Origin of the sequence: Pilosibacter fragilis, from assembly GCF_032490495.1 — a bacterium.
In the GTDB taxonomy this organism is placed as follows: domain Bacteria; phylum Bacillota; class Clostridia; order Lachnospirales; family Lachnospiraceae; genus Pilosibacter; species Pilosibacter fragilis.
In genome coordinates, this window is sequence record NZ_JAVYJB010000023.1 from 1 (window position 1) to 43748 (window position 43748).

Annotated in this window: 40 protein-coding genes, 1 pseudogene and 1 riboswitch; of the genes and pseudogenes, 38 read left to right on the plus strand and 3 right to left on the minus strand. The window is 49.1% G+C overall.

Annotation, left to right across the window (positions count from 1 at the left end; genetic code table 11):
* Window positions 1-178: 178 nt before the first annotated feature.
* From ABCW45_RS15625 to ABCW45_RS15675, 11 genes and pseudogenes are all read left to right on the plus strand, one after another.
* Window positions 179-490, plus strand: coding sequence for a hypothetical protein (locus tag ABCW45_RS15625; RefSeq protein ID WP_242998028.1), 312 nt, complete (start codon window positions 179-181; stop codon window positions 488-490).
* The gene (locus tag ABCW45_RS15630) at window positions 462-1106 is read left to right on the plus strand and encodes an SMI1/KNR4 family protein (RefSeq protein WP_343221153.1); all 645 of its coding nucleotides are present in this window, start codon (window positions 462-464) and stop codon (window positions 1104-1106) included. Before ABCW45_RS15625 ends, ABCW45_RS15630 begins: the two co-directional genes overlap by 29 nt.
* A gap of 34 nt (window positions 1107-1140) precedes the next feature.
* Entirely contained in the window at window positions 1141-1500 is a 360-nt protein-coding gene (locus ABCW45_RS15635; RefSeq protein ID WP_117504005.1) for a hypothetical protein, read from the plus strand.
* 36 nt (window positions 1501-1536) lie between these two features.
* Window positions 1537-2336 (plus strand): annotated as a pseudogene (locus ABCW45_RS15640) (helix-turn-helix domain-containing protein).
* The gene (locus ABCW45_RS15645) at window positions 2267-2410 is read left to right on the plus strand and encodes a hypothetical protein (RefSeq protein WP_199537920.1); all 144 of its coding nucleotides are present in this window, start codon (window positions 2267-2269) and stop codon (window positions 2408-2410) included. Before ABCW45_RS15640 ends, ABCW45_RS15645 begins: the two are co-directional and overlap by 70 nt.
* Window positions 2373-2780, plus strand: a complete 408-nt coding sequence (locus tag ABCW45_RS15650; protein ID WP_117504006.1) for a hypothetical protein — start codon at window positions 2373-2375, stop codon at window positions 2778-2780. The genes ABCW45_RS15645 and ABCW45_RS15650 overlap by 38 nt, the downstream gene beginning before the upstream one ends.
* 610 nt (window positions 2781-3390) lie before the next feature.
* Window positions 3391-3741 carry a hypothetical protein gene (locus ABCW45_RS15655; protein WP_343221154.1) on the plus strand — a complete coding sequence of 117 codons (351 nt, stop codon included), beginning with the start codon at window positions 3391-3393 and terminating at the stop codon, window positions 3739-3741.
* A gap of 318 nt (window positions 3742-4059) precedes the next feature.
* Window positions 4060-5094 carry an ABC transporter substrate-binding protein gene (locus ABCW45_RS15660; RefSeq protein ID WP_343221155.1) on the plus strand — a complete coding sequence of 345 codons (1035 nt, stop codon included), beginning with the start codon at window positions 4060-4062 and terminating at the stop codon, window positions 5092-5094.
* Window positions 5091-6818: a sensor histidine kinase gene (locus ABCW45_RS15665; protein ID WP_120040026.1), complete on the plus strand. Its 1728-nt coding sequence runs from the start codon at window positions 5091-5093 to the stop codon at window positions 6816-6818. Before ABCW45_RS15660 ends, ABCW45_RS15665 begins: the two co-directional genes overlap by 4 nt.
* Before the next feature lie 39 nt (window positions 6819-6857).
* Window positions 6858-7706 carry a response regulator transcription factor gene (locus ABCW45_RS15670; protein ID WP_343221156.1) on the plus strand — a complete coding sequence of 283 codons (849 nt, stop codon included), beginning with the start codon at window positions 6858-6860 and terminating at the stop codon, window positions 7704-7706.
* An 82-nt stretch (window positions 7707-7788) separates the two neighbouring features.
* Window positions 7789-8880 carry a M42 family metallopeptidase gene (locus tag ABCW45_RS15675; protein WP_015554214.1) on the plus strand — a complete coding sequence of 364 codons (1092 nt, stop codon included), beginning with the start codon at window positions 7789-7791 and terminating at the stop codon, window positions 8878-8880.
* 157 nt (window positions 8881-9037) lie between these two features.
* On the opposite strand, the gene ABCW45_RS15680 is transcribed toward ABCW45_RS15675, so the two are convergent.
* Window positions 9038-9913, minus strand: a complete 876-nt coding sequence (locus ABCW45_RS15680) for a phosphoribosylaminoimidazolesuccinocarboxamide synthase (RefSeq protein WP_117469423.1) — start codon at window positions 9911-9913, stop codon at window positions 9038-9040.
* A 581-nt stretch (window positions 9914-10494) separates the two neighbouring features.
* Here ABCW45_RS15680 and ABCW45_RS15685 point away from each other — a divergent pair.
* The 8 genes from ABCW45_RS15685 to ABCW45_RS15720 all read left to right on the plus strand — a co-directional run bounded on the left by ABCW45_RS15685 (window position 10495) and on the right by ABCW45_RS15720 (window position 20274).
* A complete protein-coding gene (locus ABCW45_RS15685; RefSeq protein ID WP_117469424.1) occupies window positions 10495-11916 on the plus strand; it encodes a hypothetical protein in 1422 nt (473 codons plus the stop codon).
* A 259-nt stretch (window positions 11917-12175) separates the two neighbouring features.
* Window positions 12176-13972, plus strand: a complete 1797-nt coding sequence (locus ABCW45_RS15690) for an ABC transporter permease (protein ID WP_425518620.1) — start codon at window positions 12176-12178, stop codon at window positions 13970-13972.
* Between the two features lies 1 nt (window position 13973).
* On the plus strand, window positions 13974-15626 hold the full coding sequence (locus tag ABCW45_RS15695) for an ABC transporter ATP-binding protein (RefSeq protein WP_343221157.1): 1653 nt from the start codon (window positions 13974-13976) through the stop codon (window positions 15624-15626).
* A gap of 328 nt (window positions 15627-15954) precedes the next feature.
* Entirely contained in the window at window positions 15955-17256 is a 1302-nt protein-coding gene (locus ABCW45_RS15700) for a CapA family protein (RefSeq protein WP_343221158.1), read from the plus strand.
* A 185-nt stretch (window positions 17257-17441) separates the two neighbouring features.
* The gene (locus ABCW45_RS15705; RefSeq protein WP_117469428.1) at window positions 17442-17957 is read left to right on the plus strand and encodes an SEC-C metal-binding domain-containing protein; all 516 of its coding nucleotides are present in this window, start codon (window positions 17442-17444) and stop codon (window positions 17955-17957) included.
* An 81-nt stretch (window positions 17958-18038) separates the two neighbouring features.
* Window positions 18039-18800, plus strand: coding sequence for a class I SAM-dependent DNA methyltransferase (locus ABCW45_RS15710; RefSeq protein WP_117483232.1), 762 nt, complete (start codon window positions 18039-18041; stop codon window positions 18798-18800).
* A gap of 3 nt (window positions 18801-18803) precedes the next feature.
* On the plus strand, window positions 18804-19688 hold the full coding sequence (gene hslO, locus ABCW45_RS15715; RefSeq protein WP_117469430.1) for an Hsp33 family molecular chaperone HslO: 885 nt from the start codon (window positions 18804-18806) through the stop codon (window positions 19686-19688).
* 4 nt (window positions 19689-19692) lie between these two features.
* Window positions 19693-20274: a DUF5662 family protein gene (locus tag ABCW45_RS15720; RefSeq protein WP_117469431.1), complete on the plus strand. Its 582-nt coding sequence runs from the start codon at window positions 19693-19695 to the stop codon at window positions 20272-20274.
* Between the two features lie 137 nt (window positions 20275-20411).
* Here the strand turns inward: ABCW45_RS15720 and ABCW45_RS15725 are convergent, their stop codons facing one another.
* Complete coding sequence (locus ABCW45_RS15725; RefSeq protein WP_117469432.1) at window positions 20412-21491, minus strand: ribonuclease H-like domain-containing protein; 1080 nt, start codon at window positions 21489-21491, stop codon at window positions 20412-20414.
* 320 nt (window positions 21492-21811) lie between these two features.
* Here ABCW45_RS15725 and ruvA point away from each other — a divergent pair, with 320 nt between their 5' ends.
* The 9 genes from ruvA (at window position 21812) to ABCW45_RS15770 (ending at window position 32253) form a co-directional block, all read left to right on the plus strand.
* Window positions 21812-22429 carry a Holliday junction branch migration protein RuvA gene (gene ruvA, locus ABCW45_RS15730; RefSeq protein WP_117469433.1) on the plus strand — a complete coding sequence of 206 codons (618 nt, stop codon included), beginning with the start codon at window positions 21812-21814 and terminating at the stop codon, window positions 22427-22429.
* Between the two features lie 207 nt (window positions 22430-22636).
* Window positions 22637-23635 carry a Holliday junction branch migration DNA helicase RuvB gene (ruvB, locus tag ABCW45_RS15735; RefSeq protein ID WP_117469434.1) on the plus strand — a complete coding sequence of 333 codons (999 nt, stop codon included), beginning with the start codon at window positions 22637-22639 and terminating at the stop codon, window positions 23633-23635.
* Window positions 23636-23826: 191 nt separating this feature from the next.
* Window positions 23827-24159: a cell division protein ZapA gene (locus tag ABCW45_RS15740; protein ID WP_015554226.1), complete on the plus strand. Its 333-nt coding sequence runs from the start codon at window positions 23827-23829 to the stop codon at window positions 24157-24159.
* Between the two features lie 10 nt (window positions 24160-24169).
* Window positions 24170-26389, plus strand: a complete 2220-nt coding sequence (locus tag ABCW45_RS15745; RefSeq protein ID WP_117483227.1) for a U32 family peptidase — start codon at window positions 24170-24172, stop codon at window positions 26387-26389.
* A 10-nt stretch (window positions 26390-26399) separates the two neighbouring features.
* A complete protein-coding gene (locus ABCW45_RS15750) occupies window positions 26400-27734 on the plus strand; it encodes an FtsW/RodA/SpoVE family cell cycle protein (RefSeq protein WP_117469436.1) in 1335 nt (444 codons plus the stop codon).
* Window positions 27721-29151 (plus strand): peptidoglycan D,D-transpeptidase FtsI family protein, encoded by a 1431-nt coding sequence (locus ABCW45_RS15755; protein ID WP_343221159.1) that lies wholly within the window; start codon window positions 27721-27723, stop codon window positions 29149-29151. Before ABCW45_RS15750 ends, ABCW45_RS15755 begins: the two co-directional genes overlap by 14 nt.
* 345 nt (window positions 29152-29496) lie before the next feature.
* A complete protein-coding gene (gene galE / locus ABCW45_RS15760) occupies window positions 29497-30513 on the plus strand; it encodes a UDP-glucose 4-epimerase GalE (RefSeq protein WP_015554230.1) in 1017 nt (338 codons plus the stop codon).
* A 411-nt stretch (window positions 30514-30924) separates the two neighbouring features.
* Window positions 30925-31377: an NUDIX hydrolase gene (locus ABCW45_RS15765; RefSeq protein ID WP_117469623.1), complete on the plus strand. Its 453-nt coding sequence runs from the start codon at window positions 30925-30927 to the stop codon at window positions 31375-31377.
* 69 nt (window positions 31378-31446) lie between these two features.
* The gene (locus tag ABCW45_RS15770) at window positions 31447-32253 is read left to right on the plus strand and encodes an amidohydrolase family protein (protein WP_015554232.1); all 807 of its coding nucleotides are present in this window, start codon (window positions 31447-31449) and stop codon (window positions 32251-32253) included.
* 17 nt (window positions 32254-32270) lie between these two features.
* Here ABCW45_RS15770 and ABCW45_RS15775 read toward each other — a convergent pair whose 3' ends face one another.
* Window positions 32271-33275, minus strand: a complete 1005-nt coding sequence (locus ABCW45_RS15775; protein ID WP_343221160.1) for a YihY/virulence factor BrkB family protein — start codon at window positions 33273-33275, stop codon at window positions 32271-32273.
* A 337-nt stretch (window positions 33276-33612) separates the two neighbouring features.
* On the opposite strand from ABCW45_RS15775, the gene ABCW45_RS15780 reads away from it, so the two are divergent.
* From ABCW45_RS15780 to ABCW45_RS15825, 10 genes are all read left to right on the plus strand, one after another.
* Window positions 33613-34251, plus strand: coding sequence for a single-stranded DNA-binding protein (locus ABCW45_RS15780; RefSeq protein ID WP_015554233.1), 639 nt, complete (start codon window positions 33613-33615; stop codon window positions 34249-34251).
* Window positions 34252-34393: 142 nt separating this feature from the next.
* Entirely contained in the window at window positions 34394-34900 is a 507-nt protein-coding gene (locus ABCW45_RS15785; protein ID WP_015554234.1) for a cob(I)yrinic acid a,c-diamide adenosyltransferase, read from the plus strand.
* An 11-nt stretch (window positions 34901-34911) separates the two neighbouring features.
* A riboswitch (Lysine riboswitch) is annotated at window positions 34912-35093 on the plus strand.
* Window positions 35094-35223: 130 nt separating this feature from the next.
* On the plus strand, window positions 35224-36108 hold the full coding sequence (gene dapA / locus ABCW45_RS15790; protein ID WP_015554235.1) for a 4-hydroxy-tetrahydrodipicolinate synthase: 885 nt from the start codon (window positions 35224-35226) through the stop codon (window positions 36106-36108).
* Window positions 36109-36128: 20 nt separating this feature from the next.
* Entirely contained in the window at window positions 36129-36881 is a 753-nt protein-coding gene (dapB, locus tag ABCW45_RS15795) for a 4-hydroxy-tetrahydrodipicolinate reductase (protein WP_117469438.1), read from the plus strand.
* A gap of 84 nt (window positions 36882-36965) precedes the next feature.
* On the plus strand, window positions 36966-37301 hold the full coding sequence (locus tag ABCW45_RS15800) for a hypothetical protein (RefSeq protein ID WP_015554237.1): 336 nt from the start codon (window positions 36966-36968) through the stop codon (window positions 37299-37301).
* A 345-nt stretch (window positions 37302-37646) separates the two neighbouring features.
* Window positions 37647-37958 (plus strand): hypothetical protein, encoded by a 312-nt coding sequence (locus ABCW45_RS15805; RefSeq protein WP_117469440.1) that lies wholly within the window; start codon window positions 37647-37649, stop codon window positions 37956-37958.
* Between the two features lie 105 nt (window positions 37959-38063).
* A complete protein-coding gene (purF, locus tag ABCW45_RS15810) occupies window positions 38064-39503 on the plus strand; it encodes an amidophosphoribosyltransferase (RefSeq protein WP_117469441.1) in 1440 nt (479 codons plus the stop codon).
* Between the two features lie 100 nt (window positions 39504-39603).
* Window positions 39604-41034: an adenylosuccinate lyase gene (purB, locus tag ABCW45_RS15815; RefSeq protein ID WP_343221161.1), complete on the plus strand. Its 1431-nt coding sequence runs from the start codon at window positions 39604-39606 to the stop codon at window positions 41032-41034.
* Window positions 41034-41939 carry a LysR family transcriptional regulator gene (locus ABCW45_RS15820; RefSeq protein ID WP_117469443.1) on the plus strand — a complete coding sequence of 302 codons (906 nt, stop codon included), beginning with the start codon at window positions 41034-41036 and terminating at the stop codon, window positions 41937-41939. The genes purB and ABCW45_RS15820 overlap by 1 nt, the downstream gene beginning before the upstream one ends.
* A gap of 360 nt (window positions 41940-42299) precedes the next feature.
* Window positions 42300-43580: an adenylosuccinate synthase gene (locus tag ABCW45_RS15825; RefSeq protein WP_021904264.1), complete on the plus strand. Its 1281-nt coding sequence runs from the start codon at window positions 42300-42302 to the stop codon at window positions 43578-43580.
* Window positions 43581-43748: the final 168 nt, after the last annotated feature.

Below are 43748 nucleotides of genomic sequence, written 5' to 3' on the forward strand. Positions count from 1 at the left end.
GAGAAAGAAAAGGTTCGTAGTTAGCATGCGTCCAATTCAGTATCTGGAAGAACTTTTAGAAGCTTAAAAATAGCTGAAAACAGAATTGGTGGTAGACAATCATTCATGCGTTTGTCGTGAGCTCGGAAAGCTCTCTATTTCCACGCTCTCGGAATTGTGATAGAATGGAAGAAAGCGAATGGAAAACGAGAATTTGAAAGGAGTGTTAAATATGAAATTCCCATTTTATGACGCACCAAATACAGCTACAATAACCTGTTGCCACATATTAGAGAATGGAGAACCTATTTTGTATGTATCACATGATGAAGATGATGGAATGTGGCAATTTCTATGTGGAAAAGCACATGAAACAGACGAAGCAAAGTTAGTATCCTTAAAATCAGTATTCGACTTAGATAATTCTGTTGGTATTCTAAAGGATATGCCTTGCGGTTACTATGCTGAAAGAAAAGCTCAAGATGATGAATGGAGTGTTAGAAAACGGTAACTATCAGCTCAGTCAATTCAAGTTTGGAGAATTGAGAAAATCGGCATTTTGGAAGATAAAAATGAGAAGGAAAATAATAAAAATGTTTAAAGGATTTGACTTTACGGATTTTTGGACTGAAGATGAGGTTCATGATTGGGATGACTATATGGAATCAACACCATCAGATGAGCTTATTGCTGAACTTGAGGAAGAATTAGGATATAAACTGCCCGAATCTTATATATGGTTAATGAAGCAACATAATGGCGGTGAACCAAGAAATACTGCATTTCCAACAAAGAAACCTACCAGCTGGGCTGATGATCATATTGCTATTCAGGGAATTTATGGTATCGGTAGAGAAAAAGATTGCACTATTTGTGGTAATCTTGGAACAAAATTCATGGAAGAAGAATGGGGGTATCCAGATATAGGTGTTGCTATTTGCGATTGCCCATCAGCTGGACATGAGATGATTTTCCTAGATTACAGAGAGTGTGGACCACAGGGCGAACCTAAGGTTTCGTATGTTGACCAAGAAATGGATTATCAAATTATTGTTCTGGCGGATAATTTTGAGGATTTTATCAAAGGGTTAATATCTGAAGATGGTTATTGGGATGATGAAGACTAATTAGCAAACATGAGTTTGCAGGAGGCTTATGATTATGAACAATATTGAAAAGTGGATAGACAGCATATTTGAAAATACAATTCCAAATGAAGTAGTCGGCATAGCATTCAATCTGTATGAAGATGAAACCAATCAGTGGTCTATCGAAATGATAGGAAGCGCCAGCTTCGATGTTGAAGATCCTGATTGGGCTTGTGATGAAGTATTTGACACAAGGGACAATACGCTATCATGGGTACAGGACACAACATGGGAAGATGTTTTGCAAGAAGCGATAGGAAAAATTCAAAAATATATTGAAGTTGGAAAATACGCCGAACAAATGAGGACTTACTCAGGTGTTGGTGTTGGTTTTGTGGATGGAGATATTACTATTGTTTATCAGAAGATTTAGCTATTCCCATTTACCGAGTAGGCAAGGAGGGAGCGCATGGAACTATCTATACAAGAGCGATTGAAAGACCTGCGCGTGGAGCGTGGACTGACGCTGGAGCAGCTTGAAGAACAAGTAAATCTCTCCAAGTCTGCGCTGGGCAGTTATGAAGCAAAGGACTTCAAGGACATCAGCCACTATGCCATTATCAAGCTGGCGAAGTTTTACGGCGTGACCGCCGATTATCTGCTGGGGCGTTCTCAAACAAAAAATCACCCAAACGCCGATCTTGCAGACCTGTGTTTGAGTGATGATATGATTGAACTGTTGAAAAGCGGGCTGGTGGATAATTCCCTCTTGTGTGAGCTGGCGGCGCACCCTGATTTTCCCCGGCTCATGGCTGACCTTGAAATCTATGTGAACGGAACGGCAGTCAAGCAGGTACAGAGCGCAAATGCCATTGTGGATATTATGAGCGCAGCCATTATGAAGCAGCACAATCCCGGCTTGACTGACCCGCAGCTAAGACAGCTTATCGCCGCTCATATTGATGATGACAGCTTTTGCCGCTATGTGATACAGCAGGACATAAACAAGATAGCCCTCGACCTGCGGGAAGCCCATAAGGACGATTTTTTCAGCGTTCCGGAGGACACCCGCTGGAAGATTTCTTGCAGACCGCCGAGGAAACTGCCAGTCCAGACAGCGACCCGGAGCAAGCGGCTTTGGTGTTTATCTGTAAGCGGCTCAAGCTGAATTTGAAAAAGCTGTCCGAGGAAGAAAAGAAGTGGCTGAAAAAGATTGCACAGAAATCGGACTTGCTGAAAAATCCAAACCCACAGCGGGGGAGAAAGTAATAAATATGAAATTACAGAACGGAGGAAATCAAAAACATGAATTTCTTTATGAAAAAGAACTCGCAGACAAATAGTAAGCTAACAAAGCCGGATATTGAAAAACTTTTACAAGAAGCATATCAAGCTAATCCTAAGTGTTACGAAAAGGAAGATGGTACACTTTTGATAGGGCTTGCGCTTACAGAAGATACCGATTCTCTTTTCCCCATCGTGCCGGAGGAGCAGTGGGCAATAGAGGGCAAGACAATTAGCGAATGGATTATTACAATGGTTAGCCTTACAAATCCACAAGGTGGAATTATCGGGCAAATGGAATACCACGAAGCCATAAAACGACTTGAACCATTTATTCTTATGAAAAAAGATAATTGGGCACTTATTAGAGCAATGACCCATGAAGAATTAGACAGTCTATTTGGAAATCTTCCTCGTAAATTATATTGATTACATACAGATTAGGAACGGATAGCAAAGCCAGCGTGTCAGTCAACGGTCAAGATGAACGGCGCATAAATGCGCCGCCGTTGACAGCCTCGCCCGCCTTTGCTAATGGGCAATCAAGGCGGGAAAGCCCTAAAATGGCTTTCCCGCCCATTCCGATTTTGAGAAGAAAGTCCGTCCGCTTTTTCGTGGGTGTGGCTATCCGACTGGGACACTTTGTCCCATAGTCCGGCATAGGACGAGGGACGGGGCTTTCATATACGCCCTGTCTGCTGATGAAACCAGTCCTGCACTTGCGGCTCCACGTCACGCAATCACAGCCCTGTTTTCCTGCCGTTTCAAATGCCCTTGCCCTCCCCGGTGGCAACCGCATTTTCGTAGCAACGCCGACAGAGCGTATAACACACTACACTTTGCAAGCAAAGTCGTATGCCAAAGGGTAAGCCCCTTTGGAAACCCCAGACAACAAAACAGGCTGAATATCTCGCACTTCCCCGGTGCTTGATATTCAGCCTTTATTTGTTGTCAGCAGCCCCCGTTTCGTGGTCTGCGTGTAGTTCCTTGTAAACTGACCTAAGAAGTATTTAAAAGAATTTGGAATTGGCATAACTTTTTGTATCGTTATACAGATGGTAAATTTGATGATTTTAGATATGTTGTTTTGGGATACTGTGAATCAAGCAGACCTGATGAGTTGAATATAACATCATACGATATGCAAATGCTTGATAAAATGATTGAAGTATATGAAGCAAATAACATATCAGAAAATGATAAAGGCTTTTTGGCAAGCAGAATGCATAAAATTTCAAATAAGTGCGACTGTCGATTTGAAAATAGAAAAACCAAACAAGAGCAATTAGATTTCATAAATAGTTTGTCTGAAAGTCAGCTGAAAGAAGTTGTCAAACAGATTGAAATGTATGATTTAGCAAGAGAATTATATAGCAAAGGCTATAGATAAGTAAAAGGCTACCTCACCATCCAAGTGAAGTAGCCTTTCAAAAATTTCAATTTCACGAATTGCGTATAATCATTAAGTAAAACGAACTCCCCATTATGGAAAAATAAATAAAAATCGTGGAAAACGTATAAAAATGAGTTTATATACAGTAGGAACACTTTTCCGAAAAGGGAGTTTCTTTTTATAGAGCAACAGTGCTATTTTTTGTGGCTTTTGTATAAGAAATATGATAAAATGGGTGGAAAAGAGCGAATAGTAGAACTGATATGAAAGGGATAAATAAAATCTGAACGGAATCAAAAGGGGGATTTCGGGGGAGTGAAGGGAAAGAGAAACGTATGGGCGTTGTTCCTTGGAATTGCAGTTGCGGCGATGAGTGCGGCAGGCTGCAGCACAGGGGAGAGCAGCGGCCAGGGACCGGAGAAGGTGAGCGCGGAGAAGAGACTTACGGTGTATACTTCTCACAAGCAGGAGGTCTATGCGCCGATCATAAAGGAGTTTGAGGAGCGGACCGGAATCTGGGTAGAAGTGGTTCCCGGGGGAACGACGGAGCTTCTGGAGCGGATCCGGGAAGAGGGGGAAAAGGGATCCTGTGACGTGATGTTTGGCGGAGGTGTGGAGAGCTATGAGGTCTTTAAGGACTGCTTCATGTCATACGAGAGCACCCAGATCGATCACATCGAGAGTATATACCGGACTGAGGACCATGTCTGGACCGCATTTACGGAGCTTCCCATTGTCCTGATCTACAACAATAAGCTGGTGGACGCGGCTGCAGCGCCGCGGGGATTTGAGGACCTGTTTGACGGGAACTGGGACGGAAAGGTGTCCTTTGCGGATCCGGGAAGATCCGGCAGCAGCTGCACGATGCTGGAGACGATGATCCAGGTCCTGCCGATGCGTGAAAACGAGGTTCTGGAACAGTTTGCCAGAGTGCTCGGCCGCCGGATGGCGGCGGGGTCAGGCGCCGTGCTCGATGAGGTGTCAGAGGGAACATATCTGGTTGGTCTGACTTTGGAGGAGACTGCGAAAAAGTATATCGACCGCGGCGCGGCGATTTCGATCGTCTATCCGCGGGAAGGAACCAGCGCAGTGGCAGACGGATGTGCGGTGATCAGGGGGGCGGAGCATGAAGAAAACGCGAAGCTTTTTGTGGATTTTATCGTGAGTCCTGATGTCCAGAGACTGGCTGTCGAGAAGCTTTACAGACGGACGGTCCGCGATGATATTACCCCGGATCAGAAGGAAGAGGGTTCGATCATGGACTTCGATCTTGGATGGGCAGTAAAAAACCAGAAATCCATTTTGGAAAGATGGGCGGCGCTCATGGCAGGAAACGGAGGTGGATCATGAAGAACTTTATCCAGAGATCCTTCCGGCGGGAGCTTCTTGTGAGCTTTCTCGCGGTGTCTGTTCTTCCATTGATCGTGTGCTGCGTGTTTCTGATTCAGATGTTTAAGGTGAAGGTCGGAAGAGATTTTGAAAAAAAAAATATGGAGCTTGCCGGTGCGGTAGAACAGCAGCTGATGACGCTGTTCGATGCTTATCATGACGCGGCGAAGAAACTGTGTACGGATCCGCTGGTTGCCGAGGCACTGGAAAAGGAGAGCTTTGGAAAGAAGAATGAAGTGTACCGAAGTCTGTACGGAGCGACCGCTGCATGCCGTGAGATGGCGGGATTTCATCTCTACAATGCGGACGGCTCCTGCCTGTACTCTACGGGAAACCGTACTTACGGACAGACGCTGCCGGTATACTGGGGGATCCTGAGAGAGGCTCATGCCCACCCGAATGATCTGATCATCCGGAGTGATCTGGAGATTGGCGGTGATGAGGTCCTGCGGTTTGCCAGAGCGGTGACCGGAAATTCGGAGGAATGTTCTGGATATTTTGTGGTCACAATGACGGCGGAGCATTTCGCGAAGGCGCTCTCCGGCACATACAGTGGCCAGGACGGAATCTGTATTCTCAATGGATTTCTGGAGACCGTGTACAGTGTAGGCACGGCATCGGGGGAGACGGTCGGAGATGTTCTGAGAAGCCGTTTTCTACAGGGAGAATCTCTGACGGAGGTTTGGAACAACAATAGTATTTACGTTTCAAAGCTGGGTAACACAGGACTTTACAGTGTCCTGATCCGTCCTCATGTTTTTACGAGTGATACCACGAGATCCATGTATACAGTTCTTCTTTTCATGGCCGCGGGAAGCTTTCTTTTAAGTGTTGGTGTCGCGATCGGGATCAGCTCCTTTCTTTCCAAGCCGATCCATGTACTTCATGATGCCATGGATGAGGTTCAGGAGGGAAATCTGGATACCCATGTGGACATGGAACGTCAGGACGAGTTTGGGGAGCTGGCAGAAAATTTTAATATCATGACAAAGAGGATCTCATCCTACATGGAGGAGCGTGTGCGGCGTGAAAAGGAGTTGAACGAGACCCAGATCGCCATGATGCAGTCCCAGTTAAACCCGCATTTTCTCTACAATACCCTTGATACGATGAAGTGGGTGGCGAAGGCGAACCATATTCCGGAGATCGCGACGCTGGCGGCAAAGCTTGCGAAGATCTTAAGGACCAGTATTTCAAGCGCCCAGTTTATCACGCTGCAGGAAGAGATGACACTGGTGGAAAGCTATGCAAAGATCCAGAAGATCCGGTTTAACGGAAAGTTTGATTTCCGCTATGAGATCGCTCCTGAGACGGAGGAGATCCTGGTTCCAAAGCTCATCGTTCAGCCCATCGTGGAAAATGCGGTGATCCATGGGCTGGCGGATGCGGATGAGGGGCATATTTTTGTCAGGGCATATCTGGAAAGGAAGGAGCTTGTGATCGAGGTTTCAGATGACGGATGCGGGATCAGCGATGAAGTGATCCGACGGCTCGGAAACCGGGACAAGGAACAGAAGAATGGCCACATCGGCTTTTACAATGTGGATACGATCATCCGGCTTCATTATGGAAAAGACTACGGTCTCAGGGCAGAGCGGCTGCCTGCCGGTGGAACAAAGGTAACGATAAGAATACCGGTGAATGGCTCCGGACAGCCTGCGCCCAGTATGGAGAACAGATCCTGATGACCGATGGGGAATGGAAAAGGGAAGGGGGGAGCTGTTATGATCAAGGTGATCGTTGTAGATGATGAGCGGTTCGTCCGGATGGGCATTGTCGGTGAGACGGACTGGGCCTTGCTGGGTTGCGAGGTCGTCGGTGAGGCGGAAAACGGGTTGGACGCGCTGGAGCTGGTCCATGAAAAGAATCCGGAGCTGATGATCTGTGATATCCGGATGCCTAAGATGAACGGTCTTGAGATGTTAAAGAAGCTTCGGGAAGAGAAAAATCCGGTACAGGTGATCTTTCTGACCGCGTACAGCGAGTTTTCCTACGCCAGAGAGGCGTTGAAGCTTTATGCATTTGATTATCTGCTAAAGCCGTTCGAGGACGGGGAGCTGGAGAGCGCGATCCTCAGGGCAAAAGAGCGGATCGAGACGGATCGGGAGAAGAGAAGAGATACCGGTCTGAGCAGATCTGTCCCGGATAAGGCACCGGTAAAGGAGCAATATCCGGGAGCTTTGGAAGGTGACGGACCAGAGATCAATGCCGCGGTGATCCGGCTCTGTCTGCCATTCGATGAAAATACCGCGGGCCTTACCGGATATGTCCGGGACGCGGTGCTTTACATGGCATCTCATTACGGGGAAAGTGCGATCAATGTGGCGAAGATTGCAGGTGCGGTGGGGATCAGCGAAGGCCACCTGAGCCACTGTTTCAAGAAAGAGACGGGATATACGGTGATGGGGTGGCTCACGCGGTACCGGATGAAAAAGGCAGTGGAATTGCTTTCGGACCACCGGAACAAGGTGTACGAAGTGGCAGAAAAAGTCGGATATAAAGATATTGCGTATTTTTCTAACACATTTAAAAAAATTGCGGGTGTTGCTCCATCGGAGATACAGGAAAAATAATCTGGATCCTGAAAAAACAAGCCGTTGGAGGCCATCAATGGAAAAAGGTAAGAATTAAAATGAAAATATAGGAGGAATCAGTATGAATGTAAAGATGTTTGGGGAGATCTGCGATGCGTTTGGACCGAGCGGATTTGAGGAGGATGTAATCCGCACGGTTGCGAAGTACTGCAAAGGTCTGGAGCTGGAAAATGACGCGATGAATAACCTTTATGCGCGTATGCCTGGTGAGGATCCGGAGAAACCGGTTGTGATGCTGGATGCCCATACAGATGAGTGTGGATTTATGGTACAGAGTATCAGAGAAAACGGAAGTCTGGAGATCCTCATGCTCGGCGGCGTGATCCTCACGAACCTTCCGGCGCACACAGTGATGATCCGGACCAGAAGCGGGAAACTTGTACGGGGAATTATTTCTTCCAAGCCGATCCATTTTATGAATGAGGCAGAGCGGGCTTCCCAGTCGCTGAGTATTGAGACACTGAGCGTGGATGTCGGCGCAGTGAGCAGGAAAGAAGTGACAGAAGTATTCGGTATTTCCATCGGAGATCCGGCAGTCCCGGAAGTTTCATTTTCCTACGATGAGGAACGTGACCTCTGCTTTGGAAAAGCGTTTGATAACCGTGCAGGCTGTGCATGCATTATTGACACAATGACCCGTCTGTGCGGGGAGAAGGATCAGCTGGCGGTACGGGTGACCGGAGCGTTTGCGGCTCAGGAGGAAGTTGGAACAAGAGGTGCCACAGTCACATCCCAGATTGTCCGTCCGGACCTGGCGATTGTCTTTGAGGGCTCCCCGTCGGATGATTTCTATTTCAGTGCAGCCCAGACTCAGGGGCATATGCGGGGCGGTGTCCAGATCCGCAGGATGGACAAGAGCTATATTTCAAATCCGGTGTTTATCGAGTATGCGGAGGAGCTTGCGAAGAAATTCGGAATCCCATTTCAGGAGACGGTCCGCCGCGGCGGAAGTACGAACGCGGGAAAGATCAGCCTGACAGCAAAGGCGGTTCCGGTCCTGGTTCTCGGCGTCCCGAGCCGGTATGTTCATACCCATTATAATTTCTGCGCGAAGTCCGACCTGGAAGCGGCAGCAGATCTTGCTGTGGAAGTGATCCGGGGACTTGACGCGGAAAAGATCCGCCATATCTGCAGACAGGATATTTTAAAATAAGAAGATCACAGGGACCCGAAAACGGCAGTGTCCCTCAGGCAGGTGAAGAAAGAACAACAGAAAAAAGCGTCCGGATCCATAGGAATGGATTCCGGACGCTTTTTCCGTAAAAATGAGGAACTAAATGGAAAAACTCAGAGGCGGAGGTTTGTGGGGGTTATGCCTCTAATTTTTTCCCGGTGATCATCTCATATGCTTCCAGATATTTCGCGATGGTCTTATCGACGATCTCCTGCGGAAGTGTCCAGTCGTTGCCCGGATGGGAAGTGAGCCAGTCGCGGGCGAACTGTTTGTCGAAGGACGGCTGACCGTGGCCCGGCTCATAGCCTTTTGCCGGCCAGAAGCGGGAGCTGTCCGGTGTGAGCATCTCGTCGCCGATCACGAGATTGCCCTCGTCATCGAGACCGAATTCGAATTTTGTATCAGCAATGATGATGCCTCTGGTAAGTGCATATTCTGCACATTTCTTATATAAAGCGATCGTTGTGTCGCGAAGGAGCTCTGCATATTCACGGCCCTTTCCCGGGAAATATTTCTCGAGATGATCAATGCTCTGCTCGAAGGAGATATTCTCGTCGTGGTCACCGATCTCAGCTTTTGTGGACGGGGTGTAGATCGGCTCCGGGAGCTTGTCGGATTCCTTTAAACCTTCCGGAAGACGGATTCCGCAGACGGTACCGTTTTCCTTGTAGCTTGCCCAGCCGCTTCCCGTGATATAACCGCGGACGATGCACTCGATCGGGAGCATATGTAATTTGCGGCACATCATGGTTTTGCCCTCAAATTTTTTCTGCTGGAAGAACTCCGGCATATCCTTTGTGTCGACGGAGATCATATGGTTCGGAACAATATCTTTTGTCAGGTCAAACCAGAATTTGGACATCTGGGTCAGAACAGCACCTTTGGAGGTAACCTCATTGTGAAGGATCACGTCAAAACAGCTGATACGGTCGGTAGCAACCATGATAAGGCTGTCACCATTGTCGTAGATCTCACGTACTTTTCCTTCTTTGATCGGTTTTAATTCCTGCATGTCTACACCTCTTCATTATATTTTCTTATGCAGCGTTTGTCGTATCATAAAAACGCTGAGCGAACTTACAGTAAAGTTACCATTAAATGGCGGTTTCTGTCAATGTTCAATTTGCACAATATTTACATAAGAAAAAATAAATGTTTTGGAAATAGGATCGCATAAAGAATTTTACAGGCTTTTGATAAAATATATAAAAGTTGTGCTAATATTTATAAATAAGCTATACCAATAAGTACGCGACCAGTTATAAGAAAGACATGGACGACTTTGAACTCCGGTGTCCGGAACTGACGGGATCCTGCAGATCAGCATGATGGGGAAAAATGTGTGCGGACGAATGATGCTCAAATAAATATACAGCAAAATGCCTGTGCTTCCAATTCTGCCATAGAAAAACATATGTCGAAACTGCACAAAAATATCAGAAATATGGAACAAAATTATACAGATTCACAGGATTCCACAAACTATCGCAGTTTTGTCCACTGTTAAAAATTTCTGCGCGCCGGTATAATAAAAGTATAAAATGAGTCGTGAGAGAAACAAGATGACCCAGTAAATGAAGGAGGAAAAGTTTTATGAGAAAACGTACTTTGTCATTGGCACTTGCAGTTTCCATGGCAGCGATGTCCCTCGCGGGATGTGGCGGTGGCGGAACGACAGCTACGACAGCAGCAGCCGGCGGTGAGACCACAGCGGCGGCAAGCGAGGCGGCAACAGAGGCTGCGTCCACAGACGATACCAATCTTTCTGATGTTGAAAAGATCATCAAGGAAGCAGAAGGAATGTCCATGGAAGAGTTGGCGAAGAAAGCCATCGAAGAGTCCAACGGAAAGACCTTCTATGGTGTTGGTAACTCCAGCCGCGGAAAGAGCGCACTGCCGTTATTCATCGAATACCTGCAGTCCATCGATCCATCCTACAAAATGGAATATGAGTGGCAGCAGCCGAAGAACAATAAGATCTTTGAGCAGCTGACCGCAGACTCCTTAAAGACAGAAGGAACCTTCGCGATGACCCTGATCCAGGATGGCAACCAGATCGAGTCAAAGATGGTTCAGCCGGGAATCTTAAAGACCTACATCCCGAAAGAGTGGGCAGAGGCAAACGGAACAACACCGGACGCATATAAAGGATTCCTTCCGTTACAGACATTAAATAAAGTATTTATGTATAACAGCACAGGAAGCGCTGAATATAAGAACTGCTGGGATTTCGTAGCAGAGGGCGTTCATCCGTTATACATGGATATCGATTCCGAGATCGTTGGAAAGAACTTCTTATACATGCTGACAGAAGATAAGTATGCAGGATGGTTAAAGGATGCTTACGATGCTCTCGATGACACAAAGAAGGCATACTTCAAACCGGTTATCGACGAGATGGCAACAGATGCTGAGGATCTTGGACTTGGCGAGAACGGCGCATATGCCCTCGCATGGATCAAGCTCTGGGTTGAGAACTACAATGAGCAGACAGATGATGGTCCGATCTGCAACACACTTGTTACGGATTCCGCAACAGATCAGGCCGGATTATTAGTTTATTCCAAACTTCGTTCCGTAGAAGAGTCCGCAGGCGTTTCCTTAAATAACATTAAGGTTGCCGCTTATCAGGACGGCTACAAAGGCATCGGTGGTTACGGTTACTGCCATTATCTCTTCGTTACAAACAACAGCCCGCTTCCGTGGACCGCATGCGCATTCATCCAGTACATGACATGTACAGAGGACGGCTTCTCCGCATGGGGCAAAGATATGGGCGGCTACTCCGCTAACCCGGAAGTTGCTGCAGCGATCGAGGAAACCTACCAGCACAGCAAGGGCGGCTACAACGAGGCCGGCGAAGACCAGTTCCCGTGCAAGGACGACCGTGGATATGACTGGTGGACAACAGACGGTGAGTTAGTTCTGGAAGATCCGGACTACTGTGCATCCGTTTCCTTTACAGTCGGCAGCTGGATCGAGCTTCTCACGAAGTACAGCGACTCTGCAAAGTAAATGAACCTGTAACTGCTCAGTGCCTTCACAGTTACATGCAAAAATCCATTCCAAATTGACTTCGTCAATGGGATTTTTGCTTACTGCGCGACGCGTTCTTACGGTCCGCGCAGTGAATGCGCAGACCTATTGAACAGTTGCATGAAACAAGATAGTTCGAGGGTGCCGTACATGTGTGCGGCGCCCTCATGTTACATATGGCATCTGCCGTGAGAGAAAAACGGCATCCATGTTTTAAATGAAAGGAGCGGACAATTCTGTGAACAGATACAATCGTGTAAAAACATATTTTTCAAAACCGCAGAACATCATCCTTCTCCTGTTCGGCATCGTACTGACGTTCTCCACTGTTGCGCCGATCATCGCCATCGTAAAAGATACGATCACGATCCATCCGGGAACCATTGACGCCCATCTCGCCGGAAAGGCGTCCGGTTACACGCTGATTAACTATGTGGACCTCTTTACAAGCCGTCTGGCGAAGACAAACCTCTGGAAGCCGTTGTGGAATACGATCCTCTTAGCAGTCTTTACCTGTACGATCTCTATCCTCTACGGCGGAACCTTCGCATTTCTGGTAACAAGAACGAACCTGAAATTCAAAAAGTATTTAAGCTCCATCTTTATTTTCCCGTACATCATGCCGCAGTGGACGTTAGCGGTTGTATGGCAGAACGTATTTAACAGCAACGCAGTCGTTGGTACATCCAACGGACTCCTTGCATCCCTTACCGGCATCTGCATGCCGAAATGGTGGTGTCTGGGATTATTTCCGAGCTCTGTGGTTCTGGGACTTCACTACGCGCCATTCGCTTACATCCTGATCGGCGGAATTTTCCGGAATATGGACGCAAATCTGGAAGAAGCGGCGACGATCCTCGATACACCGAAATGGAAGACGATGTTTCGCATTACGCTTCCGATGGTAAAACCGGCGATCCTCTCGACGATCCTTCTCGTATTCGGAAGCGCCATGGGAAGCTACCCGGTACCGCATTACCTTGGACTTACCACACTTTCCACGAAGTACATTTCCTTAAACTCCAAGTACACCGGTGAAGCGAGTATTTTAGCCATCATCATGATGATCTTCGGTGTGGCGATCCTCACGATGAACCAGGTGAGCTTAAAGAGCCGGAAGAACTATACGACCGTCACCGGCAAATCCGGTCAGTTATCGAAGATGAACCTTGGAAAAGTCGGAAAATACGCGATTGCAGTTGTGATGATCATTCTGACCTTCTTCACAAGTATCTTCCCGATCTTTTCCTTCGCCCTTGAGACGTTCCTCCCGAACCCGGGCGACTATAGCTTCCTCTACACGAAAGACTTAAGCAACCTGACCACGAAATGGTGGATCACGAAAGAGAATATCACCGAGAACGGTATGTACGGACAGCACGGTATCCTCTATAACAGTACGATCTGGCACGCGTTTGCCGGTACACTTTTAGTTGCTGTCTGCTGTGCACTGATCGCAGGTACCATCGGTACCCTGATCGGATACGCGGTCGCGAAGAACCGCAGAAGCCGCTGGGCAAGCTATGTAAACGGCGTGGCATTCCTTCCGTATCTGATGCCCTCCATCGCTGTCGGTGCTGCATTCTTCATCCTCTTCTCCAACGAGAAGATCAACCTCTTCAATACATATACGCTGCTGATCATCGCAGGTACGATCAAGTACATTCCGTTTGCGAGCCGGAGTGCGTTAAACTCCATGCTGCAGATCAGCAATGAGATCGAGGAAGCGGCGATCATACAGGACATTCCATGGACGAAGAGAATGTTCCGGATCATTATCCCGATCCAGAAATCCGCGATCATCAGTGGATACATGCTTCCGTTTATGACATGTCTCCGTGAACTGTCACTGTTCCTGCTCTTATGTACGCAGGGCTTCATCCTCTCGACGACGCTGGACTATTTCGATGAAATGGGTCTGTACGCGTTCTCGAGCGCGATCAACCTGATCCTGATCGTTACGATCCTGATCTTCAATACGTTAGTCAATAAGCTGACAGGTGCAAGCCTTGACGATGGAATAGGAGGAAATTAATATGCCGGAAATCACATTGAGAAATATAACAAAACGCTGGGGAAAATTCTTCGGAGTCGATCATCTGGATCTTGACATCGCGGATAACTCCTTCATCACACTGCTCGGACCGTCCGGATGCGGAAAAACAACGATCCTCCGCATGATCGCGGGGCTCGAGACACCGACGACTGGTCAGATCAAGATCGGAGATAAGGTTGTGTTTGACAGCGAGGCGGGAATCAACATTCCGGCCAATAAGCGTAAGGTCGGATTCCTGTTCCAGAACTACGCGCTGTGGCCGAACATGACCGTTTACCAGAATATTTCTTTTGGTTTAAGCAATATCAGGGAAGAACTTCCGAAATACGATTTTGATGCCATGACGACGGGGGAGCTGATCCGGGCGCTGAAGAGCGGAAAGAAGATCAAAGAGTTAGTGGAAGAGTGCCGCGATAAGAGAGGTAAGCTCGACACGGATAAAGTCTATCTGAAATTTATCGACGCATTCATCCTCTCTATTTATACCGCGAAGATCCTCTACGGATACGGGATTCAGGACGCGGCAGATCCGGACGCAGCCGCAAAGGCGAAGGCGGAGGAGCTGATAAAGAAGCTTGACGGAATCAAGAAGTCCTATGAGTCAAAGGGTCAATCCTTAAATGAGGAATATGCCATCGTATCCGGAGGAAAAGTTCTGACAGAAGACAGAAAACTCACGAAGGAAGAGATCGATAAATCCGTCCGCAGAGTTTCCAGGATCGTCAAGATCGGCATGTTCATGAACCGTTACCCGGCAGAGCTCTCCGGCGGTCAGCAGCAGCGTGTTGCCATCGCGAGAACCTTGGCACCGGAACCGGCAGTTCTCTTCATGGATGAGCCGCTGTCAAACCTTGATGCGAAGCTCCGTCTCGAGATGAGATATGAGCTGCAGAGACTTCATGTTGAGACGGGAAGTACCTTTGTGTATGTCACCCATGACCAGATGGAGGCCATGACACTGGCGACAAAGATCTGTCTGATCAACAATGGTGTGCTTCAGCAGTATGATGCCCCGCTTGATGTATATAACAGGCCGGCAAACCTTTTCGTAGCGGACTTCGTCGGAAATCCGTCCATCAACTTTGTGGAGGCGAAGGGAAAAGAACAGGCTGATGGAAGTTTCAGATTTAAGATTCTGGATGATCTCGAAGCGACATTCCGACCGAACGAGCCTATCGATATGGCGGCATGGTTCGCAAAGAGGGATAAAGACGCGGCTGATCTGGAAGCTCAGAGGATTGAGATGCTAAAGGATAAGAAGGCCGTTGAGAAGAGCAACAAGGACGAGGTATTTAAGTACCATATCGCGAAGGTTGACGAGTCTGACTATGCGGTGGAGGAAGAGCCGGAGATCACCAACGAGGACTTCGTCCTGGCGATCCGTCCGGAGGCGCTGAAACTCTCAAAGGACGGATCCATCGCATCCACGATCTACGGTGCGATGCCGACCGGCATGGAATCAACCGTGAAGCTCAGGATCGGAAAGTACCTGCTGACAGGCGTTATCTTCGGCGGTGTTACTTTTAAACTTGGCGAAGAGACAGGTGTTGATATCGCGGGAACGGACATTCTTCTGTTTGACAGAAAGTCTGGAAAGGCGATCACAGCTGGTAGTCTTGCGGTGAAAGGCTGAGAAGCAGTAAAGGATAAAAGTTAGGATAAAAGGTAACTGTTCAGTAGGTCTGCGCACTTGCTGCGCTGACCGTAAGAAAACATAGGCTGGAGGGCAAAAATCCCATCAGCGAAGCTGATCTGGAATGGATTTTTGCGTGTAACTATGAAGGTACTGAATAGTTACGATAAAAGGATGGATAAAGGCGGTGGAGCTGCGAATGGGCGGCTTTGCCGCCTTTTTCTCTATATAGTAATGTTGCGGAACAGGAAAAAATCTGGTAAGCTTTAGGGAGAAAAAACAAAAGGGAAAATGGTGGAATTTAAAGGAATTCTGCTTATGGGAGTGTATGATGAGAAGAAAAATAGCGGTAATTTGCGGAGCGGTCCTGTTGGCGGTCGTTCTGCTTGGCGGATGCAGCAGTGTGGCATCGGGGACCGTGCGGACGACGGCTGCGGTTGAGGTAAGTCAGGAGACGAAAACGGCTGAGCCTGCGGAGAATAGTGATACTACACAGGAGAGCGTGGACAGCAAAACAGGCGGTGAAAAACCTCATGTTGTCCTGCAGCAGAATGAGACGGAATCTTCCGAGGCGGAGACAGGATCCGCGGATCCTTACGCGGACCTCTTAAAGGACCCGGAAGTCATGGCGGCGAACAAGATCTACGTGAAAGAGACAGCGGAGACGGGAAAAACGCGGATCGTCTTTGCGGGAGATATCCTGTTCGATTCCCATTACGCGATCATGGCATCCCTCTTAAAGAGGGGGCAGGGGATCGAGGGTGGAATTTCCGCGGATCTCTTATCCATCATGCGGAGCGCCGATATCTTTATGGTAAACAACGAATTTCCGTATACGACGGGCGGAGCGCCCACGGCGGGAAAGAAATTTACGTTCCGTGCGGATCCGAAGTACGCGTCCTGGCTCTTTGACATGGGAGCGGATCTCGTGTCCCTGGCGAACAACCACGCCTATGATTACGGCGAAGTGTCCCTGACAGACACCCTGGACACCCTGGAAGCCATCGGAATGCCCTATGTGGGAGCGGGACGAAACCTGGATGAAGCGGTGAAACCGGTATCCTTTATCGCAAACGGAAGGAAGATCACCTTCGTCTCCGCAACCCAGATCGAGCGGACACTTCCGCCGGACACCAAAGGGGCAACGGAGACAACTCCGGGGGTATTCCGGTGTCTGGAGATCAATAAACTTCTGGAGGTGATCTCCGCGGCGAAGGCGGACAGCGATTTTGTCATTGTATACATCCACTGGGGGACGGAAGGAACTGATAAGCTGGATCACTGGCAGCAGGAGCAGGCGCCCCAGATCGCGGCGGCAGGAGCGGACCTGATCATCGGGGACCATCCCCATGTGCTGCAGCCCATTGGCTACCAGGGAGATGTCCCGGTGGTGTACAGTCTCGGGAACTATCTCTTCAACTCAAAGACGCTCGATTCCTGCCTCGTGGAGGCGGTGATCGGAGATGAGGGGTTGGAATCCCTGCGGTTTATTCCGGCGAAGCAGTCGAATTGCCGCGTGGCGAAGGCGGAAGGAGCGGAGAAGGAGCGGATCATCAATTACATGAGAAGCATCTCTCCGGAGGCGGTGATCGATGATGAGGGGTATATTACGAAGCAGAATGCCCAGTAATGGTACAGAACACGTACCGGACCTGTCACATTTAATATTTCCAATGCACAAAAAATTTTCCTGTTTACAGAAAAAATATCCTATGTTATAATGTGCATTAGACGTTTTCTGTACCAGTCTGCCCTTTTGAAAATGGATGGTGCGGAAAAGAAATAGAAACAGTATACGAAAAGGATGGAACTGATATGGCAACATTACTTGAAACATGGAGAAGCCTCGCTTACGGCGATGGTCTCGATGATAAAAAGAAAGAAGAACTCTGGACAAACTATTTTACGATCGAAAAAGGCATCTACGAGAAGATCCTTTCCAACCCGACAGAAGTTGTTGAGGGAACTGTAAAAGAACTTGCTGAGAAGTATGGCACAGAAGTTCTCGTTATGACTGGTTTCCTTGATGGAATCAATGAGAGCTTAAAGGGATATGAGAACCCGATCGACACAATGGCAGAGGATACCGTTGTTAAGATTGAGATCGATCCGGAAAAGCTTTACTACAATATGGTAGAAGCTAAGGCTTCCTGGCTCTATGAGCTTCCGCAGTGGTCTGAGATCCTTTCCGCTGAGACAAGAACCGAGCTTTACAAGAAGCAGAAAGCTTCCGGAACCGTACGCCGCGAAGGCCACAAGATCTACCCGAACGATCCGTGTCCGTGCGGAAGCGGAAAGAAGTACAAAAAGTGCTGCGGCCGCAACGCATAAGATGAAACGTAAGCCATTACCTATTGCGGGTAGTGGCTTTTTCATTATTGTACGCGGACTGAGGCTGATCAAGGAGATAAAATGCAGGCATATACAGGTTTTGCAGCTGTCTATGACACTTTCATGGATAATATTCCATATGAAGAATGGTGTGAATATCTGACAGGGCTTTTAAAGGAACAGGGGGTTACGGAGGGACTTCTTCTCGATCTCGGATGTGGAACGGGAAGTCTCACGGAGCTTCTCGCGGACGCTGGTTATGATATGATCGGCGTGGACAACTCCGAGGAGATGCTGGAGCTTGCCCTGGAAAAGAAGGAACAGTCCGGAAAAGATATTTTGTATCTCTGTCAGGATATGCGGGAATTTGAACTTTATGGCACGGTGGCGGCGGTGGTCTCCATCTGTGACTGTATGAATTATATTTTAGAGCCGGAGGATCTGACAGAAGTATTCCGCCTGGTTAACAATTACCTGGATCCGGGCGGAGTGTTTATCTTCGACATGAATACGGAGTACAAATACCGGGAGATCATGGGAGACAACACGATCGCGGAAGACCGGGATGACTCCAGCTTTATCTGGGACAACCAGTACGATGAGGAGGAGCAGATCAATATCTATGATCTGTCGATCTTTGTCCGTGAGGACGGGGATCTCTTCCGAAAGTACCATGAGACACATTATCAGCGGGCTTATTCCCTGGAAGAGGTGAAGAGTGCCATCCACGAAGCGGGAATGGAATTTGTTGCCGCCTACGATGCATTTACGAAGAATCCGCCGCGGGAGGACAGCGAACGTATTTATGTGATCGCGAGAGAATATGGAAAAGAAAGGAAATAGAGCATGAACGATTATATGATCCGTGCGACGGCTGCGGAGGGACAGATCCGCGCCTTTGCTGCAACGACAAGAGATATGGTGGAGAACGCAAAGAATGCCCACAACACAAGCCCGGTGGCTACGGCTGCCTTAGGACGTCTCATGACAGCAGCTGCCATGATGGGCGCTGACTTAAAAGGGGAGAAGGACCTTTTAACACTTAGAATTGAGGGAAGCGGTCCGCTGGGCGGACTTCTTGTCACAGCCAACGGCCATGGAGATGTGAAAGGATATGCGTTCAATCCGGATGTAATGCTTCCGCCGAATGCACAGGGAAAACTCGATGTCGGCGGTTCCCTGGACCTTGGTGTTTTGAGCGTTATCAAGGATATTGGCTTAAAAGAGCCGTATGTGGGACAGACACAGCTCGTCACAGGTGAGATCGCGGAAGATCTGACCTACTATTTTGCCACATCTGAGCAGGTTCCGTCCTCCGTTGCCCTAGGTGTTCTAATGAATAAGGACAACACGGTCCGTCAGGCAGGCGGCTTTATCATCCAGCTTCTTCCGGGTGCTTCCGATGAGATCATCGACAAGATCGAGGCGAAGCTTTCCGGAATTTCTTCCATCACAGCACTGCTGAATGCGGGAAAGACTCCGGAGGAGATCCTGACAGACATCCTCGGCGAGTTCGGACTTGAGATCTTATCAAAGATGCCGGTACAGTTCCACTGTGACTGTGACCGCTCCAGAGTGGAGAAGGCGATCATCAGCATCGGAAAAAAAGAGATCCAGGACATGATCAACGAGGGCAGAGAGATCGAGGTCAACTGCCAGTTCTGCAACAAGCATTATAAGTTCTCTGTGGATGAGCTGGAAGATATGCTTAAGAGGGCAACGAGAGAGTAAAAATATGAGTTCTGTTAAATTGAATGAGGAAGAAAAACGGCTGCTCCACAACGCCTGGCATCACTTTCTGACCATCACCCATCACAAGCTGGTGGTCATGGAAGGCTGCTTTCAGGTTGGACTTTTTAAACAGGGGCTGCTCCACGATCTGTCGAAGTATTCCTGGGAGGAATTTAAGACCGGCGTGAAGTATTATCAGGGAACGCGGAGTCCAAACGCGGCGGAGAAGGAAGAAAAGGGATATTCCTCCGCATGGCTCCATCACAAGGGGAGAAATAAGCATCACTTCGAGTACTGGACCGATGTGTCCACAGCGGAGGACCACTGGAAGATCGTCGGCGTGAAGATGCCAGTGAATTACCTGGCGGAGATGGTCATGGACCGGATCGCGGCCTCGAAGATCTACCAGGGAAAGAACTACACGGACGCGGCGCCCTACACATATTTTTCCAGAAATAAGGAATATATCGTCATGCATCCGGAGACGAAGGCATGTCTGGATAAGATCCTGCTGATGTTGAAGGAAAAGGGAGAGAGAAAGACGTTTGCATATATCAGGAAGCTTCTTAAGGACGGGGATTACTAGAAATAAGCACTCGCGTCCGGTGCAGGAATGTGTCTAAGCATGTTTTCGCATTGAATGAGATTTGCAGCATAACCGCTGCCGTCTGCAGCTGACGCAGGCGGCAGGGCTGATGTGTGAAGATACTGGATTAGCGGGTTTTATTTGAGAAATGAGAAGATCTCTTTTATATACCGGTTCAGCTTTTCCGCATCGGAGAAGCAGTCTTCCCGGACTTCGAAGAATCCTGTTTTATCCTTGCAGGAGGTCTTGAATTCCGGCACCCAGATATCTGCGGGCTGGGGGAGAAAGGTGCCGTCCTTCTTTGTGTAGCAGGTCTCCTTTGTCGCCTTGATCCGGGCGTCCTTGTCGACAAATTCGCCGACACTCTTGTGGATCGCGGTATCCTCGTAGATCAGATAGTAGTAATCCTTATAGTTCGGATAATAATATTTTAATGTACCTTTGTAGACCCGGATGGAAAGCTCCATCCGGTCTTTGTCTGCCCGGAAAGCGTAGGCGGGGACGGAGGCAGCCACCGGGGACGGAAGGATCGTCACCGGGTCCCCTGAGAGGGAGAGGATCAGCCGGTCTGTCTCGCCGGGAGCTTCCCGCACCGCGTCCAGGGTGAAATCCTGGGCGAAAAAGTCAGGATAGAAGAGTACGGGAAGGAGAGAAGGCATTCCCTTTAAGTCGTCCTCATTGTGGAGGAGAAGAAGATGTTTTTCTTCCTGATCGTGAGTCCTCAGATAGTCCAGGTAGACTTTGATGAGCTCGCCGCCGTTATAGAGGTCCTTGCGTCCGATCTTAAGAAAGCGCTCGATGGTCTTCTGCTTCATGTCCGGCAGACCAAGGAGCTTCTTAAAGGGCTTGATCCGGCGGAAGATATCGACGCTTTCCACGCTGTCAAAGGCGGGGGTGAGCTTTAAGGCCTTGGCGCGCTTCGTGACAAAAGGAATATCGAACATGTCCCCGTTAAAGTGGACGAGAGTGCGAAAATCCTTTATAAAGTAAAAAAATGCGGTCAGGACATCGGCCTCCGCGGCTTTCGTGTCTGCAAACCACTGGATGAAGCGGAGATGGTCTCCCTCCGGCCAGATACAGCCGATGAGATATACGGTGTTGTAGTCGGCGGAGAAGCCGGTGGTCTCGATATCAAAAAAGACAAGCTTTTCCGGATCGCCAAGGCGCTCCAACGGATAGGCGATGGTGCCAGGGAATGTTTTTTCTATAGTGATCATGTGATAGTCCTTATACTTATATTGCTGATCCGCCTGGGGTTCATAAAAATGCTGGTGACTGCTCGGAAAACTGCATATGGCAAATCATGAATGGAACAGGCGGAAGAATTTTTGCTTCCGTGTTTTCTGATTATACCCGCGAAAACATGGAAAGTCAACGAAGGAGAAGCCTGGCGGCGTTTTCCGGGAAGATATTTCAAAAAACAGCTAAATCGAAAATATGTTCGATTCTCGCGGCGGTTCCACTTGCACTTAAATGGCGGCTATGGTATGATTACGACATGCATCATGACATGATGAGGAAAAGGGAGGTTCATTCAGTGATTTCATATATACGCGGTCCCTTGGAAGAAAAGAGGGAAGATTCCGTCGTTGTTGAGGCGGGAAATATTGGCTACCGGATCTTTATTCCGTCATCGGTCCTCGGGGAGCTTCCGGGTCTTGGGGAGGAAGTGAAGATCTACACGTATTTTTCCGTGCGTGAGGATGGAATGAGTCTTTTCGGATTCCTCTCAAGGCAGGATCTTGAGATGTTCCGCCAGCTGATCGGGGTGAACGGGGTCGGTCCGAAGAGTGCCCTGGGAATCCTCTCCGCGCTGAAACCGGATGTGCTGCGTCTGGCTGTAATCTCCGGTGACGCGAAGGCAATCTCGAAGGCGCCCGGCGTCGGGGCAAAGACAGCCCAGAGGATCATCCTGGATCTCAAAGATAAAATAAAAGCAGAAGACGTATTATTTGCAGGTGCAGATCTGGAGGAGAGCCCGAAAACGGATCTCTCTGGAATGGCGGAAGCTGGAAAAGAGGCTGTGGAAGCGCTTACGGCCCTCGGTTATTCCGCGTCCGAGGCGCAGACCGCAGTAAAGAAGGTTGCGATCACAGAAGGTATGACTTCCGAGGACGTGCTGAAGGGCGCGTTAAAGCATCTGGCATTCTTATAGGATGAAACTTTGTAACTATTCGGTAGGTCTGCGCATTTACTGCGCTGACCGTAAGAAAACTTAGACTAGAAGGCAAAAATCCTATCGGCACAGCCGATTTAGAATGGATTTTTGCGCGTAACTGTGAGGGTACTGAATCGTTACGAAACTTTGTAAAAATGGCAGCCGGAGACGGCTGTCTGATAGAAGAAATAGATAGGAAATGTTATGAGCCGAAAAATCATTACGACCGAAGAAACTGAGGAAGACAAAAAAATAGAGGGGACCCTGCGCCCACAGTACTTAAAAGATTATATCGGTCAGGAGAAGATAAAGTCCACGCTGAAGGTCTTTATCGATGCGGCAAAGAGCCGCGGGGAGGCGTTGGATCATGTGCTTTTTTATGGCCCGCCGGGCCTTGGAAAGACAACGCTCTGCGGAATCATCGCGAACGAGATGGGGGTGAACTTAAAGGTGACCTCCGGGCCGGCGATCGAGAAGCCGGGAGAGATGGCTGCGATCTTAAACAATCTCCAGGAGGGAGATGTCCTGTTTGTGGATGAGATCCACAGGTTGAACCGCCAGGTGGAGGAAGTCCTGTATCCGGCGATGGAAGATTTTGCCATCGATATCATGCTTGGAAAGGATTCATCCGCCCGCTCGATCCGACTGGATCTTCCGAAATTTACACTTGTGGGAGCAACAACGAGAGTGGGACTTTTAACAGCTCCGCTCCGGGACCGTTTTGGTGTGATCCAGAGGCTGGAATTTTATACACCGGAGGAACTCTGCGTGATCGTAAAACGCTCCGCAAAGGTCCTGGGCGTTGAGATCGACGAGGAAGGAGCTTTTGAGATCGCAAGAAGGTCCAGGGGAACGCCGAGACTGGCAAACCGCCTCTTAAAGAGAGTGAGGGACTTTGCACAGGTAAAATACGACGGTGTGATCACGAGACATGTGGCGGATTTTGCCCTGGATATCCTGGATGTGGACAAGCTTGGTCTCGACAATAATGACCGGACCCTGCTTCTCACCCTGATCCAGAAATTTTCCGGTGGTCCGGTGGGACTTGAGACGCTGGCGGCGTCTATCGGAGAGGATTCCGGGACACTGGAAGACGTGTATGAGCCGTATTTATTGATGAACGGACTTATTATGCGCACGCCGAGAGGAAGAATGGCGACGGATTTGGCCTACAAGCACCTTGGGCTGGATGCGGCGAAATAGAAAAAAACATTTGCTGCAGTATACAGGCAGGAATTTTCTGAATTGAAAAATCTGTACGATAGAGAAAAAATGACAATTTTTATATAGATGATAACTGTCCGGCGGATCTGTGGATCGATCGTGTGGAGCCGTGAGGGAGTACAGGCTGGAAAACAGGCGGACAGTTATGCAAAAGAAGTGAGGAATTAGAAATGGATGAGAAGAACTATACGGAAGTGCTGATCAATGGAAATGTCTACACGCTGGGAGGAGCGGAGGATCCGGAGTACCTGCAGAAGGTGGCTGCCTATATTAATGAGAAGATCGCCGTTTTAAAGGCACAGCCGGGATTTACGAGACAGAATAAGGATTACCAGGAAGTCATGATCTATTTGAACCTGGCGGACGATTATTTTAAGACACTTCAGGAGGCGATGATGCTGCGCAGCCAGAAGGATGAGATGGAGAAGGAGATCTACAGCTTAAAGCATGAGCTGATCGGTCTTCAGATGAAGCAGGAATCCGCGGAGAAGAAGGCGGAATAAAGGAGAGAATATGAAAAACAGAACGGTTGAGATACTCGCACCGGCCGGTTCCTACGAGAGTATGGTGGCGGCGGTGAACGCGGGAGCGGACGCGGTCTATATCGGCGGAAGCCGGTTCGGTGCCCGTGCCTACGCGAACAACCTGGATGAGGAGACGATGGTGAAAGCCATCAACTTCATGCATCTTCACGGATGCAGGATTTATATGACGGTCAACACGCTCGTGAAGGAAAAAGAGATGTCAGATCTGTATTCCTATCTGAAACCGTACTATGAGGCGGGACTGGATGCCGTTTTAGTTCAGGATATGGGAGCGCTCACCTACATCCGGAAACATTTCCCGGATCTTCCGGTCCACATCAGCACCCAGATGACGGTGACAGGGAAATACAGCGCGAGAGACCTGAAAGCCCTTGGCGCTGTCCGTGTGGTTCCGGCGAGAGAACTTTCCTTAAAGGAGATCCGTGAGATCTATGATGATACGGGTCTGGAGGTGGAGACCTTCGTTCACGGTGCCCTCTGTTACTGCTATTCCGGCCAGTGCCTGTTTTCCAGCCTGATCGGCGGACGGAGCGGAAACCGGGGCCGGTGCGCACAGACCTGCCGTCTGCCTTTTGACGCAGAGCAGAACGGAAAATATGTCAATAAAAAGAATGAAAAATATATCTTAAGCTTAAAGGATCTCTGTACCCTGGATCTGATCCCGGATATCCTGGAAGCGGGTGTCTGTTCCTTAAAGATCGAGGGACGCATGAAGAGTCCGCGCTACACGGCAGGAGTTGTAAGTATCTACCGGAAATACGTGGACCTCTACTTGAAGGAGGGGCGTGCCGGATACCATGTGGAGAAGGCAGACAGGGATGCCCTGCTGGCTCTTTTCGACCGGGGCGGACAGTCCCAGGGCTATTACCACACCCACAACGGACGGGACATGGTGGTCTTAAAGGAAAAGCCGGAGTACCGCGACGTGGACCAGGAACTTTTCGACTATCTGGACCGCACGTATGTGAATGTGGAAAAGAAGATCCCTGTGACGGGAAGCGCGTACATCGCGGTCGGAAAACCGGGATATTGCTCCGTGTCGGATACGGCGGGAAATACAGCCTGGGAGGAATCCCAGCCCGCCGAGGAGGCAAAGAATGCCCCGATGGACGCGGAGCGCATCAGAAAACAGCTCTCAAAGACCGGTGATTCCATGTTTACGTTCACGGACCTTACCGTGGAGTGTGAGGGAAATGTGTTTATGCCGGTGCAGGCATTAAATAAGATGCGCCGCGAGGTCCTGGAGAAGCTTCAGGACGAGATCCTTTCCGGATACCGGAGAAACAGTTCTGTTCCACCGACAAAGGAAGAAGAGAGAGCGCCTGAAAAGGCTGATTTGGAAGAAAGACCGGAATTTACTGTCTTTGTCCAGACGAAACAGCAGTTTGAGATGGTTCTCGGGAAATTTAAGATGTACCGGAAGCTGTCCGAAAGATCATACGGAATTTATCTTGCGGCGGAGAGCTTTGACGCCCAGGAGTGGAAGAAGCTTGCGGACCGCTGTCATGAGGCGGGAGTCCGGTGTTATCTTATGATGCCGAGGATCTTCCGGAAAGAGGCGGAACAGTACTTCAGAAAGCAGATGGAGCTTTTAACGAGTGCCGGTTTTGACGCGCTTGGTATCGGTTCCATGGAAGAACCGGGATTCCTCCGGGAAGCAGGAATTGAACTTCCTATGTACTTCGACCAGGGAATGTATTCCTGGAACCACCTTGCGGGAGCGGCGATGGAGCGGTATGGGGCAGACCGATTGACGATCCCTGTGGAGTTAAACGAGAGAGAGATCCGGGATTCTGGTGTTCAGGGAGAGATGATCGTATACGGGTATCTTCCGATGATGATCTCCGCCCAGTGTATCAGAAAAACAACGCTTGGATGTTCCGGAAAGTCGGAAATCATGTGGTTAAAGGACCGCAAGGACATGCGGTTCCCGGTGGTAAACCAGTGTCGTTTCTGTTACAATACGATCTACAATTCTGCGCCGCTTTCCCTTTTAGGACTCTCCGAACAGGTCACAGGGCTTAAGCCGAATGCGGTCCGCCTGAACTTCACGGTGGAGGAACCAGCTGCGGCGGGCGAGATCCTGGACGCGTTCTTTGAGGAATACGGAATGAGTGAAAAAGCGGCGGAGCCGCCAGTTTTAAGGAATCAGTTTACGCGCGGACACTTTAAGCGCGGAGTGGAGTAGGTGATAATTATTGACTAATCTGATCATACAGATATCCAGATACTTGATGATCCTTCTGATCGCCATGGATACCTATTACAATTTCCGCTTCTTTTCCATGCGGGATGAGGAGGGAAAAAACCGCGTCTGCGGACGCCAGCTTGTGTGCATGTTTATGCTGCACTTTCTGGCGAATATCCTGATCTGGCTGAACACGGAATCTGTGACGATGTTAGCCTTTTACGGTGCGCAGGTGGTATTTTTCCTGCTGTACATTTACCTTACGAGACTGTTTTACAGGAACAGTTCCAGACTGCTCGTCAACAATATGTGTACGCTTTTGGCGACGGGATTTATTATCCTCACAAGGCTGAACCCTGACCGGGCTATGAGACAGTTCGTGATCGTGGCGGCGGCAGCGGTGATCACCTGGATCATCCCGTTTATCATCGACCGGGTATGGCAGCTTGTGACGTTCCCATGGGTCTATGGAATACTCGGGCTGGTACTTTTGGGAGTGGTCTGCGTCATCGGAAATACTTCCTACGGCGCACAGCTTTCCCTCTCCTTCGGTGGATTTACGGTACAGCCGTCTGAGTTTGTGAAGATCAGTTTTGTGTTCTTCGTGGCAGCCATGTTCTACCAGTCCACGGACAGGGAGACGATCATAAAGACCACCGTCGTGGCGGCACTTCATGTGTTGGTGCTTGTGCTTTCAAAGGACCTTGGAAGTGCATTGATCTTTTTCGTCGCCTACATGACGATGCTTTTTGTTGCCACATCCAGCTATCTCTGGTTCGGTGCGGGCATTGCGGGCGGATCCCTGGCGGCGGTTGCGGCTTACTATCTGTTCCCACATGTGAGACGGCGTGTGGAGGCCTGGGCGGATCCCTGGTCTGATATCGCAAACAAGGGCTACCAGGTGGCACAGGCGCTGTTTGCCATCGGAACAGGCGGATGGTTCGGAATGGGTCTTTACCGGGGCATGCCGGAGAAGATCCCGGTTGTGGATAAGGATTTCGTTTTCGCGGCGATCTCCGAGGAGATGGGGGCACTCTATGCGCTCTGCGTCCTGTTTTTATGCCTTGGCTGTTATATGCAGTTTATGCTGATCGCGATGAAGATGCAGGCGATGTTCTATAAACTGATCGCGTTTGGACTTGGAAGTGTTTATATTACCCAGGTATTTCTGACCATCGGCGGGGTGACGAAGTTTATCCCGTCCACCGGTGTGACGCTGCCTCTTGTGAGCTATGGCGGCAGCTCCATCGTCTCGACCTTTATCATATTCCAGGTCATCCAGGGACTTTATGTCTTAAAACGCGGGGAAGAAGAGGAGGAGGAGAATTCCAGTGAAGAAGAGTAAACCGAATCCGAAGGCAAACCGGAATATCCTCTGGTTTGTGTATGCAGCAATATTTTTATTTCTCGCAATGGGAATCTATGTGGGATATTTTCTCGTGGTAAAGAGCGATACGGTGATCGATAATCCGTATAACGCCAGAGCCACTATTTTCGAGGACCGGGTCACCCGCGGCAAGATCCTGGCGGATGACGGGACTGTGCTTGCAAAGACCGTTACGGCGACGGATTCCAACGGTACCGAGGTGCGGGAATACCCATACGGCAGCCTGTTTGCCCATGCGGTAGGATATTCGACGGTGGGAAAGACAGGAATCGAATCCCTGGCAAACTTTGACCTTTTGAGATCTCACACGAACCTCATCGAGCAGACCGCCGATGAGATCATGGGAAGAAAGAGCATTGGGGACAACGTGGTGACGACCCTGAATGTAAATCTGCAGCAGATCGCATCGGATGCTCTCGGAAAGAACCGGGGCGCGGTCATCGCCATCGAGCCGGATACCGGAAAGATCCTCTGCATGGTTTCAAAGCCGTCCTTCGACCCGAATAAGGTGGCGGCAAACTGGAATGATCTCGTAAACGGGGACAGTACGGAGGCGAGACTGTTAAACCGCGCGACTCAGGGACTCTACCCGCCGGGATCCACCTTTAAGATCGTCACAGCCCTGGAGTATATGAGAGAACATCCGGGCGCGTACAATGACTATCACTATGACTGCAGTGGAATTTTTTCATTCGAGGACAACAAGATCCAGTGCTATCACAAGAAGGCACACGGATCCCAGGATTTCACCCAGGCATTTGCAAATTCCTGCAACGGAGCGTTCGCGAACCTCGGAACAGAGCTTGAGCTGACGAGCTACCGGAACCTTGCAGAGCAGCTTTTATTCAACAGAAGCCTGCCTCTCGATATTCCGTACAATAAGAGTACCTTCTCCATGCAGCCGGATGCGGAGACATGGGAAGTGCTTCAGACAAGTATCGGACAGGGACAGACATTGATGTCCCCGATTCACAATCTTCTGATCACCGCGGCGATCGCAAACGGCGGAATCTTAATGAAACCGTATCTGATGGATCATGTGGAAAATTCCGGCGGTGATGTGATCCGGAAGTTTTCCCCGTCTGTGGCAGGAGAGCTGATGGTCCCGAACGAGGCGGATGCCTTAAAGAACCTGATGGTACAGGTGGTCAATGTGGGAACGGGATCCGCACTGAAACGGGATTCCTACCAGGTGGCAGGGAAGACAGGATCCGCAGAATTCGACAAGGGAAAAGAGACTCACGCATGGTTTGTCGGTTTCGCACCGGCGGATGATCCGAAGATCGCGGTATGCGTTATCGTGGAGGAAGGCGGCTCCGGCGGGCATACGGCAGCACCGATCGCGGCGAAATTGTTTGATGCATGGCTTCAGTAGAGTGCTTTTTGGAAATGTGCCTGTAAGATACGGGACGTGGTCTGTAGAACAGAAAAAGTGCTGTATGTGGAGAAAATTACGTTACAGTTCAGCCATGCGCTGGTTTGAATGAGAAAGTGTGTTGCAAGCTTGCTTGCATAAGCACTTTTTCATCCAAATCAGCATATGGTGGCTGAACTGTAACAAAATTACTGTAAAAAAAAGAAATCTGTATTGAATAAAAGAAAAATGATATTTTCTTTTATTACGGGTAGTGTTAAAATGATAACGAGGACAGGATCCGGGGAAAAGGATCCGAAATAATAACCGTATCTCAGAACGGCAAAATTCATGGGAGGGTTCATCATGAGAATTTTAGTAACCGGCGGCGCAGGATATATCGGAAGCCATACATGCCTGGCACTTCTGGAACAGGGACATGAGGTCGTTGTCTTTGATAATCTTTACAATGCGTCGGAAGAAGCATTAAACCGCGTAAAGAAGCTCACAGGAAAGGATCTGACATTCTACAAGGCAGATATGCTGGATCGTGACGCGATGGAAAAGATCTTTGATGCGGAGAAGATCGACGCAGTGATCCACTTTGCTGGATTAAAGGCTGTTGGCGAATCAGTCGCAAAGCCGTGGGAATACTACCACAACAATATTACCGGTACATTGATCCTTCTCGATGTGATGAGAAAACATGGCGTGAAGAAGATCATCTTCAGTTCCTCCGCTACCGTTTACGGAGATCCGGCTTTTGTGCCGATCACAGAGGAGTGCCCGAAGGGACAGTGCACAAACCCGTACGGACAGACAAAGAGTATGCTGGAGCAGATCCTTACCGATATGCAGAAGGCAGACCCGGAGTGGAATGTGATCCTGCTCCGTTACTTCAATCCGGTGGGAGCTCATGAGAGCGGTCTGATCGGAGAGGATCCGGAGGGAATCCCGAACAACCTGACACCGTACATCACCCAGGTTGCCATCGGAAAGTTGAAAGAGGTGGGCGTATTCGGAAACGACTATGATACACCGGACGGAACGGGTGTCCGCGACTATATCCATGTGATGGATCTTGCGGAAGGCCATGTAAAGGCATTAAAGAAATTTGATGATAAGCCGGCGGTATATATCTATAATCTCGGAACAGGTCACGGATACAGCGTTCTTGACGTGATCCACGCTTTTTCCAAGGCGGTTGGAAAAGAGATCCCGTATGTGATCAAACCGCGCCGTGCAGGCGATATCGCGACATGCTATTCTGATGCTACAAAGGCAAAGGTGGAGCTTGGCTGGGAGGCAAAGAGAAACCTCGACGATATGTGCCGTGACGCATGGAACTGGCAGTCCAAGAATCCGAATGGTTATCGTTCATAAAAAATGAATGACTGAACTTTGGTCATAGACAGGAAACTCCGGCGGATGTATGGTCTGCCGGAGTTTTTCTGTTTCGGCGTAAGGCGTGGACCGCAGTGAAATATATGATCGGCCTTCTGAAGATACATTATGGTTGCTTTTCATGGGTAGGAATTTTCTGAACTGAAAATTCCGTACAATACAGTGGGGGTAGTGGATTTTGCCGATTCGGAATGCGAAGCATCGGCAAAATCCTGTTACAGTGCGCGGGCATGGAGTGCCCGTGTACTGTAACACATTATGGAAATTTCTGCGAGTGAAAACGTGGTTGCAAACACGGGTAAAAAGAAGTATACTAAACTCAGTAAAAAACACACCTGCGGAATCTGCTTTCGGGCGGAATCCCTTGAATGCCTGTCAGGAGGAATTGCAATGATAGAAGCAACGAGCTGCGGCGGTGTGGTTATATTTCGCGGCAAGATCCTGGTTCTCTATAAGAACTACAGAAACAAGTACGAAGGCTGGGTCTTACCGAAAGGAACTGTGGAAGCAGGAGAAGAGTTTAAAGAAACGGCTCTCAGAGAGGTGAAGGAGGAGACCGGGGTCCAGGCCCAGATCATTAAGTACATCGGAAAGAGCCAGTATTCATTTAACACGCCGCAGGATACGGTGGAAAAGGAAGTCCACTGGTATTTAATGATGGCGGACAGTTATTACAGTAAACCACAGCGCGAAGAATACTTCGTAGATTCCGGATATTACAAATATTATGAGGCGTACCACCTTCTGAAATTCTCAAATGAGAAGCAGATTCTGGAGAAAGCCTATCACGAATATCTGGATCTGAAACGGTGTAATCTGTGGGGCAGTAAGAAATACTTCTAGGCCCCGTAAACGGAGGAAAACCCCTTAAAACAGGGGTTTTTCCTGTATATTGACTTAAGGAGCGAGACTATGAAGATCATCGACGCACATCTTCACTTTGTGCCGGAAAATCCCTACTTCCAGGAGATCGCGGTGCGGGCGGAACATAAAAATACAGAGGAAGACTTAAGGGCGGTCTATCAGAAATACAATATTGAGGGAGGAGTCGTCATGGGAAACCGGGGCGTGGACCCGGTGGATCATTCCTACCCGGAATTCCTAAGGTACTGTGTGGGGATCGACCGTGATTTTCTCGTGAGCGAGGACAAAAAGAAGAGCCTGGATCAGGTGGAGGAGAACTTAAAGCGGGATACCTGTGTCGGAATCAAACTCTATCCCGGATACAACAAGATGTATGTGACGGATGAGGTGTACGAGCCGCTCTATGATCTCGCAAAGGCGTACAAAAAGCCTGTGGCGATCCACATGGGCCAGACAGCTGGTTCCCGCGCCTACTTAAAATACAGTCATCCGCTGACCTTGGACGAGGCGGCAGTCCGTCATCCGGATGTAAACTTTGTCATGTGCCATTTCGGCAATCCGTGGCTCCTGGACGCGGCGGCTGTCGTGGAGAAAAATGAGAACGTGATGACGGATCTCTCCGGCCTTCTGGAGGGGAAGATCGATTTCCCGAAGCTTTTAGAGCAGCAGAGAGGATATTTTGATGCCTTAAAGACCTGGATCTCCTACTGCAGCCAGTATGAAAAGTTCATGTTCGGAACAGACTGGCCGTTAGCCAACTACGGAGACTACATCGAAGTCGTAAAATGGCTGATTCCTGAGGAGGAGTGGGGGAAGGTCTTTTATGAAAATGCGAAAAGAATCTACGGATTATAAGAAAATGGACTGCCTGATCAGGGCAGTCCGTTTTCTTTTATCGACATGATCTTTTCTTTATAAAACAGCAAAAACCAGTTGATCTCCGCCCCCACAAACAGGATGCAGATCGAGACATAAAGCCACAGCATAAAAAGGATCACCGCAGTCAAACTTCCGTACGTGACAGCGTATGTTCCGAAATACCGGAAGTAAACGGAAAATGCCAGGGAAGTGAGTGCCCATCCGGCGGCGGAAAACATGGCTCCCGGGATCTGGCCGCAGATCGAGAGCCTCCGGTGCGGAAGTGCCGTGTAGATGGCGGTGAAAAAGATCATCAGCATGATAAACATCACAAGTCCGCGTCCCAGGGAGATCATCCCGGAGAGATAGGACAGGGCCGGGAACCATTTTAACAGCATCTCCTGCAGGAAGCTTCCGAATACGAGGAGCGCAAGGCTCGTCACACACATCAGGGAGAATGCCAGGGTATAAACGCTGCAGAGGGCCCTGCGAAGGATATAATTTCGCGGCGATGTGACGCCGAATACCCGGTTTAAGCCCTTTTCGATCCCGAGCATTCCCTTTGCCGCGGACCAGACCGCCGCAAGAGCAGTCACAGAGATCAGCGCTGCCGGGGAATCGGAGTGCAGGCTGTCCAGGAGATAGATCAAAAGCCCCTGGAACCGGCCCGGGATCGCAGGCAGCAGAAAACGCAGAAGATCTGCCTCATGGATCATGGGGGCCACCTGGATCAGGGCCAGAAGCACCATAAAAAACGGGAACGCCGCCATGATGATGAAAAATGAGGCCTGTGCGGCATAAACGGACATTTCGTCCATGGAATATTTCAAATAGACCTGTCGTCCAAAGAGTAGCAGGCGAAGCATAAAATCCTGACCTTTCCATAACCGCGAAGGAGGTATCCTGTCGGTCATGCCCTTTCTTTCTATATCAGAGAGGTCAAAAGACTTTTTGACCTCAACATCATAAAATATTAACATGAAGAGAGAAAAATAACAAGAGTGGTAAAAAAACAGCATGCGGCAGAATCCACTGCCACGTTACTGTTCACGCTTTGCGCAAACAGTAACTGATTTTGCCGATGCTTCGCATTCCGAATCGGCAAAATCCACTACCACCACTGTATTGTACGGAATTTTCAGTTCAGAAAATTCCTACCCGTGTACAGTAACACTGCCACCACTGTATTGAGAAAAAATAGAAGATCATGCCGAAATACCGAAAAAATCCGGGATTTCCGTCGATAAAAACCTGAAAAGACATGACACAAAACCGTTCTAATTTCCGTTCTAATTACATACAGATATACGGTAAAAGCCGTATAGCGGAAAAAACAATCAAAAAGGAGAAAATACTATGACAGAAAAAGGAATGGAAAACAACAAAGTAACCGTAATTGGAACGATCGTTTCAGGATTCACATTCAGCCATGCCGTGTTTGGGGAGGGCTTTTATCTTGTGGATCTTCTCGTGAACCGTTTGAGTGAGCAGGCGGACATTATTCCGCTTATGATATCAGAGCGTCTGATCGATGTGACGAAGGATTACCAGGGCTGCACCATGGAGGCCTCCGGTCAGTTCCGGTCCTACAACCGCCACGAGGGGACGAAGAACCGTCTGGTATTGTCCGTGTTTGTCAGAGAGGTCCGCTTTATGGAGGAGTTCACGGACTACACGAAAACGAACCAGATCTTTCTGGACGGATATATCTGTAAAGAACCGGTCTACCGGAAGACGCCATTAGGAAGGGAGATCGCAGACCTTTTAGTAGCAGTGAACCGCCCGTACGGCAAGTCAGACTATATCCCATGCATCGCCTGGGGCCGCAATGCCAGATACGCCTCAGGATTTGGCGTCGGAACAAGGATCCTCATCTGGGGCCGTGTCCAGAGCAGGGAGTACACGAAAAAGGTCAGCGAGACGGAGTGCGAGAAGCGTGTGGCCTATGAAGTCTCCGTCAGTAAGCTTGAATGTGCGGATCATGCGGAGTCGTAGAAATACATATTAAAGACATCAGGGAGGGCAATTTTGACAGACAGGCAAATCTCTTGCAAACAGGATAGAGATGTGATAATATAGCATAATAGAAGCTTTAAAAAGCTTCAGCTAACGGTATACACAAAGTGAGGGAATGATCATGGCAAGTGACAGAGTCCGTGTGATCTGCGGACCGGGATACGGAAAATCCGCATCGGCATTGGGATACGCAATGATGGGCGTTTTCCGCGGAAAAAGGGTCATTATGGTACAGTTCTTGAAAGGTATGCTGGGAGAAGGAGCGGCAGACGTCCTGAAGCGTCTCGAGCCGGATCTCAAATTCTTCCGTTTTGAGCACTCCAAAGAGCGGTTTGAGGACCTTCCGGAAGATCAGAAGCACGAGGAACTGATGAACATGCGAAACGGTTTCAATTTCGCAAGAAAGGTGATGACGACCGGTGAGTGCGATGTCCTGATCCTGGATGAGATTCTTGGAATCGTGGATCAGGGAATTATCTCGAAGGAAGAATTCCAGAGTTTTCTTGAGTCAAGAGATGAGGAGACTGAGCTGGTCATGACCGGGCGCGTGTGTCCGGAAGGTATTGAAGAATATGTAACCGATATTTCACGGATGGAAAACATTGACGTTGACAATCATCAGGAATGATGATACCATAAATGATAAGTAGAGGTTGCGCCTGACATGAGTAGACCGGCAGATAATGGGAAATGGCTGCCGGATAAAAGGGGATGGCGCCGAAGAGACAGGAAGTGAATCCCTAAGGCTCCCGTTTCTGGGCATGCGGCGAAGAACCGTATGACTGTCATCTTTAGAAAAAAGATGGAGGGCTGCTTAATCTGAAAGATCCGGGAGCTGACATCTTATTTGATTTCAGCTCCTTTTTTTGTGAAACAGGATTCTTTGTTCCGCAAAAGAGCGCAATCTATCTTAGACATTTAATTTTTACATAATAAAGAGGAGGACGCATGATGGCTATTTTTGAAGGAGCCGGCGTAGCACTTGTAACGCCATTTAAGGAAAATGGAACGGTAAATTATGAAGTACTGGAAAGCCTGATCGAGGAACAGATCGCGGCTGGAACAGACTGTATCGTAGCAATGGGAACAACAGGCGAGTCCGCGACAACATCTGAGGAGGAGCACATTCAGGTGATCCGCTTCGTATGTGAGGTCGTAAACGGAAGAATCCCGGTGGTTGCCGGAACAGGTTCCAACTGCACACAGACAGCAGTTGAGCTTTCTGTTGAGGCCGAAGAGGCAGGAGCAGACGGCGTTCTCTTAGTTTCCCCGTACTATAATAAAGCGACCCAGAACGGTTTAAAGGCCCACTTCACAAAGATCGCCAACTCCATCAAGATCCCGGCGATCCTCTACAACGTACCGAGCCGTACAGGCGTGAATATCGCACCGGAGACCATCGTTGATCTCTGCAGGCATGTGGAGAATATTGTGGGTGTCAAGGAAGCGAGTGGAAACTTCTCCGCAGCAGCGAAGATCCTTCAGCTCTCCGGCGGCTATGTGGATGTATACTCCGGAAACGATGACCAGGTCGTTCCGATGTTGGCTCTCGGCGGAAAGGGCGTGATCTCCGTTCTCTCCAACGTGGCTCCGAAGCAGACACATGACATGTGCGCAGAGTTCTTCAAGGGCAATATCGAGGCCAGCAGACGCATTCAGTTAAAGGCAATGCCGCTGATCGAGGCCCTGTTCTCCGAAGTAAATCCGATTCCGGTAAAAGCTGCGCTTAACTTAATGGGCAAGAACGTAGGCGAGCCGAGACTTCCGCTTACAGTGATGGAGCCGCAGCACCAGGAAGTATTAAAGAAAGCAATGCAGGATTTCGGTATCCTGTAATAAAATACGAGGAGAAAAACATGATCAGAGCAATTATGAATGGCTGCCACGGCGTGATGGGTCATGTGATCACGGACATTATTTCCAAGGATGACGCGGTCGAGATCGTTGCAGGCGTGGATATGAACACAGAAAACTATGCCGGATACCCGGTATTTAAGTCCCTCGACGAATGCCCGGAGGCAGATGTCATCATCGATTTTTCCACCGCAAAGGCGGTTGACGGACTGTTGGACTACTGCGAGACGAAGAAAGTTCCTGTGGTTTTATGCACCACAGGACTTTCCGAGGACCAGTTAAACCATGTGAAAGAGGCGAGCAAGGTGGACGCAGTCCTTCGCTCCGCAAATATGTCCATCGGAATCAACCTTCTCATGAAGACATTGAAAGAGGTCGCTCCGGTCCTTGCGGCAGCAGGATTTGACATCGAGATCTTAGAGAAGCACCACAACCGCAAGATCGACGCCCCGAGTGGAACCGCCATCGCCCTTGCTGATGCCATCAATGAGAGCCTCGACAACAGCTATCATTATAAATATGACCGTTCCTCCGAGCGTGTCGCAAGAGATCCAAAGGAGATCGGAATCCAGGCAATGCGCGGCGGCACCATCGTCGGTGAGCATGATATTATGTTCGCGGGCCGCGACGAGGTCATCACCTTCACACACACCGCTTATTCCCGCGAGATCTTCGCAAAGGGAGCTGTGGAGGCTGCAAAATTCCTCGCAGGAAAGCCGGCAGGACTTTACGATATGGCTGATGTGGTCGGTTGATAGAGGTTAAAGTTTTATACATTTTTTTCCAAAATACTTCTCCTTTCTATGGCACATAATAGCCGTAGAAAGGAGATTATTTTTATGGGAAAAATCAGATGGATCAGAGCATGCGCGCTTCTCATTATGACCGCGGCAATCATCACGGCCTGCGGAAGAGGGAACGGAAATAATATGACCACAGCCCCGGATACGGGGAGCGCGGGAGCGGGAACCACAATGGAGAGACAGACAAACGGCACAAACCAGAGCACGAACGCGCCGTCCCAGACAGCCGGGGAGAGTGGCGGTGTGCTCCGGGATATGGTGGATGACGTGGGTGACGGCATCCACAACCTGACGGACGATGTCACCGGCATGTCAGGAACTACTGCGGCGGGAGCGAACGGCACTGCTGGGGAGACCACCAAGGCAAACTAAATATCCGGACCGGAATCCAGGACTGCCGGGGAATGAAACTCAACACGGCAGAAAGAGCCGGAAAGACAGGACAGCGGGGAAATGATCTGCAGGACGGGTATGAAGATCATTTCCCTGTTTCTTTTGCATCGTGATTTTGCCGATGCTTCGCACTCCAAATCACCAAAATCCACTGCTATTACTGTATTGTACGGAATTTTCAGTTTAGAAAATTCCTACCCGTCACAGCAACTAAAATGTAACGATAACAAGTTTTCCTGTTGTGAAAATATGCGAAAACAGATATAATAAGAGTACATCTTGAAAAAACTTATCAAAAGTCGTGGAAAAGTATCAGCCTGAATTTTGAAAGGAGTGAACGCCATCCGCTATCTGTACCATCCATACCATCCGTGGAGACACGGGTACCGAAGGGAAAAGATAAGAAGAGCTGCTGTAAAGACAGCGAGGATCCTTTTACTGCTGGAACTCCTCTGGCTCGCGTATTCCTGTGCGTGCTCCAGGATGACAGAGAAGACATACCTGGTGCCGGATATTGAAACAGGGATTCCAGATGGGACCGCCTCTGAGACGGAGGGGGAAATTTATGGTATAGGGATCGAAAAAGGGGCCGGAAATTTGTTCTGGTTTCACAAAGAAGTCCACAGGACTCCTTGAGAGAGGAACTTCTTCTTGATTTTCCATAGGGTATGTATTATAATTTCTACTGAAACACTGCTGTTTTATCGCAAAAACTTATAAATCAGAGGATGAAAAGCATTTATGGAGAAATCACTTACTTTAGACTGGGGAACAGACGAGCTGCATGAGGAGTGCGGCGTTTTCGGAATGTACGATCTGGACGGAAATGATGTTGCATCAACCATTTATTACGGATTGTTCGCATTACAGCACCGCGGACAGGAAAGCTGCGGAATTGCGGTGAGCGATACATACGGACCGAAAGGTGTTGTCAATGCCTGTAAGGGGATGGGACTCTGCAATGAAGTATTCACGTCAGAGAAGCTGGAAAAATTAAAAGGAAATATTGGTGTCGGCCATGTCCGGTATTCGACTGCCGGAAGCAGCACCATCGAGAATACACAGCCGCTCGTTTTAAATTATGTGAAGGGAACTCTGGCACTGGCACACAATGGAAACCTTGTCAATGCACCGGAACTTCGCAGAGAACTCGCTTACGACGGAGCGATTTTCCAGACCACGATCGACTCTGAGGTCATCGCTTACCACATCGCGAGAGAGCGCTGTAAGGTGGGAACCGCTGAGGAAGCCGTGGCAAACGCTATGAAGAAGATCAAGGGCGCCTATTCCCTTGTGATCAGCAGCCCGAGAAAACTCATCGGTGCCCGCGATCCGCAGGGATTCAAGCCGCTCTGTATCGGAAAGCGCGATAATGCCTATATCCTGACCTCCGAGACATGTGCGCTTGACACGATCGGTGCTACCTTCGTCCGAGACGTGCTTCCGGGCGAGATCGTGACGATCAATAAGGATGGCATCAAGTCCAATCTCATGATGCATGACCCGAAAAAAGAGGCGAGATGTATTTTTGAATATATTTACTTTGCAAGACCGGACAGCGTCTTTGACGGCGTCGGAGTTTACCACTCCAGAATCTACGCAGGCCGCTGCCTCGCAAAGGATTCACCGGTAGACGCGGACATCGTTGTGGGTGTTCCGGAGTCCGGAAATGCAGCAGCCCTTGGATATTCCATGGAATCCGGCATCCCTTACGCGATGGCCTTTGTAAAGAACTCCTATGTGGGAAGAACCTTTATTAAGCCGGGCCAGAGCAGCCGTGAGTCTGCAGTCCGTATTAAATTAAACGTATTGAAAGAGGCCGTGGAAGGAAAGCGCGTCGTTATGATCGACGACTCCATCGTCCGCGGAACCACCAGCAACCTGATCGTGGATATGCTGCGTGAGGCAGGAGCAAAGGAAGTACATATGAGAATTTCCGCACCGCCGTTCCTCTATCCGTGCTATTTCGGAACCGATATCCCGTCCAGCGAGCAGCTCATCGCCCACAAACGTACCGTGGATGAGATCTGCAAGGTGATCGGAGCAGATTCGTTAGCGTACTTAAAGATGGAGCGCTTAAGTGAAATGGCAAACGGACTTCCGATCTGTACGGCCTGCTTCTCCGGAGAGTATCCGGTGGATCCGCCGGAAGAAGATATCCGCGGAAGTTATGAAAAATAATCAGGGAAATTCAACGTTCCACAAAGCTCCGCAGTTGGCGGAGAATTCGTGAAAATATATTGAATTAGAAAAACATTGAATTAGAAAAGAGGATTTTGTCATGAACGACAGATACCAGAGCCCGCTCTCTGAGCGATATGCAAGCAAGGAAATGCAGTATATTTTCTCTCCGGAGAAGAAATTCCGCACATGGAGAAAATTATGGATCGCATTAGCCGAGACAGAAAAAGAACTCGGTCTTCCGATCACAGACGAGCAGATCGAAGAGTTAAAGGCACATGCCGAGGATATCAACTTTGAGGAGGCGAAGGAGAGAGAGAAGATTGTCCGCCACGATGTGATGTCCCACGTATACGCTTACGGACTCCAGTGCCCGAAGGCAAAGGGGATCATCCATCTCGGTGCTACATCCTGCTACGTTGGTGACAACACCGACCTCATCCTGATGACGGAGGCATTAAAGCTTGTCAGAAAAAAACTCATCAATGTGATGAAAGAGCTTTCCGATTTCGCTGATAAGTATAAAGAACTCCCAACGCTGGCATTCACACATTTCCAGCCGGCCCAGCCGACAACCGTAGGAAAGCGTGCGACCTTATGGTTGCAGGAACTCTGCCTTGACCTTGAGGATCTTGACCATGTGATCGGTTCCATGAAATTACTCGGTTCCAAGGGAACTACAGGTACTCAGGCAAGCTTCTTAGAGCTCTTTGACGGGGATCATGAGAAGTGCCGCGAGGCAGACAGACGGATCGCCGCAAAGATGGGATTCTCCCAGTGCTACCCGGTATCCGGTCAGACATATTCCAGAAAGATCGACAGCCGTGTGCTTTCCGTTCTTGCCGGAATCGCCCAGAGCGCCCATAAGTTCTCCAACGATATCCGTCTTCTCCAGCACTTAAAAGAAGTGGAAGAGCCGTTTGAGAAGAACCAGATCGGTTCCTCCGCTATGGCATATAAGAGAAACCCGATGAGAAGTGAGCGTATCGCGTCCTTGGCGAACTATGTGATGTCTGATATGATGAACCCGATGCTTGTTGCCTCCACCCAGTGGTTCGAGCGTACTCTGGATGACTCCGCGAACAAGCGTCTCTCCGTTCCGGAAGGATTCCTTGCGATCGACGGTATTCTGGATCTCTACTTAAATGTTGTGGATGGTCTTGTGGTATATCCGAAGGTGATTGAGAAGCATTTAATGGCCGAGCTTCCGTTTATGGCTACTGAGAACATCATGATGGATGCGGTAAAGGCCGGCGGAGACAGACAAGAGCTTCACGAGCGTATCCGCGAGCTTTCCATGGAAGCAGGAAAGAATGTGAAGGTAGAAGGAAAGGACAACAACCTCTTAGAGCTTATCGCGGCAGATCCGTCCTTCAATTTAAGCCTTGATGAGTTAAAGAAGACGATGGATCCGAAGAAGTACGTCGGACGCGCACCGAAGCAGGTAGATGAGTTCCTGGATGAGGTTGTCCGCCCGATCTTAAAAGAAAACGCGGATCTTCTCGGAGTGAAAGCGGAGATCAACGTATAATGGATCATGCGAGCAGCATCAGCACGGAATATTATAAAGTATTTTACTATGTAGGGCGCCTCGGCAGCATTACCGCTGCAGCAGAGGCGCTCTGCATTTCCCAGCCTGCGGCGAGTCAGGCGATCAAGCAGCTGGAAAAAGCGCTGAACACAAAGCTTTTTCTTCGGACCCAGAAGGGTGTGCGGCTCACCACAGAGGGAAAGCTTCTGTATCCATATGTGGAGCGCGGGATGGAAAACCTCATGGACGGTGAGGAGATGTTAAAACGTCTTGTGGATATGGACATGGGAGAGGTGAGGATCGGTGCCAGCGATATGACACTGCAGTTTTACCTGCTCCCGTACCTTGAGACTTTCCATGAGCGCTACCCGAATATCAAGGTCATGGTGTCAAACGCGCCGACACCGGAGACCATCGAGTCCCTGTACGAGGGAAAAATCGATTTCGGTGTGGTGAGCACGCCATTTGACGCGAGACCGGAGGTGGAATCCTTCGAGGTGAAGAAGATCCGGAACACCTTTGTGGCTGGAAACAAGTTCTGGACCTTGAAGGGAAAGAGAATGGAGTATGGGGAGCTGGAGCAGCTTCCCTGCATCTTTCTGGAAAAGGATACGAGTACCAGAAAGTTCATGGACCGTTTTTTGGAACAGAGGGGGATCATTCTGGAACCGGAGTTTGAGCTGGCCACCAGCGATATGATCGTCCAGTTCGCGATCCGGAACATGGGGATCGGTTGCGTGATGGAAGAGTTCGCAAAGGAGAAGATCGAGAGCGGGGAGCTCTTCGAGCTCGCCTTCCGGGAGATGATGCCGGAGCGGGAGATCTGCGTCGTGACGGATAAGAAGGTGCCGATCTCCCCGGCAGGGGAGAGGTTCTTAGAGGTCTTAAGGGAACGAAAAGTATAGGATAAAATGTTTTCCGACTGCAGTTCGTGCCCTGTATGAATTGCAGTGCATAATTAGTTACTTTTCATGGGTAGGAATTTTCTGAACTGAAAATTCCGTAAGATACTGTTATGGCCGCGGATTTTGCCGATTCGGAATGCGAAGCATCGGCAAAATCCTGTTACAGTACGCGGGCATGGAGTGCCCGTGTGCTGTAACCATAATTAGACATTATGGACTTCATAATAAATATTGTCTTTACTTATGGATAATTTTGTTGTAAACTATGGGAGTGTCATGAGTATGGCACGTACAACTGCGTAAGACGCCGGGATGCGGAATACGCATTCTGTTTAAACGTCCAAAGGAGGATATTAGAACATGGTTAGAGCAATCGTAGGCGCCAACTGGGGCGATGAGGGAAAAGGTAAGATCACGGATATGCTTGCAAAGGAATCCGACATTATTGTCCGTTTCCAGGGCGGCAGCAACGCTGGTCACACAATTATCAACAATTACGGAAAATTTGCCCTTCATCTTCTTCCGTCAGGTGTATTCTATAATCATACAACAAGCATCATCGGAAACGGCGTGGCATTAAACATCCCGTTCCTTGTTAAAGAATTAAACGACCTGACAAGCCAGGGCGTTCCGATGCCGAAGATCCTTGTGTCCGACAGAGCACAGATCTTAATGCCGTACCACATTTTATTCGATACTTATGAGGAAGCGCGTCTGGCAGGTAAGTCCTTTGGCTCCACAAAGTCCGGAATTGCTCCGTTCTATTCTGATAAATACGCAAAGATCGGTTTCCAGGTCAACGAGTTATTCGGTGATGAGAAGGAACTGATGGATAAGATCGAAAATGTCTGCACACTGAAAAATGTGATGTTAGAGCATTTATATCATCAGCCGGCTCTTGATCCGAAGGAGATCTTCAATACACTTATGGAGTATAAGGAGATGGTCGCTCCGTATGTATGCGACACATCCAAATACCTTCGCGATGCGATCAAGGCAGGAAAAAATGTCCTCTTAGAGGGCCAGCTCGGTTCCTTAAAGGATCCGGATCACGGTATCTACCCGATGGTTACATCTTCTTCCACACTGGCTGCATACGGCGCGATTGGCGCAGGCATCCCGCCGTACGAGATCAAGAACATCACAACAGTCGTTAAGGCTTACTCCAGCGCAGTCGGCGCAGGTGCGTTTGTCAGCGAGATCTTCGGTGAAGAGGCAGACGAGTTAAGACGCCGCGGCGGTGACGGCGGTGAGTTCGGTGCGACGACAGGCCGCCCGAGAAGAATGGGATGGTTCGATGCAGTCGCATCAAGATATGGCGTACAGATCCAGGGATCCACAGAGGTTGCCCTCACGGTTCTCGACGTTTTAGGATATCTTGACGAGCTTCATATCTGCGTAGGCTATGAGATCGATGGAAAGGTAACAAAAGACTTCCCGACAACTCCGGAGCTTGAGAAAGCAAAACCGGTATACAAGACTCTTCCGGGCTGGAAGTGCGAGATCCGCGGAATCAAGAACTACGAGGATCTTCCGGAGAACTGTAAGAAGTATATCGAGACCATCGAGGAGGAGATCGGAGTGCCGATCACGATGGTTTCCAATGGTCCGGGAAGAGACGAGATCATTATGAGAAAGTAATTCGAAGATGCAGGATGCAGAAGCGGGGAAAGTTCCCTGTGGAGCAGATGTTACTTTTCATGGGTAGGAATTTTCTGAACTGAAAATTCCGTACAATACAGTGGTGGTAGTGGATTTTGCCGATTCGGAATGCGAAGCATCGGCAAAATCCTGTTACAGTGCGCGGGC

What these genes read in the sequence shown, in the direction of transcription:
- ABCW45_RS15625 (WP_242998028.1), top strand. Translation starts at nt 179, where the DNA reads ATGGAAAACGAGAATTTGAAAGGAGTGTTAAATATGAAATTCCCATTT.
- ABCW45_RS15630 (WP_343221153.1), top strand. Translation starts at nt 462, where the DNA reads ATGATGAATGGAGTGTTAGAAAACGGTAACTATCAGCTCAGTCAATTC.
- ABCW45_RS15635 (WP_117504005.1), top strand. Translation starts at nt 1,141, where the DNA reads ATGAACAATATTGAAAAGTGGATAGACAGCATATTTGAAAATACAATT.
- ABCW45_RS15650 (WP_117504006.1), top strand. Translation starts at nt 2,373, where the DNA reads ATGAATTTCTTTATGAAAAAGAACTCGCAGACAAATAGTAAGCTAACA.
- ABCW45_RS15665 (WP_120040026.1), top strand. Translation starts at nt 5,091, where the DNA reads ATGAAGAACTTTATCCAGAGATCCTTCCGGCGGGAGCTTCTTGTGAGC.
- ABCW45_RS15670 (WP_343221156.1), top strand. Translation starts at nt 6,858, where the DNA reads ATGATCAAGGTGATCGTTGTAGATGATGAGCGGTTCGTCCGGATGGGC.
- ABCW45_RS15675 (WP_015554214.1), top strand. Translation starts at nt 7,789, where the DNA reads ATGAATGTAAAGATGTTTGGGGAGATCTGCGATGCGTTTGGACCGAGC.
- ABCW45_RS15680 (WP_117469423.1), bottom strand. Translation starts at nt 9,913, where the DNA reads ATGCAGGAATTAAAACCGATCAAAGAAGGAAAAGTACGTGAGATCTAC.
- ABCW45_RS15685 (WP_117469424.1), top strand. Translation starts at nt 10,495, where the DNA reads ATGAGAAAACGTACTTTGTCATTGGCACTTGCAGTTTCCATGGCAGCG.
- ABCW45_RS15695 (WP_343221157.1), top strand. Translation starts at nt 13,974, where the DNA reads ATGCCGGAAATCACATTGAGAAATATAACAAAACGCTGGGGAAAATTC.
- ABCW45_RS15700 (WP_343221158.1), top strand. Translation starts at nt 15,955, where the DNA reads ATGATGAGAAGAAAAATAGCGGTAATTTGCGGAGCGGTCCTGTTGGCG.
- ABCW45_RS15705 (WP_117469428.1), top strand. Translation starts at nt 17,442, where the DNA reads ATGGCAACATTACTTGAAACATGGAGAAGCCTCGCTTACGGCGATGGT.
- ABCW45_RS15710 (WP_117483232.1), top strand. Translation starts at nt 18,039, where the DNA reads ATGCAGGCATATACAGGTTTTGCAGCTGTCTATGACACTTTCATGGAT.
- hslO (WP_117469430.1), top strand. Translation starts at nt 18,804, where the DNA reads ATGAACGATTATATGATCCGTGCGACGGCTGCGGAGGGACAGATCCGC.
- ABCW45_RS15720 (WP_117469431.1), top strand. Translation starts at nt 19,693, where the DNA reads ATGAGTTCTGTTAAATTGAATGAGGAAGAAAAACGGCTGCTCCACAAC.
- ABCW45_RS15725 (WP_117469432.1), bottom strand. Translation starts at nt 21,491, where the DNA reads ATGATCACTATAGAAAAAACATTCCCTGGCACCATCGCCTATCCGTTG.
- ruvB (WP_117469434.1), top strand. Translation starts at nt 22,637, where the DNA reads ATGAGCCGAAAAATCATTACGACCGAAGAAACTGAGGAAGACAAAAAA.
- ABCW45_RS15740 (WP_015554226.1), top strand. Translation starts at nt 23,827, where the DNA reads ATGGATGAGAAGAACTATACGGAAGTGCTGATCAATGGAAATGTCTAC.
- ABCW45_RS15745 (WP_117483227.1), top strand. Translation starts at nt 24,170, where the DNA reads ATGAAAAACAGAACGGTTGAGATACTCGCACCGGCCGGTTCCTACGAG.
- galE (WP_015554230.1), top strand. Translation starts at nt 29,497, where the DNA reads ATGAGAATTTTAGTAACCGGCGGCGCAGGATATATCGGAAGCCATACA.
- ABCW45_RS15765 (WP_117469623.1), top strand. Translation starts at nt 30,925, where the DNA reads ATGATAGAAGCAACGAGCTGCGGCGGTGTGGTTATATTTCGCGGCAAG.
- ABCW45_RS15770 (WP_015554232.1), top strand. Translation starts at nt 31,447, where the DNA reads ATGAAGATCATCGACGCACATCTTCACTTTGTGCCGGAAAATCCCTAC.
- ABCW45_RS15775 (WP_343221160.1), bottom strand. Translation starts at nt 33,275, where the DNA reads ATGCTGTTTTTTTACCACTCTTGTTATTTTTCTCTCTTCATGTTAATA.
- ABCW45_RS15780 (WP_015554233.1), top strand. Translation starts at nt 33,613, where the DNA reads ATGACAGAAAAAGGAATGGAAAACAACAAAGTAACCGTAATTGGAACG.
- ABCW45_RS15785 (WP_015554234.1), top strand. Translation starts at nt 34,394, where the DNA reads ATGGCAAGTGACAGAGTCCGTGTGATCTGCGGACCGGGATACGGAAAA.
- dapA (WP_015554235.1), top strand. Translation starts at nt 35,224, where the DNA reads ATGGCTATTTTTGAAGGAGCCGGCGTAGCACTTGTAACGCCATTTAAG.
- dapB (WP_117469438.1), top strand. Translation starts at nt 36,129, where the DNA reads ATGATCAGAGCAATTATGAATGGCTGCCACGGCGTGATGGGTCATGTG.
- ABCW45_RS15800 (WP_015554237.1), top strand. Translation starts at nt 36,966, where the DNA reads ATGGGAAAAATCAGATGGATCAGAGCATGCGCGCTTCTCATTATGACC.
- purF (WP_117469441.1), top strand. Translation starts at nt 38,064, where the DNA reads ATGGAGAAATCACTTACTTTAGACTGGGGAACAGACGAGCTGCATGAG.
- purB (WP_343221161.1), top strand. Translation starts at nt 39,604, where the DNA reads ATGAACGACAGATACCAGAGCCCGCTCTCTGAGCGATATGCAAGCAAG.
- ABCW45_RS15820 (WP_117469443.1), top strand. Translation starts at nt 41,034, where the DNA reads ATGGATCATGCGAGCAGCATCAGCACGGAATATTATAAAGTATTTTAC.
- ABCW45_RS15825 (WP_021904264.1), top strand. Translation starts at nt 42,300, where the DNA reads ATGGTTAGAGCAATCGTAGGCGCCAACTGGGGCGATGAGGGAAAAGGT.